This window comes from Paenibacillus sp. MB22_1 (genome assembly GCF_047200555.1).
GTDB lineage: Bacteria > Bacillota > Bacilli > Paenibacillales > Paenibacillaceae > Fontibacillus > Fontibacillus phoenicis.
This window is the reverse complement of sequence record NZ_JBLADV010000002.1, coordinates 1315001-1372671: the sequence shown is the minus strand read 5'-3', so window position 1 is coordinate 1372671 and position 57671 is coordinate 1315001. Positions and strand designations below refer to the sequence as shown.

Genomic DNA, 57671 nt, shown 5'->3' with positions numbered 1-57671 from the left:
CCTCCGTACCTGTCCCGCTAGCCGGGGTTCCGTTCGTCTCCGTTGCCGTCCCCCCGGAGGAGCCGCTCTCCCCGCTACCGCCAGACGAATCTGCCAATTCGTCCTTCGTTTTGTCCCCAGTGCTGTCTACCACATCGTCTTCACCTTTCGCCTGATCCGTACGGTCTGAGGCACCGCCTAGTCCCAGCATGCCCTTCATGATCCCGCTGAAGCTAGGGGTCTGTGCGGTGATCGGCAGGTTATAACTGCTGAGTAAAGATTGGATGTACGAATTGACGATGTATCCCGTTGTGGCCACGGTTAATAAACTAACCGCTACGATCGTTACGCATAATTTCAAGATCCATCCGAGCCATTTCATCGTTTGTTTCCTCCTACTGCCTAAGAATCTAGTCTCTCAACCTTCAGTATGGACGGCAAAACCAGATTTCAACCTAAGCTAGGAGGCTAAACTAGAAAAAGAAACCGCCTACCCAAGGATGAACACATCGCTCGTTCGGCGGCTTAGAGATCGTCTGAATCGTCTACCCTATTGGATTATTCGTAAATCGGCAACACCTGATTGGTTTGACTGCGGTTACGGCCAACCGAGAAAATCGCGATAGGCACACCGGTCAATTCCGAGATCCGGCGGACGTAATTCCGGGTTGTTTCCGGGAGATCCTCCAGCGTTTTCGCACCCGAGATATCCTCCGACCAACCTGGCATTTCCTCATACACCGCTTCGCATTCAGCAAGCACCTTGAGACTAGCCGGATAGTGAGTGATAATCTCACCGCGGTATTTATAGCCAGTGCAGATTTTGACGGTCTTGAGTCCGGTCAACACGTCCAGAGAGTTCAGCGAGAGCCCGGTCAAGCCGCTGACGCGGCGCGTATGGCGGACCACCACGCTGTCGAACCAGCCTACCCGGCGCGGACGCCCGGTAACCGTTCCGTATTCATGGCCCGTCTCACGAATCATGTCACCCACTTCGTCGAACAGCTCGGTCGGGAACGGACCGTCGCCGACACGGGTGGTGTACGCTTTCGCCACCCCGATGATCTGATGAATTTTCGTAGGTCCTACGCCGCTGCCGTTGCAAACCCCGCCGGCCGACGGATTGGACGATGTCACGAACGGATAGGTCCCTTGGTCGATGTCGAGCATGACGCCTTGCGCGCCCTCGAACAACACCTTCTGTCCGGCATCGATCGCATCGTTCAAAACCACCGACGTATCCGCGACGTACGGACGCAGGATTTCCGCATATTCCAGATACTGCTGCAGCACTTCCTCTACGTCCAGCGGCTGACCGCCGTAAATGGTCTCGATCAGATGATTCTTCTCCTTCATGATGTGACGCAGCTTCGTTTCAAACTCCTCGGCATCCATCAAATCAGCGATCCGAATCCCGCTGCGGGAGGCTTTATCCATATATGCCGGCCCGATCCCTTTCCCGGTCGTTCCGATCTTGTTCTCTCCCTTACGCTCTTCCTCCAACTTATCCAAGACCAAATGATACGGCAAAATCACATGAGCCCGATCGCTGATCACGAGATTCTTCGTACTAAAACCGTTCTCTTCCACGTAGTTGATTTCATCAATCAGGGCAGCCGGGTTGATAACAACCCCATTGCCGATGACACAACGTTTATTTTGATTAAAGATGCCTGACGGAATCAAGGTGAGTTTGTACTTCTTGCCGTCGATCAGAATGGTGTGACCGGCGTTGTTACCGCCTTGATAACGGGCCACCACATCGGCGCTTTCCGCCAAGAAATCCGTGATTTTACCTTTACCTTCGTCTCCCCATTGCGTTCCTACAACGACTACCGTTGACATGTACATTCCCCCGCTTGGTGCGTCAAGCACCTGTATTTGAACATTGCAAAAGACAGCCTTCGTCTTGCGGATGGCTTTCCGCCAACCTTAGGCTGATCCGACACTTCCTCCAAATTGTACGCGCTAACAAACGCGCCGCTAACGTCAACCCGACCATCTATCGCTTTAACGCAGCAATACCAGTTTAACAGGCTCCATTTTTAAAGTCAAATTGAAAAGCGAACGATGTTTCTATTTAATTTTACAAATGTTCGGAATTACTGTTTCCAAAAAAAGAGGATGCCTCGCCGAATCCAAGCGAAGCCCGGATTGGCAATGGCACCTCAATAGCTAAACGAAACACGAATCTTGCTTATAATTTAAAGATCGCCACGGCCTGCTGCAAATTCTCAGACAATGCCGAGAGCTGACGAATCGCCCCCGCGATTTCCTGCATGGCTGCGCTTTGTTGTTCGGACGCTGCAGCGACTTCCTCAGAAGAAGCAGCCTGCTCCTGCGTCACGCCGGAAATTTTGATGCGTCTTGCTCATCCATTCCTGGCCCTCTTCGATCGCCCGGCTGCCTTCGCCGATGCTTTCGATAACGAGCCGGCTATTTTCCTGCGTCCCGGCGACCAGTTCGGTAATCGACGAGGCGGCTACAGCCGATTGTTCGGCCAGCTTGCGGACTTCGCCGGCGACCACGGCAAAGCCGCGGCCCAATTCACCGACCCGTGCCGCTTCAATGGAGGCATTCAGCGCCAGCAGAACCGTTCATCGATCGTGAAGACGACGTGGCGATGGTTCACCTAGAATACGTCTTGTTCCAGAAGCCGCGCCCATTCTTCCGTCTCTCCGCACGAACAGGTCGTACAGAATCTTCCCTTGCACCGATACGGAACAAGCCGCAAGTCGTGGCATCCTTCACAGACCAGCAGCTTAAAACCGTTTCGGGGATCGCCGCATTTGCGAAACTTCTCCACTTCTTTTAGCACATGAGGACGAAGCTTGCCCTTAAGCTTCGCAACAAACCGATCCCAATGTCCATGTTCATCAAAGAAGATTCGTTTTAGCACGTTCGTCTCCATATCCTCACCTTACCAAAAACAACAACGAGGCGAAAGCCCTGCCACTACCCGATAATGTTATAAATTCTATAATGTTAAAAAAGGACTGACGCATATCGTCAGTCCTTAATTCCTGTATTCAGCTAAAGCTAGCCAGCGAACGCATCCGCATGCGCCCGCTCATAATTGGCGAACTTGTTAAAGTTCTTCAAGAACACCAACTCAACGGTCCCAACCGGACCGTTCCGCTGTTTGGCAATGATGATCTCGATGATGTTCTTCTTTTCTGTCTCTTGGTTGTAATAATCGTCCCGGTATAAAAACGCCACGATATCCGCGTCCTGCTCGATGGAACCCGATTCCCGAAGGTCAGACATCATCGGACGCTTGTCCTGCCGCTGCTCGACGCCCCGGCTTAACTGGGACAAGGCGATTACCGGCACTTCGAGCTCCCGCCCGATCTGCTTAAGCGTCCGGGAGATTTCCGAGACCTCCTGCTGCCGGTTCTCGCCGGGCTTGCCCCGGCCTTGGATCAGCTGCAGGTAGTCGATCACGATCATGCCTAGGCCGCGTTCCTTCTTGAGGCGGCGGCATTTCGCCCGGATATCGGCCACGGTCACCCCCGGGGTATCGTCGATATAAATCTCCGCTTCCGACAAGGCGGCAATGCCCATCGTTAGCTTTGCCCAATCATCATCGCTCTTGAAATCCCCGGTCCGCATCACGCTGGCGTCGAGGTTCGCTTCGGCGCAGATCATCCGCTGCACCAACTGAGCTGCGGACATCTCCAGACTGAAGATGGCCACGGTTTCTTTCGCGCGTACGGCGACATTCTGGGCAATGTTCAAGGCAAACGCCGTTTTACCTACGGAAGGGCGCGCCGCAACGATAATCAAGTCACTGCGCTGGAAGCCCGCCGTCATGCGGTCCAAATCAACGAACCCGGAAGGAATCCCGGTGGTTGTCCCGCGGTTCTGATGCAGCGTCTCAACGCGCTCGAACACTTCCATCAGCACATCGCGAATCGGGATAAACCCGCTGCCCGAACGGCGGTTGGAGATCTCCAGAATACGTCGCTCGGCATCGCTCAGCATGTCGGCCACATCTTCGCCGCCGGCATAACCGTCGCTGACGATTTGCGTAGCCGTACGAATTAAGCGCCGCAGCATCGATTTCTCTTCGATGATCCGCGCGTAATAATCCACGTTGGCCGCCGTCGGCACGGCATGGGCCAGCTTGGCCAAATAGCTGACGCCTCCGATTTCCTCCAGCTCACCGCGGTCCTTCAGCTTGGCGGTTAACGTCACGAGGTCGATCGGCTTGCCTTCCTCGCCGAGTTGAACCATCGCTTCAAAGATTAATTGATGAGGCTTATCGTAAAAATCCTCGGTCCGCACCCGCTCCATCGCGGTAATAAGTGCCTCCGATTGCAGCAGCACTGCCCCGAGTACCGCCTGCTCTGCTTCTAGATTTTGCGGGGGGATCCGGTCAAAAAACAGATCGCCGCTCATCTTATTCCTCCGTCACTTGAACCTTCAACGTCGACTTCACTTCGGGATGCAGCTTCACCGGCACTTGTGTTACGCCCAGCGTCCGGATCGGGTCATGCATTTCAATTTTGCGTTTATCCAGCTTCACGCCGGCTTTCTCCAGCGCTTCGGCAACCTGCTTGCTCGTAATCGCACCAAACAAGCGGCCGCCTTCTCCGGCTTTCGCTTTCAGCTGCACGGTCATCTCCTCCAGCTTCTTGCCGAGTTCGATGGCCTCTTCCTTCTCCTTCTGCTTCCGCTTCTGCTCCGCTGCTGTTTGCTGCTCCAACGTCTTCACATTCCCTTCGGTGGCCGGACGCACCAACCCGCGCGGAATCAGGAAGTTTTGCGCATACCCTTCGGAGACGTTTTTGATTTCTCCCTTTTTCCCTTGACCTTTGACATCTTGCAAGAAGATCACTTTCATTCGAACAACCCCTCTTCCTTCTCTATTTCATCCAGTACGGCGAGCAGTTTCTTCTCTGCTTCCGCCTGGGTGCCTTCCAATTGAACAGCTGCATTCGTTAAATGTCCGCCGCCGCCCAGCCGCTCCATGACCACCTGCACGTTCATGCTCCCCAGCGACCGGGCGCTGATGCCAATTAAACCGTCCGGCCGCTCGCTGATGACAAAGGACGCCAGGACGCCGGTCATATTCAGCAGCGTATCCGCGACTTGAGCAATTAACATCTGTGGAATTTTGCGATTCGGCTCCGTCACCGCCAAAGCGATATGCCCATGTATCATTCGGGCATGCTTGATGATATCGGCCTTGGCGATGTACTCCTGCAAGTCTTCCTTCAACAATCGCTGCACCATCACCGTGTCCGCTCCATTTCGGCGGAGGAACGCTGCGGCCTCAAACGTCCGCGAGCCGGTATGAAGCGCGAAATGCTTCGTATCGACGGTGATGCCTGCGAGCAGCGTCGTCGCTTCCAGAGGGCTCAGCTCCACCTTCTCGTGAATGTACTGCAGCAGCTCGGTGACGAGCTCGCAGGCTGAGGAAGCATAAGGCTCCAGGTAGACGAGCACCGCGTCGGTTACAAATTCCTCGCCGCGGCGGTGGTGGTCCACGATGACGACGCGGCTTGCTTCTTCCACAAGCCGAGGCTCCATCGTCATGGAAGCCTTATGCGTATCGACAAGTACGAGCAGCGTGTGCTCGGTCATCAAATGCATGGCTTGCTCCGGCGAAATAAACCGCCGGAGCAAGGTCTCTTCTTTGCCGATGCGCTCCATCAGGCGCTCAATCGCCGGGTTCGGGCCATCCAGTACAATGTGGGCCTCGACCTTGTACATATCGGCGGCCTTCAGCACGCCGATGGAGGCGCCAATCACGTCGAGGTCCGGTACGCGATGGCCCATGATGATGACGCGGTCGCTCTCCTGCATCAAATCGCGCAAAGCATGCGCGATGACGCGGGCGCGGACGCGCGTCCGCTTCTCTATGGCGCCGGATTTGCCGCCATAGAAAGAGAGCCGCTGACCGGCTTTGACAGCGGCCTGGTCGCCCCCGCGGCCGAGCGCCATATCCAAGCTGGACTGGGCGAGTTCGCCCAGCTCACTGAAGCGCTCGGCGCCAAAAGCGAGGCCGATGCTGAGCGTAATCGGCACCTTCAGGTCCGCGGTCATTTCGCGGACCTCGTCCAGAATGACGAACCGGCTCTGCTCGAGTTCGTCCAGCGATTTCTGATTCAGAATCATCAGATATCGCTCGGAGGACAGTCGCCGCAGGTACACGCGGTACTGTTTGGCCCATTCCGTAATCGCCGTCGCCACGCGGGCGATCAAGGCGGTCCGCTGCTGGTCGTCCATGCCCTGGGTGGCTTCATCCAGATTGTCCAGCAGCACGATGCCCAGCGCGGCCCGTTCGTCTTCATACCGTCTGCGCAGCACCGCCAGCTCCGTCATGTCATGGAGATAAATAATCCGCTCGTTCGCATCGATGGTAAGCTCATAGTAACGATCCCCAACCATCACTTCGACCGTCGTCCGAGCGCCCGCCCCATCCTTCTTATCGCGGCTTGGTAAGGGGAGCTGCGGCAGCAGCTCGGACAGCGGCTGGCCCACGACGGAATCTTTGCCGTACATGCCAGCCACGAAATGATTATGCCATTCGACCGTCCGTTCTTCGCTGTACAGGATCAAACCAAACGGAAGCTTACTGATCGCCTCACCTTCCACCCGCTTGATCCGGTAGTTTAAATCGGTCACGTATCGAATCAGCTCTTGGCGGAACTGCCGCTCCGCCCGCAGCATGCTGTAGGTCAGCACACCCACGAGGCATAAGCTCACCAGCCCCAAGATCCAGTTGAAGTAGGAGACGAAGATGACGAGCAGCAACTGAAGCATGAACATCCATACGGTCTGGTAACCGTACCAACGTTTTTGCAAAACATTTGGCATGCCTTCTCACCCTATCGTCTTGGTCTCGTAATCATATCCCGCAGCGGGAATGCAATGTCCAAAATCCCCACGATTCGAAGCGGCGGAATAAACAACAGCGCTACAATGAGCAGAATCGGAATCACCGGATTCCACTTGCGATGATAGGCGGCAAAGAAGAAGAAGCTTGCCGTTTGCACCATAAAGAGAAATTGCAGCAGCGGCATCAGATTCAGCACAATCGTGCCCAGGAATCCTTGGCTTACCGCGTCTCCGCCAAACCACTGCAGCAACACGCCGATCAAATAGTACCAAATCAGCGAACGCGGCAGCCGCCAATCGCGGATCGGCGGCAGCTTCGGCACCGCATGACCCAAGCTGGACAACGTAGGCCGGGAGATCGCATGGGCTACCGCAGCCATAAGCAACGAGCAGACGATCATCGTAAAGGGAATCATCCGCACCGTCAGGCTGGAGAATTGCTGGCTCATCTCCGGCGACCAGACAATGGTGCCGGTCAGCGAGCTATCGGCGACATTCGTGAACGGAGCCATGGCCGCATTCACCAGGTCCTCAATCGCGTTAGCCAGATTAAAGTCGAAGAAGACTGTGCTGATCAGCAGAACCAGCAAAAATTCCAGCAAAATGGTGCCGGCTCCCGCCATGACCGTGCGGAACGCCGGGCTTCTTTTCTTATATAAATAGCCCATCACGATCGAAGGAATGATAAAATAGACGGCCTGCAGCAAGATCAGCGGGCCGAAGATCAACGCAACCGCCAGCCAGACCGCCGCCACGTGCACAAGAAACACTCTTGTTGACAAGGTCGTATACAGCAAAATGCCCGGCACGATCAGAAAAAACATCGTGATCACGGTCAGCGGAGTTGCAAGTGACAACAGAAGCAGCAAATATGCGGCGCTCCAGGCCACCGATGTCCAGCGTAACTTCAAATGGGTTCACCTCTTAGACATATGTTCTTCCAGGGTAGAAATATCTTGATACCAATCCTCGAGCTGGTGACCCTCCTGCTTATGTTTTCTCAGTTTCTCCAAGATGCTGTCATCCATATCCCGATAGGAAACACCTAGTCTCCGCCCCAAAATATAACTGCTGACGATCAGGCTGGCAAGACTGTCCGTTACCCGTGTCGTGCTGCCTTCCCATAATGCTTTAAACAAACGGGATACGTGATCGACTACTTCCGTTTTGAGCCATTCAATCACTTTGGCACGTTTGGCTACATCCATTTCCCTTTGCATCGCGGACAGCTTCGACCCTCCCCGAAAAAAGCTTTATTCTTCATTATAGCATATAGCAAACGCCACAAAAGACGCAAACCTTTAGGATTTATTGGGTTTGTGCCGTATTGCGGGTCACGAACTTCTCGCAATATTCGATGATCTGACTGCGCCGCACGATCCCAATAAACCGGCACCGGTCATCGACGACCGGTACGAAGTTCTGCACCTTCGCAAGATTAATCAAATCCTCCATATCGGCATCAATCCGCACCGGCTTGATGTCCATCTTCAGCGGCACGTCCTTCAGGAGAAACTTTGAAGCGGTCTCAAAATTAATCTTGCCGTTCGAATTTTTCATGTGCCATAACAAATCGCCTTCCGTTACCGTACCGACGTACACCCCATCGTGATCGATGATTGGCACGGCCGTATAACGGTGATACTCCATGCGCTCCAGCGTCTGCCGTAACGTGGAATCCAGCGTCATGGTGACCACGTCATTTTTCGGAAGTAGAAAAAACGCTATATTCATGAGAACGAAATCCTCCTCATCCTTTCATTCAGACTCCCCTAATGGATACGTTTCGAAACCGAAGTTGTTCCAGAGCCGGCGGCATGAAAGCGGCAGCCGGAACACCGGACTGCCGAGGTCTGAAATCAGGGTATATTAACACTATAATCTAAGGTATGATGCCCCACGATCACTCATTCTTGCTCGTGTTTGCCGCCGTTCCTTGATCGCCGTTTTGCTCCGTATCCGCCTTCTCCGCATCACGGGATTCCGGGAGAATCAAATCGGATGCCTCCGTATCCGGGTTTAGCCAGTTGTCGATCATCTCTTTGGCGAAATCGACATCCTCTTCATTCGCTTTATCATAATAAACCCCATTGATCCGCATGCCTTCGCCCATAATCGTAAAGCCGCTAATTTGCGGAGAAGCATCTCCCAACAGGACCTTCTTGGACAATTCGATAATTTGGCTAGGCGGCAGGTCGGTCTTAAAATTATCACCCATCAGGTTGATTAATTCAGGGATTTTTGTCACTTGGTTCAGCTTTAACATCCGATTAACCATGGCATTCAGAAACACCTGATGCCGTTTCGTTCGGTTAAAATCACTGTCTTCGCGGTAACGTACGAAGTTGAGCGCCTCCGTACCGTCGTACAACGGTTTATTCGCCTTAATCGTAAACTTCTCATGATCCGCTTGTTTATTCACGATATCCTTGGTAATCGGCAGCTCTACGCCGCCCAGCGCGTCCACAATGTCACGCACCCCTTGGAAGTTAACAGCCGCATAGTAATCAACCGGATAGCCGATGAAATTCTCCACCGTATCCTTAGCCATCTTCTCCCCGCCAAAAGCATACGCATGATTAATCTTGTCTTCATCACCCTTGCCAACGATCTCGGTGTAGGTATCGCGCGGAATAGAAATCAACAACACCTTGGCATCCTCCGGGCGCACCACCGCATAGATCATCGTATCGGAACGGGCAGGCTCGTTATTCCGTTGATCCACGCCCAGCAGCAGGGTGCTGAACGGCTTCATCTTCTCTTCCGCCGGCTCCACCGGACGGGTCTCTTCCCCTTCCAGCGGGGAATAAGAGCGTTCCAACGTCTCCTCGACTTTGCCTGACAGGAACAAGTCAAAGGCCATCACGGCAAGCGGCTTGCGGAACAAATATCCCCCGGCCCCCGCCACCAACAGAACTATGAGTACAATCCACGCGATCTTCTTGCGTTTATTCTTCGATTTCATCTTCTGCCTGCTACGACGTTCGATCATGTTTTTTACGCCTCCATCGCCATTCTGGTTGATTTCCTTCTCTATCTGCCATATCACTACGTTTTTGCTCATTCTTGCTTAACTTATCTTTCATTCTTCAAAACAACTCTACCGCTTTGTACTATAACACATCGGGGAAATCGGGTACAACAATGCTAAATTTTATCTATTTCCAATATTGAATAGTATGTATATCATATTCCAAGTTTTTATTTCAGAAAAAAAAGGCCCCGCTCTCTTATATGAGTAGGACCACCCAAAAAACATGAGTATTTTATATACATTCAATTCATTTATCGCTGTGATGATCAATTTGGGCAAAAACAGATGTTGTATTAATAGTTATAGTGGTAAGTGCAAATAGGAGTGATGCAAGAGCGAATACAATAATTTTTTTCATGTTGACCCTCCTTTCATATAAAAGAATGAAATATAATACAACAAATGTTGTCTTATAACTTTAAGGATCCCAATAAATGAGTCATCATGTCACCTAAAGTAACTACCCCATGTACGTTACTTGATTTAAATCGACTATTACTTCCATTTATACTAGATGACAAGCGACGAAATGGTTCCCTCCCATATCCCGATACTCCGGCACCTTCTGTTTGCAAACATCCGATGCAATTGGACAACGCGTGTGGAATTTACAGCCGGAAGGTGGATTAGCTGGGCTTGGAATATCGCCTTGAAGGACAATACGCTCTCGTTTCAGCGTCGGATCCGGAATCGGAATGGCAGAAATCAGCGCCTTCGTATAAGGATGCAGCGGATTTTGGAACAACTCCTGTGTACTAGCTTGTTCTACCATAGAACCTAGGTACATGACACCAACGCGGTTACACAAATGTTCAACCACACTCAGATCATGCGAAATAAACAAGTAAGTAATTTGCTTCTCTTTCCGCAAATCGCTTAATAAATTGATGATTTGTGCTTGTATCGATACATCCAGTGCGGATACTGGCTCGTCTGCCACGATAAACTCCGGCTCCATAATGAGCGCACGGGCAATTCCGATCCGTTGACGCTGGCCACCGGAAAATTCATGCGGATATCGGTCGTAATGATAGCTGGCCAATCCGCAAATTTCCATTGTTTCTAGGACACGTTTCTTTACTTCTCGGCGATCGGTCAACCCATGATCGAATAATGCCTCACCAATTGCCTCACCAACCTTTATCCTCGGGTTCAAGGAACTGAAAGGATCTTGGAAAACGATTTGCATTTTCGGCCTTAATTTACGAAGTTCATCTCTGGTTAGCTCGTAAATCTCCTGGCCTTGATACATAACTCGACCACTTGTCTTGTCATTAAGACGCAACAGTGTCCGTCCAATCGTGCTTTTTCCACAGCCTGATTCACCAACCAGCCCAAAGGATTCACCACGTTCAATTTGGAAAGAGACATCATCCACGGCTTTTACGTAGCCAACCGTTCGTTGAAAAACACCACCTGTGATGGGGAAATATTTTTTCAGCCGTTCAACTTCAATCAATGTGCTCATCAGACTTCCCTCTCTTCCTCATAAAGCCAACAAGCGGTCTTATGTCTATTATCACCGTCGGCACGGAATGGTGGCTGTTGCTGTTTGCAGATTTCCATACAAAACTCGCAACGTTCATGAAAGTGGCAATTATCACCCAGCTCAATCGGGTTGGGCACTTGACCAGGAATCGAATATAATCTTTCTTTGGATTGTCCAAGAACCGGTTTGGCCTTCAACAATCCTTTAGTGTAAGGATGCCGTGGATCCTTAAATAGCTCTAAAACCGGGGCCTCTTCAATGACTTTACCCGCGTACATTACAACCACATAATCGGCCATCTCCGCGACAACACCGAGATCATGTGTAATCAGCATAATGGCGGTTCCTAACTTCTGTTTAATTTCGCGCATTAAATCGAGAATTTGCGCCTGAATCGTTACATCGAGCGCCGTAGTAGGTTCGTCAGCAATCAATAACTTCGGGTTGCAGCTAAGTGCAATCGCAATCATTATACGCTGCCGCATCCCACCGCTTAGTTCATGCGGATATGAATCAAAGATTTGCTCCGCTCGTGGAATTCCAACAAGCTCAATTAGTTCGATGGCGCGTTTCTTTGCTTCCTTGCGGTCAAGAAGGAGATGTAACATCAGAGGCTCAGTAATCTGGTCTCCTATCGTTAACACCGGGTTTAAGGATGACATCGGTTCTTGGAATATAATTGATATTTCCTTCCCTCGGATTCGCCTCATTTCCCTTTTGCTCAGTTTTAATAAGTCTTTACCTTCATATATAATTTCCCCGCCAGCAATCACACCATGGGGCCCTTCAATCAATCGCATAAGTGACATTGCCGTCACGCTTTTCCCGCAACCTGATTCTCCTACTACGCCCACCGTTTCCCCTTCGCGAATGGAAAAGCTAACTTGATCAACGGCTTTAACGATACCAGCCGATGTATGAAAATGGGTCTCAAGATTGCGGAACTGTACAAGATCTTTAGCCATATTCGCATCTCCTTGTATAATGTTCCTGTTATCTCTTCATCTTGGGGTCAAGGGCATCGCGCAACCCGTCACCGATGAGGTTGATCGCTACAGTTGTGATCAAAATGCACATTCCTGGCGGAATCCAGAGCCATGGACGCTTGCGAAAGTCAATTAAATTATTTGCATCCGAAATCAAGTTACCCCAAGACGGTGTGGGCGGTATGACCCCAAGACCGAGAAAGCTCAGCGACGATTCATACAAAATGGCACTAGCTACGCTTAACGTCGCTGTTACGATAATAATCGGAATTGTGTTCGGTAGAAGATGACGGAATATTTTACGGTGATCCCGGAGACCCAAGGCTTCCGTAGCCAACATAAATTCCTGCTCACGTAAAGACAGAATTTGGCCCCGAACCAGCCGAGCCAGTGTTGTCCAACTCAGAAGGCCGATAATAAACATCAAATAATAGATCCGTGATGGCGGGGGTACCTTTAAGTCTGACATCACAGCACCAAGTATGATCAATATCGGCAGCGTAGGTAAAGACATAAAAATGTCAGCAATCCGCATAATTACGGTGTCTATTTTCTTTCGGTAAAAACCCGCCACAGCGCCGAGGATACCTCCAATGATGACGGTGATGACTGTCGCAACGATTCCCACTAGGAGGGAGATCCTTCCCGCCAGCATGACTCTAAGTAAAATATCGCGCCCCAGTTTATCTGTTCCAAACCAATGAGTTGACGACGGGGGCAGATTTTTATCAACTAAAGAATAATCATATAAGTTATAAGGTGAAAATAACGGACCTATAAAACAAATCAAGAACATCATTACCAGGATCACGAGCCCGCCTAAAGCCAGCTTATTGCGACTAAAGCGCCGCACCGCCATCCGCCAAGGCGATTCCGGTACCATGGCCGATGCTGCTGGTTTTTTTGTCATAGTAGCAATTTCCATGGCCAATTAATCTCCTCCTACTTCAAGCGAATCCGCGGATCAGCCAAGCCATATAGGACGTCTGACAGTAAGTTCCCTAGCAAAGTCAAAACGGCTAACAATATCGTAAACCCGAGCATAAACGGGTAGTCCCTCATACTAATGGAATTTAAATAAATATGCCCGATCCCAGGCCAAACAAAAATTTGCTCAGTGATGATCGCACCGCCGAATAAAGCAGGCAACTCAAAGCCCAATAACGTGATGGCTGGAATCATTGCATTACGCAACGCATGTTTAAAAATGACCGTTCTTTCCTTTAACCCTTTGGCACGTGCGGTTCTAATATAATCCTGGCGGATGACTTCAAGCATGCTAGTGCGAAAATATCGTGTTAAACTCCCTGTACTTAGCATCGTCAACACCATTACAGGAAGGAATCCGTGTTTTAGCACATCCACGATATGATCCCAACCACCTGCTTTAGAACCAGAGGTTACCATTCCCCCGACAGGGAACCACCCTAAAGTTAGAGCAAAAATACGAATTAATAGGAGCCCAACAAAAAAAGAAGGAAGTGACATACAAAAAAAGACTATTAAAGTAATTAGTTTATCAAAAAACGAGTACTGAAATTTTGCTGAGAACACCCCGGTAAACACGGCAATGGTCCAGCTTAGAACTAAACTGGCGAAGGCAATAATGAACGAATTCCATACATATTCATTTATAACCTCCATCACAGGCTTCTTATGTTGAAATGAATCCCCCATATTGCCAACCAACATATTCTTAACCCAAGTAAAGTAACGTAAGTACTCCGGTTGGTCCAAACCATAAATAGCTCTTAATTGAGCCGCCCTTTCATCCGTCATATTGGGGTTGTTCAAGGCGGTGATATAATCACCCGGGATCATGGCGGATATGGCATAAACGATGATAGAAATACCGATCAGTGTGGGGATCATTTGCAACAGTCTTCGAATAATGTATGTTCTCATCGGTCTTCCCCCTGTTAATGGATGCGGATATACCCGGCCTAATGGACGGGTACATCCGCTGATTTGACTTCATTCAGAATTATTGAGCAACTTGTACTTGGTACAAGCTGAAAGGGAAGTCTTTATATGGGGAAACATCAAATCCATCGAGACGACCATTGATTGCAAGCATATTTTTTCTTTGGTACATCAGGATTACAGGGACATCCTTATTTAATTCTTGATACATTTCTTTATAGATTTTCTTTCGCTCTTCAATATCAAGCGTTTTCTTGCCCTTCGCCATCAACTCGTCGACTTTTTTATTGGAGTAACCGTAATCGTTTTGCGAACCATCGGTGATATATACCGTATTGTCTGGGTCTGTCGTCAATCCCCATGCAGCAAAGTACATTTCAAAATCACCAGTATTCGATTTATCCATGATTGCATTGAAATCCAATGTTTCGGCTGAGATTTCGATGCCTAGTTCTTTATAATTTTGTGTCATGATCGGAAGCAAAGCTTCAACGACTGGATTGTCCGCCGTTGCCGAGAAATTGATTTTGAAGACCTCTCCATCCTTCTCGCGTAGACCTTTATCATTCAACTTCCAACCTGCTTCATCGAGCAATTGTTTTGCTTTCTCAAGATCAAAATCATAAGTCTCGATATTTTCTGTCGTATAAGACCAGGATACACTGGATTGCGGAATATTGATAACGTCAGCGTAAGGTCCATAGATCCCGGCAACGATTTCTTTCCGGTTCAAGCCATAAACGAGTGCTTGACGTACTTTCACATCCTGGAATTTAGGAAGCTTGTGATTAAAAGCGATATATCCGTAACCGTTATTCGGAAGTAAGCTAATATCCACGAAGCCCATGGCCTTCAAAGCCTCAACGTTATCTTCAGTTACGGTAAAACCTTCTTCCATATCCGTTTCTCCTTGCTGGAGCATCGGCATATTTGTCGTTTCGGTCGTCGTTTTAAAAATCAGGTTTTTTACTTTCGGGGCGCCGCGGAAATAATTTTCATTAGCTTCAAACACAACTTCTTGACCTGGGCTATAACTTACAAGCTTATATTGTCCGCTGCCTAGCGGTTTATCGTTCAATTTTTTTACACCATCGAGTTTGCCTTGCGTATAATCCTTACCATAGTAATGTTCAGGTAATATATATATCCCGCCAAGCTCAACAGGCGTTAGTGCCGTATATTCAGTTAAGCTGATTTCGATGGTTTGATCATCAATGATCTTCACTCCGGAAATTTCTTTGGCTTTGCCTTCGTTATATTCCTTCGCACCAACGATATTCCAGCTGAGCGGATCAGATTGGCCATCATAGCTTTTATCCATATACAATTTGAGAGTAAAATAATAGTCCTTAACTGTCATCGGTGTGCCGTCTGTAAACGTAACACCAGGTTTCAAATGATAGGTATATTTCAGTCCATCTTCGGATATGTCCACCTTATCGGCCAGACTATTCTGATAGGTACCGTCCGTTTTCACCTCAATAAAGGAATCGAACAATGTGTAGTTCACATAATAATCATAAGCCGTTTCCATAAATAACGGGTTGAATACTCCTTTGGGGTCCGTCATTCCAATAATCATCGTATCGGAGCGATTTGCTGCAGCCGGTGGATTCAGTGACACGTCAGCTGCTTCAATATATCCATCTGAGGTATCACTTTCAGTCGGTGTTGTAGGTTCCGCCGTTTCTTCCGTTGTTGTATTTGTGTTGTTCTCCGTGTTGTTTGTTGTTGCCGGTTCAGCGGTATTGTTCCCGCCTCCGCATGCAGTAAGTGCCATTGAGAACACCAGCACCAGTACCATAAACCCCCACCAAGTTTTTCTCATTTTTACTCCTCCTCTTAATACTTTCTAGGAATTAGGAAGCTGGTATTATGCAGACACTTTGAAGTAAACCCGGTAACTAGTCATCTCCGAGAGTTTAATATGTAACTCAAAAGGTAAGATTTATTGTCATATCCCTACAGCATTTTCTTCGTAAATCCCCCCTAATATTAGCCGTGCAATAGTTTTAAGTCCTCTTTACATTACACAAGCATTCATCTTGAGTTCCGCTCAAGCGGCCTCCTATGAGATTGCTATGACTTACTACCTCTGGTTTCTTGTTTAATGCTTATTAGGAAAAAAGCCCTTGATAAATTAAAGCGTCAAAGCTGCAATATAAACCAGTGGTTAAATAAGAAACTTGCAATCCCAAATTATTGAGGAAAATAAAATTTCAATTATTGATCATAATACATGTGAAAATATCTTACGTCAATAATTTTTTTAGTCGATTGTTGGCTCCTAATTAACCCTAATTTACTAGTATTTTATAGAAATAATTAATATGAAGCGTTTACAAAAAGTTGAACGTTAATTTTTCTTACTTGTGCTGTACCGTTGATGTTAATATTTTTCGAGTTTGTTCTATCTTTCTCGTCATAAATCGACTCTATTCTAAATAGGTTTACTTGGATTTGTCGTAAGCGAAGTTCTATGACTTACGTCCTTTTGCATCGAAACAAAAAAACAACCGAACCTCAGGGTTCGGTTGTTGTTCTAACTGATCACGCTTATTCCGTTGTGTATGGAAGCAATGCGATTTGACGGGAGCGTTTGATCGCGATCGTCAAAAGGCGTTGGTATTTCGCGCTAGTGCCAGTTACACGGCGAGGCAAAATTTTGCCGCGTTCGCTGATGAATTTCTTCAACAGCTCCGTATCTTTATAGTCAATGTGAGTAATTTTATTCACAGTGAAGTAGCACACTTTACGACGTTTGTTGCGGCCGCCGCGGCGAGCCGGTCTTTTGTCGTCTCCGCCTTCTCTTTGCTTGAAGCTCATGCTTTTCAGTCCTTTCCGTTGTTAAAATGGCAAATCGTCATCCGATATATCGATCGGTTTCCCGTCGTCGGAGAAAGGATCGTTCTGATTGCTGCGCGAGAATCCGCCGCCACGGCTGCTGCCGCCTCCGAACGGTGACTCTTCCCGCGTACCGCCGCCACCTGCACCGCCCTCGCGGTTCGATTCCAAGAAACGGACATTATCGGCAATAACTTCGGTTACGTATACACGCTTGCCTTCGTTATTTTCGTAGTTCCGTACTTGAATACGTCCTTCAACAGCCGTTAACCGCCCTTTACGCAAATAGTTAGCGCAAGTTTCGGCAAGCTGTCTCCAGGTGACAACCGGGATGAAATCCGCCTCACGTTCGCCCCCTTGCGAGGTGAACGGTCTGTCCACAGCAAGCGTAAACTGAGTTACCGCTACGCCAGCTGGCGTATATCGTAGCTCCGGATCCCGGGTAAGACGTCCGATGAGAATGACACGGTTCAACAATCAAATCCCCTCCTTCGGGCAATGGTTACTCAAACTTGAATTAGGCTACGTCTTTCGTAATGAGATAACGGATAACCTCGTCGGAAATCTTCAAGATGCGTTCCAGCTCAGCAACAACTTCTGGAGCAGCGGTGAAATTCACGAGAACGTAAATTCCATCACGAACCTTGTTAATCTCATACGCAAGCCGGCGTTTGCCCAAAACTTCATGTTTGGTAATTTCACCACCGTTTTGGATGATGCCTTGGAATTTTTCGACTGTAGCTTGAACAGCTTCTTGTTCAACGTCAGGACGAATAATGTACATCACTTCGTATTTGCGCATTCTGATTCACCTCCTCTTGGACTTTGGCCCCCAATACGTATTCCGTTCAGGAGCAAGGAGCGAGAGTAAACTCGCACCATAGTAGTATATCAAATTGGACGTGGGTGTGCAAGCAGCCAATCTTTTCTGCACAGCTGACGCATGAAAATGTTTGTAGGTCTTGCGAATGGCTAAAATGCCGTTTTTACGGGGTATCCTATGAACTTTTCCGGAAAATATCCGGCTGTACGGCTGCATCACCACCTTCTCGTGATGTACTTTCTTCTTTGAGCGTACTTTTTTTCCTTATAATGGACAGACGTGTTGCGTCGCACTCTTGGATTCTTTATGCACATTTGCAGGTCATGAAGCAAAACGCAGGTACCTCTTCTGTTCCTGAAGTTCCCGCATCCGTACGAGGTCTAACCACGGACTCGCAATCGTTTCCCGCAGCAGCCGAAGAAATCCGCGAATGCCGAACTGAGAAGTTAATGCCGCCACAACTTCAACCAGTCCGGCCAGTTCATTCATCAAATGGGCCAGATGCATAAGGTAGTGGTATCCTCTCATCGCGTTCCAATCATAGGCGAAAACATGCTCGTACTGGTACCCTTGCCGTTTCTCTTGCAGGATGTCGTTCTCCAGTCCCCAGCGGCTCCGGGCCATCACGTTGCAACGCACATGCAGGTTGCGCTCATGGAGCGGTTCGCTGGAAAGCCAGGCATGGCGGGAGGTTTTCGTGACGATCTTGGCCTGCTCATCTGCTTCTTCCCACGTTTCTTCACAGACGACGACGTGTACGGTCTGCTTCAACCGTTCATTGGAGCCATAAACGTATTCGATGTCATTCGTATACCGGAATGTCTGGGCTCTCCCCTTCCAAGTGCGGGTGACGGTCTGCTCCGGATGGAGCTTCATGAGCGCATGTGCTTCCTTCCATACGCTCAGCAGCGAATCGTTCTGCAGCACGATCATAAATTCCCACCGGTTTTTGCGGCAAAGCGCCATCACCGGACCGTTGGCATACAAGCCATCCAGCAGAAGCGTCACGGGCAAGCGGGGAAACGCCGCTTTCAGTCGTGCCGCCAGCCGGTAAAACGCCTTTAATTCACAATCCTGTTTGCTGCTCCCTTCATCGACCGTGTTATCCAGAAATTCGCTCATCAGCGGCAACACCAACCCGCTGGGAAACACCAGCTTCGCTTCCAGCAGATACACATAGTATTCCGGCTCTTCTTTGCCGCCCGGTTTCCGGTGCAGTTGCTCTTCGGACAAACACGTTTGCGTCACCAATTTTTGTGTGCCGTCTACCGCGATCAGATATCGTTTCTTCACCAGATCGTTTCGAAACTTTTTGCTTCGGATGAGCCGCCGAAGCAGCTTCAGGTGCGCCTGCTCAATCTCCTGTACTTCGATCCGCTCCAGCAACCGGCACAGCGTATCGTGATGCGGCAAACTTTCCAGTTCGGGAAACAACGCCTTTAGATTCTCGTACAGCACAGGACGGCTCATCTCGCGTCCGGCTTCCCGCCGCGACGCATATTGAAACACAAACGCCAGTATCCCGTACAGCATCAGCACGGTGAGCTTGTGCTTGACTTTGTTGGGATGGCGCGGATCCTCGATCTTCCCCAGGTCATGCAGCAGCCCCGGCAGCAGTTGCCGGAATACGTTCAGGGTTCCCTCCACCGCCTGCTGTCTTCCCGCCTTTTCCTCTTCCGGCGTCTTCCATATGCTGTTGCGATTCGGAAGCGTTGCTTTACGCGGCATGGCTATGCCCTGCTTCTGCTGACGGACTCGGAGCATCTTCTGGCTTCTTCTTTTGGCTTTGCGGCGTAACTGGGCTGCGGACACCGGTTTACTCATCCCGCTCACCCCCGGATACGGGCAGCGAACACAGCTGCGCTCGAAAATCCCGCCGCAGCGGATAGACAAAGATGCGTTTCCGGCTTAGCGCATGCTCGTGTGTTCGGTCCATGCGCCCCCGTCCGGCGGTAAGACCAAGATCGATCCAATTGGCCGCCCGGTAACACGTCCCTGCGTAATGCGCCGTGTCCACGAATGTCTCCAGCAGTACGGGTGCATAGCCGTATCGCTCCTGCCAATCGACGACGATTTGGCATGATGCTATCGCCAGCGCTTTGCTCGCCAGGTTCTTGATCTTCACCCATGGAAAGATGAGAAACCGAGTATTGTTCACGACCAGATGCAAACGCTGGCTGCGGTCTTCCCTGCTCCAGCCAATCCAGTTGTCGCGTTCAGCCAAGGCCCATGCCGACGCAGAAAACAGCAGACATCCGAGCCGACGCTTCGGTTCGGCGCTTGACCAGATAAAGTAGCGCTGATGGGCGCCAAACGGGCGTTTGTAGCCCAGCATGTGGTAACGTTCAATGAAACTGTTCCAAAGGCGAACATCGGCTTGGTCTTGAACGGGTTCCAAAGCGATTGGGGCATATTGAGATACAGTGCCGGAAAGAACTGCTTGCTCCTGAAGTTCATCACTTTGCGCGAAAGGAACATAAGGATTACGAACGACCGTCTTCCGCTTTGCCGGAAGAACAATCTCACCCTTGGCTTCCAACTTCTCAAGCAATGCCATACAGGCATCTCGCTTATACTTTCCGTTAGGAGCGAACCATTCAAGCCCCTCACAGATGGTATGTGCCAACTCTGTTCGGGTTAAGTGCTTGAACCGGCGTACGATGTACTTGATATCTTCCAACTCTTGCTTGGTAAATATCCGTCCAGCTAACAGCTCCGAGTCCTGAGTCATAAAGATTTCGCCCCCCCCCACAGGTTCCCACACTATTATCGCATAGTGTTTTTGCCTTGTCCAGCACGGGATTGCGAAAAAGTTTTTTCGACGATCTATGAAAACCCGCGTCAAATGTTACATCTCAGTTTCATGCGTCAGTACTGTCTTTTCTGTCAGTGTCAAGCTAGCGTGGGCAGTCATTTAAGATGCCTGGAACGCGAACCCCGAAGGAACCTCTTCCTTGTAAGCGCTTTGCTTCGTTCTTTCATCAAACACAAGTGATTTGTCAGAATTTTTTGCCGTTATCCGCGAAGTGCTTTGAGTGCCATACCCGTTGTGCTGCTTTGCTTCGGTCCTTGCAGCATGCGAATCATTCCAGCGATACAACCCTTGACCGGTTGCGTCACGTTCTTGAGCAATTGCCGCATGTTTATCGACTGCTGCGGCGTTGCCTGCTTACTCGCTTGTCCTTCAACCGTTCTTACCACCGTGCCCGCTTCTTGAATCCTCATCATCGTCCTCAGCATCGCCCTGACGCCTCGCTCACTCCAACTGTACCCGCCACGCTTCGTCCGCTTGGCGAATATACGCATCTGCGATTCCGCGCTTCCCATCGGGCGCATGCCGCTTGTGTCGATCCCCTTCGCCTGGAGTGTTTTTCGGTAGTCGTCCAAATGCTTCTCATGCCGCTTTAGAAATCTTTTATACGGCTTCCAATCCTTCCGGTTCTCTTCCGCTATCTCTTGCTCCGACACGCCTTCCAGGACCGCCATAAGCGCGGCTGCATCCTGTTTGGCCAAAGACCGTCTCACGGTCTCCCACACCTGCGGCAAATGACCGACAAAGCGTTTCAAATCACGCGCCACATGAAAGCGGTCCAGCATGTACAGACATTGGTGAAAGTAGGATGTACATTCCCCGATCCACGCCGCGCCGTCTCCGTTCACCACAAGCCACGTGTTCTCGTCGATTTCGTAACGCTCCACCAGAAAGTCCCCGAACCCTTCCCAGAAGTCGCCGCCGCTCGTATGCAGGTAATGCTGTTTGTTCTTCAGCTGTACCCGCTTGCCGTTCTTCTCCCAGCCTTCGTGTACGACTGCAATTGCGTTCTCCATCCCGCGCTTTTTGCTCCGCTGCAGCTTCGTGTACAGCCCATCCACTTCCACGAACAGCACGCGGGCAGCGCGCCGTTTCACCGCTGGCATCGGCTGTTGCGCACGCTCCATCAGTTTTTCCCTGATCGCTTGGTGGCTCAGCACATTGTAGCCCAAAAGCTGCTCCAGCCGCTTTGCGCTGTCCCGGTACGACGGTCCTTGGCTTGCGAATGCGATTGCTGTCTCTTCCAAATGCGGACTGACTTTCCCGCGCCCTTCGAATTGCAACAGCTGATCCAGCAGATACACGTGTTTGCCGCTTCTACGGTCACAGTACAATCTCCGCTTAAAGCGCACATTCCCGAACACTGTGTTGACGCTTGTTTCACGCTCGTCCTTTACTCGATAACGCTCTCGGTCCCGTTCCTCCAGGATCTGCTGATCCAGCGCCTCCAGTACCTGCTTCATCGCACGAGCGAATTCCTCCTGCATTTTCCGGAAAATCCATTGCTCAATCTCTTTCATCGTCGGCATTATTGTGGTAAAGTGGCTCACAGGAGCTTCCTCCTTCTTGGTGTGTTGTGCGTCAAACATCACTTTACCAAGGGAGAAGCTCTTTTTCTATATCCGCTTTTTCCAATTCCTACACCCACAGAGATTTTACACTATCATCTTTTCTGTAACTGCGGGTTTGATATGCCTTTCCCTTTTCATCCGTTCGTACGGTTTCCTCTAAGCCCCAAAATCGGCTTCATTTCATTTATGCTTGTCAATAATTATCGGGCCCCTGCCGTACATGATTCCATCCCTTCGACAAACAATAAGCATGGATTCCAAGCTAAAGTTCGAAAGGAGGAACGCTGTATGGGTGAACAAACAGAATATGAAGAAGGCATGCGCGCTCCAAACCCAGGGGTATATGTGGAGGTTGGTGAGGCGCGGAGCTTTCATACGCAAATTCAAAATCCAAAGCGAATTAAGTTGAAAAAGGGCGATAAATTCCCTGAGACGTCCAACAAGAACCGCAAGTGGAAAAAAGAAGAGAAAGCCCGCGTCCATTAACCAATTCATTCCGTTTTACTCGGCGTGTATAAAACCGCGAATCCTGCACATAATACAATCGACGGCGAGCAAGAGAGGTGTGGTTCCGTTGGTCCAGTTAAAGGGTTCCGCGAGAAACAAACCGCAAGGAGATCTTGTTCACGACTTGTAGAAGCGTCAGATCACGAGTTAGTGAAGACCCCTCTTCCCTAATTCGTGCTTGCTAAGGCAAACATCGAATGTTTCTGTTTGTCGCTGAGAAGAGAATTTCCAATAAAGTTCGCCGTCAACCACAGGAAGGACCCAAAAGGGTCCTTCTTGCTTTTGCATAAATTTATACATAAAACAAAAAAACTCCTACGCATACGTAAGAGTTCGTCTATAGGCAATATTTAGATGATGGCGGAGAGGGTGGGATTCGAACCCACGCACGCCTTGCGACGCCTAGTTGATTTCGAGTCAACCCCCTTGGGCCTCTTGGGTACCTCTCCACAGCAAGAATGATTGTACCATGAATTCATTCCGATTGCAATAGAGAGTACCCTTCATCCCATAAATTACTTATTCTCCAGGTGGTGATTGCCCGTCCGACGCCGTATTTTCTGGTGCTAGAGCCGCCGACCGGAGCACTTTGCGCATATTCTTCTCGAACTTCGCCCGAGGCACCAACACGCTGTGTTTGCAGCCGATACATTTAATGCGGATATCCATGCCCATCCGGATAATTTCCATTTCGTTGCTCCCGCAAGGATGTTTTTTCTTCATTTGTACAATATCGCCTAATTGAAAGGATTTTCGCTCCATCACACAATCCCCCGATCTTTTCTTGAATTTTTAATTTATTCCGAATAAATTGAACCCTAGATCTCTGCATGCCCGCGTTGGTTCTCCAACTCCTCCTGCTCCAGAGCTTCTTTGGCATAAGCGTGGATCTGACGTTCCACTTCCGATCGAATGGCTGGAGGACACTCCACCGCAATTCGTATCACGTACTCGCTCGCTGTTAACGACTGAATGCCCAGCACATTCGGAACCTGAGGGATCCCCTCCTTCTCCTCTTTCAGGCGCTGCATGGCCCTTCTGAGCAGCTCTACGCTGTCCTCCAGCTTCCTTGAGTTGCTAAACGGCAAGTCGACCACCGCCAATGCGGTTCCCACGGAGTAATTCGTTACGTTCGTGATCATCCCGTTAGGGATGATGTGGACCTCTCCCGTGTAGCTCACTAACCGAGTGGAGCGCAGCCCAATCATCTCTACCGTCCCCTTCAGACTTCCGGTTTGAATGACATCACCAACAGCAAACTGATCCTCCAGAATGATAAAAAAGCCGGTAATAACATCCTTCACCAAGCTCTGGGCACCAAAACCGATCGCAAGGCCAAGAACTCCGGCACCCGCTAGCAACGGCGCCAGATCAAACCCAAGCTCCCCCATCACTAACATGACCATAATAAAATTGCTGGTGATGGTGGTGACATTCTTGAGCAGTTCACCAACCGTAACTAACCGTCGCGGGTTCATCTGCAACCGGCTCTTCTCCCTCTTCTGCAACGATCGATCGATTAAGCGGAATACGATATGAACGAACAATCGGGTGAGGGTGAAAATAATGATAATTTTGATCCCGGCATAAAGCACGTTCATCCACATATCCATATCTGTAAACCAATTCCATATCCTATCTTTCCAGGTCGTCACCGTTTCGGCAGCATCCTGGATCACTTCCGGTTCTTTTGCCAGTAACATATCTATCAATCCTTTTTGAGATTTCATCAATGTATCATCCAGGGCCGTCAAGCCCTAAAGCTTGATGCTATGATAGCCCATCCCGTCGTGGGAGTAAATCCCCCGTATCTCTACCGATTCCGAAGTGATGATTTGTTTCACCACGTCTAACGACATTTGCGGAAAACGAATCGATAACGCACATCCTGCCGTGATTTCTTTGGGGGTAGGAAACAAATCGATCTCTACCTCTGCATACTCCAGCAGCATCTCTGCACGCAGTGCTTGCTGCGTTGAATCAAACGCCATCACCAACCATTCCTCTTCCACTCAAATCCCTCTCCTCGTATAGTATCTTTTGAAAGCTCTTTTCTTTCAGCTTCCAGCCCCGTAGGGGCTGGAGAGATTCCTTGAAATTTTCCAGCAAATCGTTCTTTGAAAATTGAATGGGGACTGGACTTTCTGGAATGTCTCTGGACAATGGAACTTAGGGTCCATTCGGGGAAATTCGTATCCCTCCTGTAGCCACGTCTACATTAAAAGTCTGTTTCTCCGGTACACGTCTGAACTTCTTACCCGCTGGCTGTTCCCTTCGGCAACCCATGCCCGGCTATAGCAGTGCCGGGGCAGCTCATGGACTGAAGTGTGTTCTCATAGGCGAGGGTGATTGATCTGCGTGTGCGCCGGAGGCATCCCGGAGCGTCCATTCCCTGAATCCCTCAACAGAAAGGAGGAACTCCATTTGAAGTTATTTGTCGGTATTGACGTCAGCTCACAAGAACTGGAAGCGTGCTTTATGAATCCCGACGGAGACAAGCTGGAAACGCTCACCGTCAAGAATAATCTCGACGGCGCTTCTCATCTGAGAGATCGCATCGTCGCTGTAGCGGACAAGCATTCGTCTTCCGAGATTCACATTGGCCTTGAAGCGACTTCGGTCTACAGCTGGCATCCTGCCATGTTCATGCATGAGGATCCGGCGCTCAAAGCCCGTAAAGCCAAAGTGTTCACCATCAACCCGAAGCTGGTCAGCAAATTCAGAGAAGCCTACCCGGATATGGACAAGACCGACCGTCTTGATGCCTGGGTGATTGCGGATCGCTTGCGCTTTGGACGATTGACCACCACCATCGTCATGCAAGAGCAATATGTTGCGCTCCAGCGCCTCACGCGCATGCGATTCCACCTGATCCACAACCTGGCGCGTGAGAAGCAATATTTTTTGCAGAACCTGTTCTACAAGTGCAACGCCTTTACGACCGAAGTAGACAGCTCGGTATTCGGTCACGCGCTCATGGAGATGCTCTCCGAGAAGTACAGCCTTGACGACATTGCCACGATGGATGTCGCCGAATTGGCCGACTATTTAAGGGACAAGGGACGCAATCGCTTCCCTGATCCGGAGAACGTCGCACGCTGCATTCAGAAGGCTGCCAGAGCCTCTTATCGACTTTCCAAAGTGGTTGAGGACTCCATCGACCTGGTGCTTGGCACATCCATTCAAGTGATTCGAAGCATCCAGGCACAGCTCAAAGATTTGGACAAAGCCATAGAGCGCATTCTCGAAGGCCTGCCTGAATCCAAATGCTTGCGCTCCATCCCTGGGATTGACCGGGTGTATGCCGCCGGTATCCTCGCGGAGATTGGAGACATCGATCGCTTCAGTGATCAAGCGGCTGTGGCCAAGTATGCCGGCCTTTCCTGGCGTAAACATCAGTCTGGCCCTTTTGAAGCCGAAGATACCAAACGCATTAAATCCGGCAACCGATTCCTTCGCTATTACCTGGTTGAAGCTGCCAACTCGGTGAAAAACCGCGATGAGGAATTCGGTGAGTATTACCGGAAGAAGTACAAAGAAGTTCCTAAGCACCAACACAAACGCGCCCTCGTCTTAACGGCAAGAAAACTTGTGCGTCTGGTCGATGTGCTGCTACGCAACGGCCAACTCTATACGCCACGGAAGAAGGTAACGACTGCGAAGGATTGACGCCCCCTTTGCCAAAGTCCTTTACTATTCCCAGTAAAAATATGGAATTTCCTTTAATTTTGACTGGGCTTAGTTTGATATTGTCATTTTTCTAGACTCAAAGCACTTTTCACATGGAAAATTTCCAATTTACTCGAATCTAGCACTTGACATCATACCGCTGGACTTTTTGAGATTTCATCAATGTATCATCCAGGGCCGTCAAGCCCTAAAGCTTGATGCTATGATAGCCCATCCCGTCGTGGGAGTAAATCCCCCGTATCTCTACCGATTCCGAAGTGATGATCTCTTTAACTACCTCCAAATCGTTTTGGGGAAAACGAATCGACAACGCACATCCTGCGGTGATTTCTTTGGGGGTAGGAAATAAATCGATATCTACCTCAGCATACTCCAGCAGCATCTCCGCACGCAGCGCCTGCTGTGTTGAATCAAACGCCATCACCAGCCAGTCCTCTTCCATTCAGATTCCTCTCCTTTTGTCCATTAAGACTTTTGTACGAGTATATAATACGCATTTCTTCCATATACTATCTACTAAATCTATAAAGTGCAGCATGCGCACTTGATCTTCAGCGGAAAGGAAGATTCCATGTCACAGATTCAACCGACCATTCCAGGACAAGAAATTCCTTATTTAAAAATCCTTCATACCGAACCCGGCATTCATTCGGCCATCATTCACCGGTTGCTTCTGCATTTTGGACAGGTTACCCCAGGACAAGACATTGTTGTCGTTTGCATTGGAACCGATCGTTCCACCGGAGATTGCTTAGGCCCCCTGGTCGGCAGCGCGTTGGCGAAGTATCAATGCCCGTATTTTCACCTTTACGGCACACTCGATGAGCCTGTACATGCCATGAATCTAAGAGAAACCTTAGATGAAATCCACGCTCGGTTCGCTAACCCTTATATTATCAGCATTGACGCCTGCCTCGGTCAGACATCCAGCGTTGGATCCATCCAAGTGGTGCAAGGCCCCCTCCGCCCTGGAGCAGGGGTGAATAAAGAATTACCGCCGGTCGGCGATATCCATCTTACGGGCATCGTCAATGTCGGCGGCTTCATGGAATACTTCGTATTGCAAAACACACGTCTCAGTCTAGTTATGCGTCTTTCAGAGATTATATCAAAATGCTTGTATACCGCGATTAAAGAGTGGACTCAAGGGTCTATTTCCTTAGCCCGGCGAGAGCTATAGCTTCCCGTTCTTCCGGAGAAAGCGCATGCGGTGACTCCCCTTTCTCCAAGCCCTTAGCATAAACAAAAGAACCATCACGGTTATACAGGCCAGTGAGGACCACGCCATCTTGCTGATCATTAACGATCGCAATGGAGAAGCTCAGGTCGTTTCCCTTTTCACCGAAAGCATTGTAGCGTTTGATACCAATTTTAGATTTTTGCATAGGCATCCATTTTTGGATTTGTGCAAGCTGTTGCTTCTGTTCTTCCTGGACGTCTTCGATTTTGTCCTGCTGCATCTTCAAATCGATCAGCAAGGTCTCCAGATCTTGTACGCCAGTACCTTTCATCATCAGTTCGTATCTTTGCTTCATCTTGCGAAGCTTACTTCCCTGAATCAGATTCCAGATCAACATCCAAAGGATCAGGAGAACCAAACCTCCAACGATCCAGCTTAGTTGCTCAAAGATGAGATCATTCCATTCCCGCATGCGACTTTCTACTCCTCTGTGCTTGAGATCAGTTCACCATTTTATGAATTGCATCAATTAATGTTTGAAGATCTGCCTCGGTCGTCAGATAACCTACGCTGGCGCGAACCGCTCCGCCCTCCAGCGTGCCGGCAGTTTGATGGCCTAACGGTGTGCAGTGATACCCTGCACGAACCGCGATGCCATATTCCCGATCCAGCACAAACGCGACTTCCGAGGCATCCCGTCCTTCGATTGTAAACGAGACGATACCCGTTCGAGGCTGACCGATCTCCGGACCGATCAGACGAACGCCAGGAACCTTTTGCAGTTCCTTCATTAAAAACTGGGTTAACTCCCACTCGTGACGATGAATCTGTTCCACGCCACGTTCAAGCACCATTTCTACCCCAGCACCTAACCCGGCAATCCCTGGAGTATTCACAGTGCCCGCTTCATACCGGTCAGGACGAACAGACGGCTGCTCGATTTCTTCGGATTGACTGCCAGTTCCTCCATGCATCAGCGGCTCCAGGTCAATATCCGGGTGAATATATAATCCTCCTGTACCTTGAGGTCCAAGTAGCCCTTTATGCCCTGGAAAAGCAAGCAAGTCGATCCCCATCTCTTGAACGTTTACCGGATAGCACCCTGCCGTTTGCGCAGCATCCACCATTAGAATCGCTCCGTGCGCATGAGCCATCTGGCTTAAAGCTTGAACTGGCAAAATACATCCCAACAAGTTCGAGCTGTGGGAACATACAAGTAAACGTGTGTGGGGGCGGAAAAGATTCTCCACCTGCTGCAAATCTAATTGACCGCGTGGATCCACCTCAGCATAATCCACTTCGATACCTGCGGTCCGCTTCAAGAACTCAAGTGGACGCCTTACCGAATTATGTTCAACGGTTGTCGCCACCACATGATCCCCTGGTTTTAGCCATCCCTTGATGGCTAAATTTAAAGCTGAAGTTGTGCTGGAGGTCAACACAATATCATTGGGATTGGAGACCCCAAATAGCTGGGCAAGCTTGACGCGCGTGTTGTACAGCACCCTCCCCGCTTGGAGCGCCATTCCATGATTTCCACGTCCTGCATTGGCAGCTGGTCCGTTTAGTATTTCCAACATCGCTTCTCCTACCCTAGGAGGTTTTGGCCAAGATGTAGCCGCATGATCCAGATAGATAACGGATTTCTTCTCGTGCAACACGTTCCCCTCCTTAGGATCAGGTATAAGTTTGATTTGGATTTCAGCTCTATGATCCGTTCCAGTTCAATCGGATGCCAGACCAAGAAATGACATACCCTCCTTCTGAAGCCCCCCACTTTTAGGAGTTGTCCAAAAGTTAGATATGTCATTTCATTTATCCCGAAGTCAACATATCAAGCAGCCGTTGCAAATCCTGCTGGCTGTAATAGTTAATTTCGATTTTACCCTTGTCTTTATTTGCTTTAATTTTGACTGTCGTCTTATATCGTTCACGCAGACTCTCTTCTACTTCTTCGATATAGGGGTCGCGTTTCTTCCCAGCCGGTTTTGGTTTTTCCTGCTTTTTGCGATCCAGTTGTTGCACCGCATTTTCCAGATCACGAACGCTCCATTCATGATCGATACATTGCTGGGCCAACTGCTTAATCGTATCTGGATCCTTCAACCCAACCAAAGCTCGGGCATGTCCCATCGATAATGTTCCACGTGAAACACATTCCTTCACTTCATCCGGCAAGGAAAGCAACCGCAAAAAATTCGCGATATGAGAACGAGACTTCCCTACCTTCAACGAAAGCTCTTCCTGTGTTAGCTGGAATTGATCCATCAACCCTTGGTACGCAACCGCTACTTCCATCGCGTTTAGATTTTCCCGCTGCAGGTTCTCGATGAGTGCAATTTCCATGACCTGTTGATCTGAAAAACTCCGAACAACGGCCGGGATGGTTGCATTACCGCAGTATTGCGATGCACGGAACCGGCGCTCCCCTGCGATAATTTCATAACCTTTGAGTACGCTGCGTACAATAATCGGTTGAATAACCCCATGTTGCCGAATCGATTCGGCCAACTCCCGTATAGCCTCCTCATCAAAGGTCTTGCGTGGTTGATACGGGTTGGCACGAAGTTGGTTAAGTGGGATCTCTATAACCTTATCATCATCCTGAATAGACAGTGCCGGGATCAGAGCATCCAATCCTTTGCCCAATCGTTTACTCATAAGATACCACTTCCTTTGCCAACTCAAGATATACTTCCGCACCCTTCGAACGAGGGTCATACGTAATAATGGATTGACCATGGGACGGCGCTTCACTTAAACGCACATTACGTGGAATCACTGTTTTATATACCTTCTGCTGGAAGTACTTCTTAACCTCTTCAATGACTTGAATCCCCAGGTTTGTCCGAGCATCAAACATCGTTAATAAGACCCCTTCGATTTGCAGCGAAGTATTTAAATGCTTTTGAACCAATCTCACCGTATTTAATAACTGGCTAAGACCTTCCAAAGCGTAATATTCGCACTGAATAGGAATGAGTACGGAATCAGCGGCGGTCAAGGAGTTGATGGTTAGAATTCCAAGCGAAGGCGGGCAATCAATCAAAATATAATCGTATAAGTTCCGAATAGGCTGTAACGATTTCTTAAGTCTCACTTCACGCGAAATGGTTGGAACCAATTCGATTTCAGCCCCAGCCAGTTGAATTGTAGCCGGGATGATATGCAAATTTTCAATCTCCGTATGTTCAATTGCTTCCTTTGGATGAACCTCATTAATCAGTACATCATAAATGCAATTCGCAACATCCGCTTTATTAATGCCAACACCACTTGTCGTATTCCCTTGGGGGTCAATATCGATCAGCAGCACTTTCTTTCCGATGGCAGCTAGTCCCGCTCCCAAATTGACAGAAGTCGTCGTCTTCCCGACGCCCCCTTTTTGGTTCGCTATGGCGATGATTTTAGACAATCCAGTTCACCTCAATATAATAGAAGAATCTCTTTGTAGTACTCATGTACGCATTCTAGGCTGCAGCTACAAAAAGACCTATAGCAATGCGTGGTGAATACACCTGCCGGTCGATATCGATAGATGAGTAGCTATGAACCGATGTATCCATCCCATGTACATTAGGAAAATAATTATCCACATGTGCATAGAAAGTTCAGCAATCACATGTTCACAACCAATCAAGAAAGACCGAAAAAGAAGCTGACCAGAACCTCGCGGTTAGGGTCAGCGAGAGAAGTTTATGAACGTTTCGGGATCTGAATCACAATTTCATAATGATCCTCATGATCCTTTTCTTCCGTTTTAATTTGCAAACCAGAACCCGTAACCATATCAATCGACTGGCGAATCGTATTTAGAGCCAATCGAACATCCTTGGTAAAGGAGATTCGTCTCGAAGGAGACTTTTTGTTTTTGGCTACTTCCTTATAAAAGGCAATTCGGGCTTCCGTTTGTTTTACATTCAGCTCTTTGCTGATAATTTCACCCAACACCTTCAGTCGCAGCTCTTCCGAGTCCAAGGACAGCAAAGCACGCGCATGACGCTCTGTAATTTTCCGTTCCATCAGCGCATTTTTTACTTCATCCGGAAGTTGAAGCAGCCTGATCTTATTGGCGATCGTGGATTGGCTCTTCCCAAGACGTTGAGCCAAGCTCTCTTGTGTCAACTGATGCAAATCAATCAAATTTTGGTAAGCCATCGCCTCCTCAATCGAAGTCAGCCCTTCCCGTTGGAGATTTTCGATCAAAGCGATAGAAGCGGCTTGCGAATCATTGAAATCGCGCAAGATCGCAGGAATGGACTCCAAGCCCAGCTTTTTGACGGCACGCCAGCGACGCTCTCCGGCAATGATCTCATACTTCTCATTCCGGTACCGTACGACAATCGGTTGAATCACGCCATGAGTACGAATCGTTTGGCAGAGTTCATCGATTTTCTCGTCGTCAAAGATCGTCCGCGGCTGATAAGGACTGCCGACAATTTCCCCCACCGGAATTTGTCTCACTTCATCTCCGCTATTTCGTTCGGTTAGCCCAAACAATTTAGAAAATTGTTCTTTCATTCCGTCGATTACCACCTAATTTCAAAGTGACATAAGGCCAAGCCTTACGGATCATCCCCGTGGGATGACATTGCTCTAAACGAAATGCACGTTCGTTAAGGGTTTGTCCACCAAGATAACCGTGGCCTCGGAACGTCCATCCAACCCTCAACCAACCCGATATATCTATTCTACCACTTTTTCCTCTATAATCCTATTCTCTAATTTAGAGAAGTTATAGAAAAGAAGTAAGATTTGCCTGCAAACGGACAAAAAGCCCCCTTAGCGATGTTTCACGTGGAACATTTTGCTAAGGGGGAAATTACTATGGTTGTTTAAACCAACGGCATTTTCGCTGGAATTCCCGCTTTTCGCGGATATTTTTGGGGCGTAGGGGCTGTTTTTTGAATCAGCACCAAATGGCGTTCGGAGTTTTCCAACGGGAGAGAAAATGCCGGTGTGCTGACCCATTTCCCTTTCAGCTCGGATAAACTACGGGCCGCTTCCTTCACTTCATCCTCCGGATTACTCCCCTTCATGGCTACAAATAATCCACCTGGCTTCACAAACGGTAAACAAAACTCGTTAAGTATCGCCATTCGGGCAACAGCCCGGGCTGTAACCAAATCGAAAGCGTCACGAAGATCTTCCTGGCGTCCCAAATCCTCTGCACGTCCATGAAGCAGACGCACCTGGTTCAACCCTAATTCATTCACCACATGCTGCAAGAACTGAATCCGTTTGTTTAACGAATCCACGATCGTGAGCTGTAAATGCGGAAAACAAATTTTCAGGGGAATGCCGGGGAAACCTGCTCCGGATCCAATATCCGCCATGGACTCGATCTCCCCCATCGGGACATGAAAAGCCAGGCTAATCGAATCATAAAAATGCTTGATATAGACCTGCTCCCGTTCGGTGATCCCGGTGAGGTTCATTTTTTCATTCCAAGAGACCAATTCTTCATAATAACGTTCAAATTGCTTGAGCTGCTCCTCCGACACCTCAATGCCATGTTCCTGTAGCAGCGAGCAAAACTGGGCTTGTATCGAATCCAATGGTTACCCTCCCGCAGCCGTGACCCGGTTATAGTGCTCCAAATACACCAACAAGATGGAAATATCCGCAGGCGTAACCCCCGAAATCCGCGAGGCTTGCCCGATGGAGATCGGACGGATTTTGGACAGCTTTTGCCGCGCCTCGATGGCCAGGCCTTGAATATCGTCATAGTTGATATTTTCAGGGATCTTTTTCTTTTCCATTTTTTGTAATCTTTCAACGTGGATCAATTGCTTCTCAATATAACCGGCGTACTTGATTTGGATTTCAACTTGCTCTTGCATTTCTTCATCGAGCTCAACCTCAGATGGAGAAATCGAAGCGATATGCGCATACGTCACTTCCGGACGCCGCAAAATCGTCAGCAAATTGCTTCCGTCCTGAATCGGAGCGGAACCAATCGACTCCAGCAATGGATTGATTTCAGTTGGTCGAATCTTCGTCGTCTTCAACCGCTCAATCTCCTGCTCAACCTTCTGCTTTTTATCCAAAAACCGGGCATACCGCTCTTCCGAAATCAATCCAATTTCATACCCAAGCGGGGTCAAGCGCAAATCTGCGTTATCGTGACGGAGGAGCAACCGGTATTCCGCCCGTGAAGTCAGCAAACGGTACGGCTCGTTAGTTCCCTTGGTTACCAGGTCGTCGATCAAGACACCAATGTAGCCTTGCGAGCGGTCAAGCACAATCGGCTCTTTGCCTTGCACCTTACGCGCTGCATTAATCCCGGCCATGATGCCTTGTCCCGCCGCTTCCTCATAACCGGAAGTCCCGTTGATTTGCCCCGCCGTGAACAGACCCGGCAATCGCTTCGTCTCCAGCGAAGGCCACAGCTGGGTTGGCACGACCGCATCGTATTCAATTGCATAGCCGGTCCGCATCATTTGCACATTTTGCAAGCCAGGAACCGAACGCAGCATCTGCAACTGTACCTCTTCCGGCATGCTGGTGGAGAAGCCTTGCACGTAATATTCGGACGTATTTTTGCCTTCCGGTTCCAAGAAAATCTGATGCTTCGGCTTATCGCTGAACCGTACGATTTTGTCCTCGATGGAAGGACAGTACCGCGGACCCGTACCTTCGATGACACCCGAGAACATCGGTGCACGATGCAGGTTATCCGTAATAATCTTGTGGGTTTCCTCGGAGGTATACGTCAGCCAGCAAGGCAACTGCTCATTGTCCGAACTCTTTGTCTCATAGGAAAAAAACTTCGGCTTCTCATCCCCCGGCTGAATCTCCGTTTGCGAGAAATCAATCGAATCCTTATGGACCCGCGGCGGCGTCCCCGTCTTGAAGCGAACGAGCTCGAAGCCCAGCTCCTTCAAGTTTTGCGCCAAACGCACCGATGGCTGCTGATTGTTTGGACCACTTTCATACATCAGCTCGCCCATGATGATTTTCCCGCGCAAATACGTACCGGTTGTCAGCACCACCGCTTTCGCCCGATATTCTGCCCCGGTCTTCGTAATGACGCCCACGCACTGGCCGTCCTCTACGATCAGCTCCTCCACCATCCCTTGGAGCATCGTCAGATTCGGCTCCTTCTCCAGCGTTTCCTTCATCGCGTGCTGGTACAAGAATTTATCCGCCTGCGCGCGCAGCGCATGAACGGCCGGACCTTTCCCGGTATTCAACATCCGCATTTGGATGAACGTCTTGTCGATGTTACGGCCCATTTCGCCGCCCAGTGCATCAATCTCACGGACGACATGGCCTTTTGCCGGACCTCCAATCGAAGGATTGCACGGCATGAAAGCAACCATATCCAAATTAATCGTGACCATCAGCGTACGACAGCCCATCCGCGCTGCAGCCAATGCCGCCTCACAGCCCGCGTGCCCTGCGCCAACCACGATCACCTCATAATTTCCGGCAGCGTAACCCATCTATCGTCAACCTCCTTTACCTTACACCATTCAAACGCTATCCGTATCATCATACCATGAACAGGCGCTGCTGATACGAAAGCCTCCTTATTTCCCCAAACAAAATTGCGAAAAAATCTGATCAATCAACGCATCCGGCGCCGAATCCCCAATCACTTCACCTAATTGCTCCCAAGCCAGCCGAACATCGATCTGCAAAATATCGATCGGGATGCCGCTGTCCGCCGCTTCATAAGCGTCCGCCAGCGACTGCTTGGCCTTCTTCAGCAAAGCGATATGCCGCACGTTGCTGACATACGTCAGATCGTTGGACTCCAGCTCCCCGCCAAAGAACATCCGGGCAATGGCGTCCTCCAGATGATCCAGCCCTCCCTCCGTTTTGACCGACAATTCGACGATCGATTCCTCGGGAAAATAACGCCGGACCACCTCCCGATCCAACTGCTGCGGTAAATCAATCTTATTTAAAAGCACGATCGTGGACCGCCCCTTCAGTTGCTCCATTAAGGCGATCTCGTCCTCATGCAGCGCTTCGGCACTGTTGAGGACGAGCAGAATCAGGTCCGCTTCGCTCACTGCCGCTTTGGAGCGCTCCACGCCGATCTGCTCGACGACGTCCATCGTCTCGCGGATCCCCGCCGTGTCGAGCAGCTTCAGCGGGATATTATTGATCGTCACATATTCTTCGATCACGTCCCGGGTTGTGCCCGGGATGTCGGTGACGATCGCTTTATTTTCGCGAGCCAGGGCGTTCATCAGCGAGGATTTGCCGACATTCGGGCGGCCAACGATCGCCGTCGTAATCCCCTCGCGTAGAATCTTGCCCTGATTCGCCGTCTTCAGCAGCGCGTCGATGCCTTCCGACACCTCCGCGCACTTCTCCTTGATAAATGCCATCGTCATCGATTCCACATCATGCTCCGGATAATCGATATTCACCTCAATATGCGCCAGCGTCTCAATTAACGTGTGACGCAGCTTGCTGATTTGGCGCGACAGCTGGCCTTCGACCTGCTTTAGCGCCACGGAGAACGCCCGATCCGACTTGGAGCGGATCAGGTCGATGACCGCCTCCGCCTGCGACAGGTCGATCCGCCCGTTCAGGAACGCGCGTTTCGTGAACTCGCCCGGCTCGGCGAGGCGAATGCCGCGCTGCTGGAGCAGCAGGTCCATCACGCGTTTGACGGAGATGATCCCGCCGTGCGTACTAATCTCCACCACGTCTTCCGTGGTGAAGGAGCGCGGCGCGCGAAAGACGCTGACGAGCACCTCTTCCAGCTTCTCGCCCGTCGCCGGGTCCACGATAAAGCCATAGTGTACCGTATGGCTTTCCGCCTCCGGCAGCGCCGTCTTGGAGCGGAACAACCGCCCCACTTCGGAGATCGCCTCCGGCCCGCTGACGCGGATCACGGCGATGCCGCTTTCGCCCACCGCCGTCGATATCGCAGCAATTGTATCACTAAGCATTGGTTTCACCTCGCATGATAAATATCAAAACTATTCGTGAATTTCATAGCTCCGCTGGTCGTATGATCCTACGATCGAGGTTGCCATTGGATTGTTCTGAATAGAGAACACCCTACAAGGCTACAATCCAATAGCAAAGGCGACCACTACGTTTCTTCATACGCCCCATTCCGCTCCCAATTCACTCACCATCCAGCATCCCGCCCACATATTTCTGCTCTAACGTGAGCACATCTCCGCAGGAGACAGCGCCTCCTTGCTCGTAGTCTCTCCGAAACCGCCTGCGTCTCTTCACGCTCCCCTTCGTAGCATTCGCCCTCAAACTGGAGGAGCTCTAAAGTAGAGGCGGGCCCCGAAGGGGCGAGAAGCGACTCACACAGCCTCTGCCACACGGGTGAGCCGAAAGCAGTAGTCATGAGCAGCACGGTTTTCCAGGTAGCCCGGGTGCTCCCCAAGTAAGACGTACCTGAAGGGGGGAAAAGCGTTCCTTGCACCAACGTAGAACGCATCCCCGAAGGGGACAGCGAGCAGGAGCGACTCATTACCTCCAACGTTCTTCTCCTTTGCGGGAGACCAGAGGGCGGCAAGCCCTCGGGCGCCCTCCCTTACGGTAAGGGAGGGGTGGGGGGGTTGAGTCCGGTAAGGGAGGCTCCCCTGGGGAGGGGCGAATCCAATATAAAAAAATGACGTCCCCCAGCTTACGCCGAGCAAACGTCATTGCGTCTCATTCATTTGCTGTGCTTCAGAGTAATAACGACCCTCCGGTTGGGCTCTTCACCTTTACTATAAGTTTTGACCTCCGGGTGATCCTGAAGTTTGGAATGAATCACTTTGCGCTCCTGCGGCGACATCGGCTCGAGCGTAACCTCTTTACGCGTTCGAACGACCCGTCCGGCCAATCTGACGGCAAGGTCCTCCAGCGTTTTCTTCCGGCGTTCCCGGAAGTTCTCGGCATCGAGGACGATACGAATAAAGCTGTCCGAATAACGATTAGCGATGATATTCGCCAAATATTGCAGAGCGTCGAGGGTTTGTCCTCTGCGCCCAATCATTAAACCTAAATCCTGGCCCGAAATGTTAAGCACGGTATGGTCTTTGCTATGGGAGACTTCGACTTTGACATCCAAGCCCATATTCTCCCCGACCTCCCGAATGAATGACGCCGCCTCCGCATAGGGATCCTTCTCGCCGCCCGCACTCTTCTCCTCCACCACGGAAGCAGATGAGTGAGGCACCGAAGGGGTCCTATTTGAGGAAGGTACTGATGCAGGTGCAGGTGTAGGTGGTTCAAGCAAAGTCAGCTCAACCTTCGCTTCCCTCACCCCAATCAGCCCCAGGAATCCTTTTGACGGCTGCTCTAACACGTTCACGGCGACTTTATCCTCGGTGGTGCCGAGCTTGGCCAATCCTTGTTTAACAGCATCTTCAATGGTTTTTCCCGACGTCACAATTTTATTCATTTCGATTTTTTGGCCTCCTTGGCACCTCTACCGGGATGACCGGCTTTTAGATTGGAGCCGCCCCGCTTCTTCCCTGAACTGGAAGAAGAACCGCTGCCTCCGCCTGCCGTAGCGGCAGCTGCGGACAAAGCTGGATCTTTCTTGCGGTAGATAAAGTAGTTTTGCGCGATCGTATACAGGTTACTGAAGATCCAGTACAACGGCAACGCAGCGGCGAAATTGTACGCCATCACAAAAATCAAAATCGGATAGACCCACATCATAAACGCCATCGGGCCTTGCATCCCTTGCGGGTTCATGCTCGACATCATCTTCGTTTGAATGAATGTCGTAATGGCAGCGATCGCTGGCAGGATGAACAATTTGTCAGGCTCCCCGAGCTGCAGCCACAAGAAGGAATGCTCCCGGATCGCCGAGTTGTAATAAATCGAGTTATACAGCGCAATGAACACCGGCATTTGAATGAGCAGCGGGAAACAACCCGCCATCGGATTCACCTTGTGTTCCTGAAAGAGCTTCATCGTCTCCTGCTGCTGCTTCTCTGGATTATCCTTATATTGCTCCCGGATTTTCTGGAGCTGCGGCTGAATGGCCTGCATCGCCTTGGAGCTCTTTACCTGCTTCAATGTGAGCGGGAGAATCAAAGTCCTCACGATCAGCACCATAATCAAAATCGCGATGCCATAAGCCCCGTTAAACCATTCTGCAAACGTATCCAACGCGAGCGAGAAATAGTAAACCACATTGGAGGTCCACCATGATCCGTTTGTCCTCATATCAGCCGTCGTGGTTGCCTGATGTGCATTCTGAGGCGCACAGCCTGCGAGAACCGCCACCATCACGGCCGCCAGAAGGAGAAGAAGCCATCTTCTTCGGTTAGTCATCAATCGCGACACTTCAAAACCCCTCTCTTAACCTATCCATTCACCGTAAATCATAACATATTTGAAGAGACAAAGAAACAAGCCTGCCTAACGCCCGGAATCCCGCAGCAGCGAAGCTTTCCGCAGCACATGGAGCACGCTTTTTTCGAGGTCCTTATATTCCATTCCGACGGCCCCGTTCCGCACGATCAAGATCAGGTCGACATGGTCGCGAATCTCCGCTTCATGCAGCCGGACGATCTCCTTCAACATCCGCCGCATCCGGTTGCGAACGACGGCATTTCCGATTTTTTTACTGGCCGAAACCCCCAGCCGAAAACGTTCAATCTCCGGTTTATTCGACCAGTACACCACCAGTTGGCGATTCGCAAAGGATTTGCCAAACCGGTAGATCCGGTTAAAATCGGCGCGGTTTCTCAAACGAAGTTGTTTATGCACGAGCTATCTCCTTGATTCAAACTTCTACTAAGAGGTGGTTAAAAAATCAGCTGCGGCTCTACGATCACCTGATTTTCTAACAAATAGTATAGACCAAACATCGCCGCAACGATCGCACAAAGATCGAAACTAGAGTAAAGGGCAGAATATTTCTGCCCCTCCTCATCAAACCGTACGTGAGGTTTTCCCTCATACGGCTTTCCGATGTTCGTCATTCATGTGCGTACAGATTACAAAAGCGTCTTGAGTCCATATTGTATGGATAATGATTTCACTTCGCGTAGTGAACTCAACCAACGAGCACGTTGATGCTTCTTGGCATACCACTTTGCGAACCGCTGTAGGATGTACCAATCTAATTTTGCCATCTTCTTTTGGCTGTAGGCTGTGAAGTAATAGTTACGCCACCCTTGTATTTTTGGGTTCAGGTATTCTAGGTGTTCCTGGAATGTTTTGTGGCGCATGCTCGGTGGGGCTAACCGCTCCTTCACGACTTCCCGTATCCGCTCCTCGGCCTTGCGACACAACCATTGTTGTGTTGTGTAGTACACTTGGCCCTTGGAAGTTTCGGCTTTGGTCTTTCGATGGTGCATACCTAAGAAGTCGAAGCCATCTTCTCCTGTCCATAGTCCGACAATGCGCGTTTTCGTTGGATGAAGGGTTAGTTCAAGGCGTTCCATAATCGCTCTTATGAGTTCATACGCCCGGTCCGCATCCTTCTTTGTTTTGCAGATGACCACTAGATCGTCCGCGTAACGTGTGAGTTCCCCAACCTTACTGCCATGCCGTTCCCACAAGAGATCGAAGTAATTCAGGTAGATGTTCGCCAAGAGCGGTGAAATGACCCCACCTTGCGGTGTTCCTAAATCTGAACGTCTGATCTTTCCTTCCTCCATTACTCCCGCGCCTAACCACTTCCTCACCAGTTTCAGGATTCGCCTGTCACTGATTCGCATTTCGACCAGCTTCATAAGCTTCTCCTGATTGATGTTGTCGAAGTAGCCTTGGATGTCGACGTCGACCACCCAATTCCCTTTACGGTTGCATGCTTTCCGGATGCGATCTAGCGCTTGCTTCGCACTTCTCTTTGGCCTAAACCCGAATGACGTTTCTTGAAAGTCTGCCTCGAAGATGGGTTCAATGACTAGTTTAGTTGCCATCTGAATGACGCGGTCTCTCACCGTGGGAATACCCAGCGGTCGCTGTTTGCCATCTTTCTTCGGAATGTAGTGGCGTCTTACAGGTTGCGGATGGTAGTTACCTTCCTTTAGAAGACGTTGACATTCGTGCACAAACAGTACTTCTCCCTGTTTCTCGATGTCTGCCAGCGTCTCTCCGTCAATTCCTGCCGACCCCTTATTGGCTCGCACTCTTTGCCATGCCTCCCAAAGGATGTCTAGCCGGTAGACCTTGTCGTACAGCGCGTGAAACCTTCGCTTCTTGCTTTCCTTGGCCGCATGACCTAGTTTCTCTTGGAGTTGTTGAACGTTTTCCTTTGGTGTGGTTAGCCGTTTGGCATTCACTGACTCGTACCTCCTTCAGAAACTTGAACAAAGCAGGGCTCCTTCCCTCCCGTAGGTTGTGTTGTCCTGCGGTTCCTTGGTAGTATGAGCCCCTCGGACTCCCTTCCTGCAGCACGCTCACTTCACCTTTCGGGTTTATAGAGCGACTCTTTACGGTTTTCAAAAAAAAATTACCGTGCAGGGGAGGGTCTCCCCAGTTCACTGCATCCTCTTTCATACCATGCCGTTCCCTTTACACCGGAGGATTCTTCGCTGTCGCTCCAAGTTCTGAACAGCTTCCATGGCCTTCGTCCATATACACGAGACTCGGCTTCCTCTTTTCCCTCTTGCGAGGCCTTTTTGACGATGCGGCAGGATTCACTTCATGTTACGGCCTGATATGTCGCTCGCCCTGTCTCTGACAGATACTTTCGTCGATACGCTTCTACGCACAGATTTCGCCATACGCAGGTATCCTAGCTACGCGGGGGCTTGGCCCCTCCCGCGACCGGACTTTCACCGGTTAGAAGATGCGTGCTTAGCTGGGCACGCTATAAAAAAAAAGACCACCGCGGTGGTCCTTACGCACGCTTTACGCACTCAGTACTTTTCTGCCTTTGAGACGACGAGCAGCGAGAACCTTGCGGCCGTTTTTCGTGCTCATTCTTTTACGGAAACCGTGAACCTTTTTACGTTTGCTCACATTCGGTTTGAAAGTTGGTTTCATCTATCGCACCCCCTTACAGGAATATCATCATTATCTTTATGTTACCCATTTTCATATCCACAGAAAATGCCTTCATACATTTAACCATACCGCCTGGGAAAAGTCAACCGAACTTCCCCCTTCCTCCATTCTCCTTTTCCGTTATACACAATCCACAGCTTCCGTTTTGGGACCTCAACGTCCCCAGTTTTCCACAGGCTTGCCCGAGAATCACTTCGTATAGAAGTTATGCACATGTGGAAAAGTAGTTTCAACTTGATCGGACATCTTTTCACCAAAGCGCTTTCATTTTTGTAGTTTACAGCCGAATCGAATCGGAGTATAGTCAAATTGTAAGTTGTATACAAGTATACAATAATGATAGCGAGGTGTTTTATAGATGAAATTAGGCATGGTTGGGCTTGGAAAAATGGGCTTCCATCTCGTTCTGAATCTGCTGGAGCATGGACATGACGTGGTCGCCTACGATATGAATTCCCAATCCGTAACAAACGCAGCGGAGAAAGGCGCGGTTCCCGCCGCCAGCCTGAAGGAGCTCGTCAAATCATTGGAAGCACCGCGGGTCGTTTGGGTCATGGTTCCGGCCGGTCCCCCGCTGCGATCGGTTGTCGATCAGCTAACCCCGTTGCTGGAAGCGGGCGACGTCCTTATCGACGGAGGAAATTCCCATTACAAAAATTCGCTGGAACTCGCTCAGCAACTGGCGGAGCATGGGATTCGCTTCCTGGATGTCGGAACTTCCGGCGGTGTGGAAGGTGCGCAGCAAGGCGGCTGCTTTATGATTGGCGGCGAGGAAGAAGCCTTCCGTCTGGTTGAGCCCATCTTCCAGGATATCGCCGTATCTGGCGGTTATCTGTATACGGGTCCGTCCGGCAGCGGCCATTTCCTCAAAATGGTCCATAACGGGATCGAGTACGGCATGATGCAAGCAATCGCCGAAGGTTTCGAGTTGCTTGACAAAAGCCAGTACAACTACGATTTCGAGCAGGTCGCCCGGGTATGGTCGAACGGTTCGGTCATCCGCAGCTGGTTGATGGAGCTGACGCAGAACGCTTTTGCCAAGGATCCGAAGCTGGAAGGCATTCGCGGCGTGATGCACTCCTCCGGTGAAGGCAAATGGACGGTAGAGACCGCGCTGGATTTGCAAGCGAACGCGCCGGTGATCGCCATGTCGCTATTTATGCGATACCGTTCACTCCAGGAGGACACTTTCCATGGCAAGGTTGTTGCAGCGCTGCGCAACGAATTTGGCGGCCACGCGGTTGAATCAGCGAAATAACTGCTGAAAAATTGCCGAAACCTAGCGCGAGTTTCCCCCATCTTTACGATTTTCATGCTATGATCGAAGTATTTAAAACTTCACGATCATTAAGCGGGATCATATCCCTTGGATAGGAGAAATATCGCATGCAATACCCTTCTTCTTGGTTAAAAGGCAGCTCGCTTGGCGAATCGATCGCAGCGGAGCTTCGCCTGCAGATCATTAACGGTACGATCAAACCGGGCACCGTTCTGTCAGAGAACCGCATTGCCGCGGATTTCGGCACGAGCCGTTCCCCGGTTCGCGAAGCGCTGAAAACGCTCTCTAGTGAAGGGCTGATCAGCCTTCAACGCATGGGGGTGGTGGTGAATGGCCTTTGCCTGAAGGACGTCGACGAATTGTACGATGTTCGTTATTTGATCGAAAGCTTCGCCTCGCAGCGGGTGGCGGAGAATCCGGAAGCGCTGCTCGCCCCGCTCGCACAAATCATCGATAAAATGGAACTGGCCGGCAAACACCGGGATATCGCGGAATTTGCCTACCAGGATCTCTGTTTTCACGAGACAATTATCGCTGGAGCTAACCATACGCGCATCATGCATCTATGGACCAGCATCCGCCATATTGTTATGACGGTGATGCTGATTACGACGCGAGAGGTGTTGTCGCAAAGCGATGACAAAATTAACTATGTTATCGGCAAGCATCGCAAGCTGCTGCAAGGCTTGGAATCGCGTGACCCCGGGATTATCGCGCGGAACGTGGAAGAGTACTTCGCCGACTCCCACCGCACGCTGCATACGAGCCTTCCTCAATAACTAACAGAAGCGGCCTATCGGCCCTTTGCACCGGATTTATTGTCGACAAGTATACAATAATCAAATTCTGTTGGTTTTGATCATAATAAGAACAATTTCCAGCATGATCATTTATGAAAGCGCTGAACTGAACACATCAAGATGACCCTAAAGAGGAGGAATCACTTTGGATACCCTGTTTGGTATGAGCCATAATGCAACGCTTCTTTTTTGGACGCTGCTCACCATCGTATTTTTAATCGTGTTGATCTCCAAATATAAATGGAACCCCTTCGTCACGCTGCTGATCTCCGCGCTGCTGCTTGGACTTCTGGCTGGAATGAAACCGCTGGACGTCGTCAGCTCCATCACAAGCGGTCTCGGCGGAACGCTGGGCACGATCGCGATCGTCATTGGTCTCGGTACGATGCTGGGGAAAATGATGGCCGAATCCGGCGGCGCGGAGCGCATTGCCACAACGCTGGTGAATCGGTTTGGCGAGAAGCGGGTGCATTGGGCGATGATGCTCGTTGGTTTTATCGTCGGTATCCCGGTATTTTTTGAAGTTGGCGTCATTCTGCTTATTCCGATTGTTTTTACAGTTGCCAAGAAAACAAAAATGTCCCTGCTCCAAATCGGTATCCCGATTTTAGCTGGTTTGTCCACTGTACACGGACTCGTCCCGCCGCACCCGGCGCCGATGATCGCTATTGACGCGTATGGAGCAAATCTGGGCAAGACTCTGTTGTATTCGATCCTGATCGGCTTGCCGGTAGCGGTCGTAGCCGGTCCTCTGTTCGGTAAATATATCGGTAAGCGGATTGTGCTGGAACCTCCGGCCGAGCTGGCGGAGCAATTTGCCGTCAAAGGGAATCGCAAACTGCCGGGATTCGGTATCACGCTGTTTACGATTTTGCTGCCGGTCATTCTCATGCTGATTGGTTCCATTGCCGATATCCTCGATCCTGAAGCCACTCGTCCGATCACGCTGTTCTGTGAGTTTATCGGACACGAGATTATGGCGCTGCTGATCGCCGTCGTGTTCTCCTTCTTCTCGCTGGGCTACAGCCGCGGATTCAGCAAGCAGGATATCTCCAAATTCACAAGCGAATGCCTGGCGCCGATCGCCGGGATCGTGTTGATTATCGGTGCCGGCGGTGCGTTTAAGCAGGTGCTGATCAACAGCGGCGTCGGCGAAGCCATCGCGGAAATCGCCACCGGCGCGAACGTGAACCTGATTCTCTTCTCTTGGTTCGTGGCGGCCTTGATCCGTGTAGCTACCGGTTCGGCAACGGTCGCGATGACGACGGCAGCCGGCATCGTAGCTCCTGTATTGGCCATGACCCCTGGGGCCAACGTCGAATTGGCCGTGCTTGCCACCGGCGCCGGGTCGATTGTGCTTTCCCACGTTAACGATGCCGGCTTCTGGATGGTGAAGGAATTCTTTAATATGTCGGTGCCGCAAACCTTAAAGTCGTGGACCGTGATGGAAACGCTTCTGTCCGTCGTGGGATTGTTGTTGATCCTCGTGTTGAGCTTTATTTTCTAAGGTAAACCTCATTACAATGGAAATACGAAATTTTGAAGTAGAGAGAAGGTAGGTTATGGGTACCGTAACACATATGATCGGCCTCGATATCGGAACAACCAGCACGAAGGCGGTATTGTATGAACGCAACGGCCAAGTCATCGCTACGGCCAATGAGGAGTATCCGCTGTATACCCCTTCCGCTGCCGTGGCGGAGCAGGATCCGGAAGAGATTTTTGCTGCAGTGATCGCCGCGGTGGGAAAAGTGATGAAAACAGGCGGCATCGCTCCGGATCAAATCGGCTTCGTCTCCTTCAGCTCCGCAATGCACAGCGTCATCCCGCTGGATGGCGAGGGCAAACCGCTGATGCGCTGTCTCACCTGGGCGGACAACCGCAGTGCGGATTGGTCGGAGAAGCTGAAGAAGGAGCTGGGCGGACACGAGATTTACCTGCGCACCGGCACGCCAGTTCATCCGATGTCTCCGCTGACCAAGCTGCTCTGGCTGCGCCATGAGAAGGCTGACATTTTTGCACAAGCCCGCAAATTCGTCTCGATTAAGGAATATGTCTTCCTTAAGCTGTTTGGGGAGTACGTCGTCGATTATTCGATTGCGTCGGCCACCGGACTTCTGAACCTCGAACGCTTAGATTGGGATGAAGAAGCGCTGCGGATCGCCGGCATTACGCCGGAGCATCTGTCCAAGCTCGTGCCGACGACGCACGTCCTGCAAGGCCTGGCGCCAGACTACGCCAGTGCCATGGGACTCGCTCCCTCCACCCGCTTCGTCATTGGCGCCAGTGACGGCGTCTTGTCCAATCTCGGGGTCGATGCCATCGACCCCGGCGTTGTCGCCGTCACGATCGGCACCAGCGGTGCAATCCGCACCGTGGTCGACCGGCCGAGAACCGATCCCAAAGGCCGGATCTTCTGCTACGCGCTGACGGATAAGCACTGGGTGATCGGGGGGCCGGTCAACAACGGCGGTGTCATCTTCCGCTGGGTGCGGGACGAATTCGCCGCTTCCGAGGTCGAAACGGCGAAACGGCTGGGGATCAGCCCGTACGACGTGCTGACCAAAATTGGCGAGCGCGTCGCTCCCGGCGCGGACGGCCTGCTCTTCCACCCCTACCTGGCCGGTGAACGAGCGCCCCTCTGGAATCCCCACGCGCGCGGCTCCTTCTTCGGGCTGACGCTACATCATCAGAAGGAGCACATGATTCGTGCCGTGCTGGAAGGTGTCATTTACAACCTGTACACGGTGCTCCTGGCGATGGAGGAACAGATCGGGCGCCCGCAGAAAATTCAGGCCACGGGCGGCTTCGCCCGCTCCCCATTATGGCGGCAAATGATGGCTGATATCTTCGACCAACAAGTCGTCATTCCGGAGAGCTTTGAGAGCTCCTGCTTAGGGGCCGTGGTACTTGGTCTGTATGCTTTGGGAGAGATTGATTCCTTCGAAGTCGTCAAGGAAATGGTTGGCGGCACCCACGAACACTCGCCCATTCCGGAGCATGCGGCGATTTATAAGCAGCTGCTGCCGATCTACATCCGCATCTCGCGGAAGCTGGAGGAAGATTACGAGGCGATTGCCAAGTTCCAGCAACAACAACAATCTGAGCAGTAAGACGCTCTTACATCCATATAAAACGAATCCGACCGTCCCTATGGGGCGGTCGGATTTTTATTTTCTATATAATAAGCAAAGCTTGCTCTCTATCCCGGACGGTTGAATTATTCACAGCCGAAACTCGAAGATTGATGAGAGATCAGAATAAGTTGTGTATATTTTTTATGAGATTTTGCAGCTGTCTGTCGAATTTTAAACAATTTATAAACAATATGTAGTGGTGTGAATGAGAATTATGCACAAGTTATTGAATTTGTGGATAAAAGCCGAGAGCTCATTGAAAAACAAGCCTTCTTTTGCTATGATTATATTGTTTTCGTTGTGAATATCTCTGTTTATCCGCTGATTTATTAACAGGTTGTGGATAACATTGTGAACAATTCGAAGATAATTTATTTTATAATGATGATACTTTACTGAACATTGGGGATAAAATTCCCCTTTATTTATGTTTATTTCGACTTCTTTCTGCATGGCTTAAGCCACAATTGGAAGATTTAAAAGGAGTGACAGTCTGTGGACAGCCATACTTCGGAAATATGGCAACATATTTTATCTATTATTAATACGAAATTAAGCAAACCGAGCTTTGACACCTGGTTTAAGGCGACGAAGGTAGTCTCCTTAACCGATCAGTCGATTGTGATTTCCGCTCCGACCACGTTCGCTGTAGAATGGCTCGAAAGCCGCTACACCAAACTGGTGGCGACGACGGTTTTTGAGGTGATCGGCAAGCAGGTGGACGTCTCGTTCGTGATCGAAGAGTCGGCTCCCCCCGAGCAAGCTCAGGTTTACAAGGAACCCCCCGCTCCCGTCCCAAGCGAGGAAAGCGTTTCCCATATGCTTAACCCGAAGTATACGTTCGACACCTTCGTTATTGGCTCCGGCAACCGGTTTGCTCATGCCGCGTCGCTGGCGGTCGCCGAGGCACCGGCGCGGGCGTACAATCCGCTGTTCCTTTACGGCGGCGTGGGACTTGGCAAGACGCATCTGATGCATGCGATTGGCCATTACATTTTGGAGCACAGCCCCAGCAGTAAAGTCGTGTACATTTCCTCCGAGAAATTCACGAACGAATTCATCAATTCCATCCGGGACAACCGCGCGGAAAGCTTCCGTAACAAATACCGCAATATCGACATTTTGCTGATCGACGACATTCAATTTCTGGCCGGCAAGGAATCAACCCAGGAGGAGTTCTTCCATACGTTTAACGCGCTGCATGAAGAACGCAAGCAAATCATTATTTCCAGCGACCGTCCGCCAAAGGAGATTCCGACGCTGGAAGAACGGCTCCGCTCCCGGTTTGAATGGGGACTGATCACCGATATCCAGCCGCCGGACCTGGAGACCCGGATCGCAATTTTGCGGAAGAAAGCTAAAGCGGAAAACCTCGATATCCCAAACGAAGCGATGATGTACATCGCCAATCAGATCGATACGAACATCCGCGAGCTGGAAGGTGCACTGATCCGCGTCGTCGCCTACTCTTCCTTGATCAATCAGGACATTACGACTCATTTGGCCGCCGAAGCGCTCAAGGACATTATCCCATCCAGTCGTCCGAAGATGATCACGATTCAGGACATTCAACAGAAGGTTGGCGAGTATTACAATTTGAAGCTGGACGACTTCAAGGCGCGCAAAAGAACCAAAGCGATCGCGTTTCCGCGGCAAATCGCCATGTATTTGGCCCGGGAGCTCACCGATTTCTCGCTGCCGAAGATCGGCGATGCGTTTGGCGGAAGGGACCATACGACAGTCATCCATGCGCATGAGAAAATCACCCAGCAGCTCAAAACGGATCAGGAGCTATATAAAATCATCAACAACATAACCGAAAAAATAAAAAGTGCTACCTGAATAAGGGATAAGCCTATGCACATGATATGCACATGTGGATAGGCTTCATTTCATATTTTTTCGGTTGTTATCCACATATTCAGTGCCCCTACTACTTCTTCTAATCTATAAAGATATAAACATCTTCATAAGTAGCGGCAAGCCGCTCGCTTCAGCCAGTCGCTGCAACGCTGCGCTTGTCCAGTTCAACGAAGAAGATCATAAGGATGGCTGCATGAACCGCCTCAAAACCGTACATACCTCAAGGTTATGCTTCGGAGGCGAAGAATATGACTGTTCCCTTTCGAGGCAGTGTTCAATGTGAAGTATGCCCTTAGAAGCTTTATGCTTCATAACACTTTTAGGAGTTGAATTTATGAAAATCCGTATTTTGAAGCATGATCTCAATGAATCGATCCAACACGTATCCAAGGCGATTTCGAGCCGGACAACGATTCCGATTTTGACCGGGATCAAGCTAGATGTGAACTTTCAATGGATGACCCTGACGGCCAGCGATACGGACATTTCGATTCAGGCCTTTATTCCGGCGGAGGATCAAGAGAAGCAAATCGTACAAGTAGAGCGTCCGGGGAGCGTTGTGCTGCCTGCGAAGTTCTTTGTCGAGATCATCAAGAAGCTGCCTTCCTCCGAAATCGAAATGGAAGTGCAGGACGGATTCCAAACCTTCATCCGTTCCGGATCCACCGATATCCAAATGGTAGGTCTGGATCCGGAGGAATTCCCTGTACTGCCTAGCATCGAAGAAAATCAGGTCATTTCGATTCCCGGCGATTTGTTGAAGAACATGATTCGGCAAACGGTATTTTCCATTTCGACGAACGAAACTTCGCCGATCTTGACCGGAGTGCTCTGGAACCTGGCAGATAACCAGTTCAAATTCGTAGCGACGGACCGCCACCGCCTGGCCAGCCGCATTGCCGGTCTGGATGACGCGGAGGGCGTACGGTTCAGCAACATCGTCATTGCCGGCAAAACGCTCAATGAGCTGAGCAAAATTATCCCGGATCAAAATACGCGCGTTGAAATCGTCGTTGCCGACAACCAGGTGTTATTCAAAATCGATCGCGTGTTGTTCTATACTCGCATTCTCGACGGAACTTATCCGGATACTTCCAAGATTATTCCGACTACGTATAAAACAGAACTCATCTTGGATACGAAGAAGTTAAGCGATTCGATCGACCGCGCTTATTTGCTGTCTCGCGAGGAGAAAACGAATATCGTCCGCCTGCAAACGATGGAAGACGGAACCATTGAAATTTCCTCTAGCTCCTCGGAGTTGGGTAAGGTTACGGAGCAGTTGGATGTGGCTCATTTTTCGGGGGATCCGCTGCGCATTTCCTTTAACTCGAAATATATGCTGGACGTTCTGAAGGTCGTGGAAAGCGAGCAGCTGCACATCGGCTTTACAGGCGCGATGAGCCCTATCATCATTAAGCCGGTGGACGACAGCCAGAGCCTTTATCTGATTCTGCCATACCGGACAACGAACTAGATCATTGGCGTCCAAAGCATGTTTCTAGCGGAAGCATTTTGGCGATACCAACAGAAAGGAAACCGATTCCTCATGAAAATAATTCCCATCTCGAGCAAATATATTAAATTAGATTCTTTCCTGAAGCTGGCGGATTGCGTGCCAACCGGAGGAATGGCCAAGGCGATCCTCCAGGAAGGTGCCGTGAAGGTGAATGGCGAACCGGAAGAGCGGCGGGGCCGGAAGCTGTATCCGGGCGATAGCGTTGAGGTGGAAGGTTGCGGCTCTTTTCAGGTGGCGGGAGAACAGGCTCCCTGAAGTGGCCTGCCTGTGGCCAAACGGCCGGGGACTGGCGGAGAATGAGGGGGCTTAGAACGTGTTTGTAAATCGTTTATCGCTGCAAAACTACCGGAATTACGGTACCCTTACGCTGGACGCCTTCGGCGCCGTGAACCTGATCATCGGACGGAATGCCCAAGGGAAAACGAACCTGCTAGAGGCGTTGTTCGTCCTTGCGCTGACAAAGTCGCACCGGACCGGCAAAGACAAGGAGCTGATCGCGTTTGGCAGCGACCATGCGCTGGTGTCCGCGGAGGTGGAGAAGAAGTACGGCCCAGTCCAACTTGAGCTTCGTTTATCGCCGCAAGGCAAGAAGGCGAAGCTCAATGGCCTGGAACAGAGGAAGCTGAGTGATTTTATCGGGGCGATGAATGTCGTGATGTTTGCTCCCGAGGATTTGGAAATTGTCAAGGGAACTCCTGGGGTACGGCGCCGGTTTCTTGACATGGAGATCGGGCAGGTACAGCCGAGCTATCTGTATCATTTGCAGCAATATCAGAAGGTGCTGATTCAGCGCAATAATCTGCTTAAACAGGCTTGGGGCGCCGGTCCCGAAATCAAGACCATGCTGGAGATTTGGAACGAACAGCTGGTCCAACACGGTGTTAAAATTATTAAAAAAAGGAAACAATTTATAAGTAAACTGCAAAAGTGGGCAGAGCAGATTCACGAGGGAATTACCGGAGGCGGTGAAACCTTGAAATTGGCTTATCTCCCCTCTTTTGGCACAGCCGAAGAAGAAGATGAAGCTGTCCTATTGCAGCAATTTATGATAAAGTTATCACAAATGAAGGATCAGGAGATTCGCCGCGGCATGACGCTGTGTGGACCACATCGCGATGATCTGTCGTTTATCATCAACGGCAATGAAGCGCAAGTCTACGGGTCCCAAGGCCAGCAGCGGACGACGGCATTATCGTTAAAACTGGCGGAAATTGAACTCATTCATGAGGAAATCGGCGAATACCCGATTCTCTTGCTGGATGACGTGTTGTCGGAGTTGGATCCGTACCGCCAAACCCAATTGATCGAAACGTTTCAGAGTAAAGTGCAGACGTTCATCACGGCTACAGGGATTGAGAGCATCAATGCAAGCCGATTACAGGACGCCAGCATTTTTCATGTTCAGGAAGGACAAGTCCAAGGTTAAGGACGGAGGGAAACGGATGTATATACATTTGGGCGGAGAAAAGGTGATCCTCTCTTCGGAATTGATTGCAATTTTCGATATCACGATCGAGAAGTCTTCAAAAATATCCAAGCAATTCCTCAGCCATGCGCTGGAGACCAAGAACGTGGTGCGCATCGGCGAGGAGGAAGCGAAGTCTATCGTCGTGACCCAAAACGAGATCTATTACTCGCCGATCTCCTCCGCTACGCTGAAGAAGAAAGCGAACGTGATTTTGACGGTTTAGCCTTGAATTTGATTCTAGAGAAGTAGGTGAAGGCATTGTCAATGAACGAACAAACATATGACGAGAGTAATATTCAGGTGCTTGAAGGCTTGGAAGCGGTGCGCAAACGCCCGGGGATGTACATTGGGTCGACCAGCGTACGCGGCCTGCATCACCTGGTATGGGAAGTCGTAGACAATAGTATCGACGAAGCGCTGGCCGGCTATGCGAATAAAATTGATGTCACGGTTCATCCTGATAACAGCGTAACGGTTGAGGATAACGGCCGGGGGATTCCGGTTGGGATGAATGAGAAGCTGCAGAAGTCGACGCTGGAAGTCGTCATGACTGTGCTTCATGCCGGGGGGAAATTCGGCGGCGGCGGATATAAAGTATCCGGGGGCTTGCATGGTGTAGGTGTCTCCGTCGTTAATGCCCTGTCGACGAAGGTGATCGTCGAGGTCAAGCGCGACGGTCATATCTATCAGCAGGAGTATCACCGCGGCACACCTCAATACGACGTACGGGTGATCGGTGACACGACTGAAACGGGGACCAAAACGACTTTTTATCCGGATCCTGAAATTTTTACAGAGACCACGGTCTTTGATTATAATACGCTGTTGACGCGGATTCGCGAACTCGCTTTCTTGAACAAAGGGATTAACATTTCGCTGACGGACGAACGGACAGGTCAAAGCGAGTCGTTCCACTACGAAGGCGGCATTATGGAGTATGTCCGCTTTCTGAATCAGAACCGCGAAGTGCTTCATGAGGAGCCGATTTACGTTGAAGGTCAGCGGGATATGATCCAGGTGGAAATCTCGCTGCAGTATAACGATGGCTATACGGAAAATATTTATTCTTTCGCAAACAACATTCATACTCACGAGGGCGGGACGCATGAGTCTGGCTTCAAGAGTGCATTGACGCGGATCATTAACGATTATGCCCGCAAGACCGGCATGATTAAGGAGAACGATTCGAACCTGACCGGGGATGATGTGCGCGAAGGGTTAACAGCGATTATTTCCGTCAAAATTCCAGAGCCTCAGTTTGAGGGGCAAACGAAAACCAAACTGGGCAACAGTGAAGTCCGCGGGATCGTGGAATCGCTCTTTGCCGAGAAGCTGCAGGAGTTCATGGATGAGAATCCGTCCGTGTCCCGGCGCATTTTGGAGAAATCGCTTCAAGCTTCGCGGGCGCGGGAAGCTGCCCGGAAAGCGCGCGAACTGACGCGGCGTAAGAGTGCACTGGAAGTCAGCGCCCTGCCGGGCAAGCTGGCAGACTGCTCTTCGAAGGATGCCTCGATCAGCGAACTGTATATCGTCGAAGGTGACTCGGCGGGCGGATCGGCGAAGCAAGGACGGGATCGTCACTTCCAGGCGATCTTGCCGCTGCGCGGTAAGATCTTGAACGTCGAGAAAGCACGGCTTGACCGCATCCTCGGGAATGCGGAGATTCGGGCGATCATCACGGCACTTGGCACCGGGATCGGCGAAGATTTTGATATCTCGAAGGCACGGTACCATAAGATTATCATCATGACGGATGCTGACGTCGACGGGGCGCATATTCGTACATTGCTCTTAACGTTCTTCTTCCGCTACATGCGTAAAATCATTGAGGCAGGGTATGTTTACATCGCGCAGCCGCCGCTCTTTAAGATCGAACGCAACAAGGTGGTTCGTTACGCCAACTCTGAGAAAGAACGCGATCAAATCATCGCTGAATTTGGTGAGGGCGCGAAAGTGAATGTGCAGCGGTACAAAGGTCTAGGCGAGATGAATGCGGAACAGCTCTGGGAGACCACAATGGATCCGGAGAGCCGTGTAATGCAGCAAGTCTCGATCTCTGACGCCATCCAGGCGGATGCGATCTTTGATACATTGATGGGAGATAACGTCGAACCACGGCGCGAATTCATTCACGAGCATGCGAAATACGTTAAGAATCTCGATATCTAAGGGATAGCGGGAGCCAATAGTAAAGGCTGTTCTATACTCTCCGGACTTACATCCGGAAGAATGGGAACAGCCTTTTTTCTATTTTGCTTTGGCGGATTTCGCTTTCAGTCGGCCGTAAGCGGTGGCGTAACGCCGGATCTTTTGATAGACCTCTTTCGGATGGAGCATTTTGAAGGGGAAGAGAGCGGGCTTTGTATTGATTTCCAAGATCCAGATCCGATGATCTTCGTCGATAGCGATGTCCAATCCGATTTCCTTGAGCTGCGGAAACTTCCGAGCAAGTTGGATGGCGGCCTGAACGCCAATGGACTTCATTTCCTTGTATTTTTCGGCAAATTCTTTAGGGGTCATATAGGGGCTGAGCAGATCCTCAATCAGCATTACGCTGCCGCCGCCGTGATAATTGGTGATGACCTTCTGCTGGGCGGCAATCCTCCCGATAAATCCGGTGGTTTCCCAGGTCTTCCGGGGGGTCTGCTGGACGAGCGCACGGATATCGAACCTGCGGCGGCGGTAGGTGAGGAGGCGGATGCCTTTTTGGATCAGGTAAGGTTTAGATCCCATCTTGGCGACAAGCGCGTCATGAAGCTCCTCGATCGTGGGGTAGAGCTCGTATTCAATTCCGTATCTAAGCTTATACTGAAGCGGGCTGCCTGGACTCAGGTCATCCGTCCATTTCTCAATGCTCATCACGCCAATGCCATAGGTGCCGTGATCCGGTTTGACGAAGACATAGCCGTATTCCTCCAGCATATCCTGAAGATGCTCGTAGGAATATTTTCGCGTATCCGGAATGTAGGGACGAAGGGATTCCTTCTGGTAGATCACTTTCGTTTTCTCCCACTTGCTTGCAATACGTTGGATCGTCAAAACGTTTATCCTTCCTTTCTTTCGGACCGGGAAGACGGCCCGTTGTCATCTGCGCGTTATACGAAAAACATAGGACAGAAGAGAAAAACAATGGTATAATTATAAGATATGGGGATTTTATTAGCTTTTTCAGCGATTCAAAGAAAATGCCTATATCCGTAGTGTATGAACGTTCGATTCGATGGGAGTGGACACATCCCTAATTTTTTGCTGTCTATATGGATCGTGTTTCAAGGCCGGTCACGTTTAATTGAGCTTGAATTGTGAAAGTAATATAATGAAAGTGGCGGTTTTTCGGGCTTTTTCCCATACGAAGGCACGTGGATAGATTATGAAGGAGGTCCAGCATGGCGGAAGAAAAATTCTCTCAAATCATAGATCGGGACATTAATGTGGAAATGCGCGAGTCTTTTATGGACTATGCCATGAGCATTATTGTCAGCCGTGCGTTGCCGGATGTGCGGGATGGTTTGAAGCCGGTGCATCGTCGCATTCTCTATGCGATGGCGGATTTAGGAATGCATCCGGACAAACCATTTAAGAAGTCAGCGAGAATCGTCGGTGAAGTCATCGGTAAATATCATCCTCACGGTGATTCCGCCGTTTACGAGACGATGGTGCGGATGGCGCAGGATTTCTCAATGAGATATATGCTTGTCGAAGGCCATGGTAACTTTGGTTCGGTCGACGGGGATATGGCTGCAGCGATGCGGTATACGGAAGCGCGTTTATCCAAAATCGCTATGGAAATGCTGCGTGACATCAATAAAGAAACCATCGATTTCATGCCGAACTACGACGGTGAGGAGCAGGAACCGGTCGTGCTGCCTTCCCGCTTCCCGAACTTGCTGGTGAATGGGGTATCGGGGATCGCGGTTGGGATGGCAACGAATATCCCTCCGCATAACTTAGGGGAAGTCATTGACGGGGTTCAGGCGTTAATCAAGAATCCGGAGATCAGTTCGCTGGAATTGATGGATTATATCAAAGGCCCGGATTTTCCTACGGCTGCTTATATCTTGGGCCGTTCGGGGATCCGCCAGGCGTATACGACGGGACGCGGCTCGATTACGATGCGGGCGAAGACCACGATTGAGGAGCACAACAACAAAGCACGGATCGTCGTGGAGGAGCTTCCTTATCAGGTCAACAAGGCCCGTCTGGTTGAAAAAATCGCCGAACTGGTACGTGAGAAGAAAATTGACGGGATTACCGACTTGCGCGACGAGTCGGATCGCACCGGCATGCGCGTGGTTATCGAGCTTCGGCGGGACGTCAATCCGAACGTCGTGCTGAATAACCTGTATAAGCATACGGCGCTGCAAAGCACTTTTGGCATTAATATGCTGGCGATCGTAAACAATGAACCGAAGATTCTGACGCTGAAAGATGTCTTGAGTCATTATCTACAGCATCAGGTTGAAGTTGTTCGCCGGCGCACCGAATTTGATTTGAAGAAAGCCGAAGCCCGGGCGCATATCCTGGAAGGTTTGCGGATCGCCTTGGATCACATTGATGAAGTTATCGCTTTGATCCGGGGATCAAATTCGGATGAAGAAGCCCGTGAAGGCTTGATGACCCGTTTTGGTCTGAGCCCTGAACAAGCCCAAGCGATTCTCGATATGAGACTCCGCCGGTTAACCGGATTGGAGCGCGAGAAGATCGAAGACGAATATAACGAATTGCTCCAGAAGATCGCTGAATATCGTGAGATTCTGGCCAATGAACAGCTCGTGCTGAAAATTATCGGTGAAGAGCTGCAGGAAATCCGTGAGAGATACGCGGATGAACGCCGTACGGAAATTACGATCGGTGAAGAAAGCATCCTCGACGAGGATTTGATTCCTCAAGAGGAAGTGGTCATCACGATTACGCATACCGGCTACATCAAGCGGTTGCCGGTGACAACGTACCGCAGCCAGAAGCGCGGCGGGCGCGGCGTTGTCGGGATGGACACCAAGGATAATGATTTCGTGGAGCATCTGTTCGTGACGAACTCCCATCATTATCTGATGTTCTTTACCGATCGCGGCAAGGCGTATCGCCTCAAAGCGTACGAGATTCCAGAGCTGGGACGTACGGCTCGGGGGACGCCAATTATTAACCTGATTCAGATTGAGCAGGGCGAGACGGTCAATGCGGTTATCGAGGTCGAGCGTTTTGACGATAACAAGTATTTGTTCTTTGCTACGAAGCAAGGGATCGTCAAGAAGACGCCAATCGAAGACTATATCAACATCCGCAAGGGCGGATTGATTGCCGTCAACCTGCGCGAAGACGATACGTTAATCGACGTGAAGCTGACCGATGGCAATGAAGAAGTGATCATGGGTACAGCACAAGGCATGTCGATCCGGTTCCCAGAAAGCGATGTACGCTCTATGGGCCGGGCAGCTACCGGTGTTAAAGGGATCACGCTGGATGAAGGCGACTCTGTCATCGGCATGGACGTTGTGGTTCCGGGGCAGGATGTCTTGATCGTAACCGCGAATGGTTACGGCAAGCGGACGCCGATCTCCGAATATCGCACGCAAAGCCGCGGCGGTAAGGGGATCAAAACGATTAATGTCACGGAGAAGAACGGTACGGTTGTCGGACTCAAGGTCGTTAAGGATGAAGAGGACCTGATGATCATTACCGCGAGCGGTACGCTGATCCGAACGAGCATGGAGGGTATCTCCACCATGGGCCGGAACACGCAAGGCGTGAAGCTGATCAACATCCGCGAAGACGATACCGTGGCGACGGTTTGCCGCACGGACAAGAGTGAGGAAGAAGACCAAGAGGGAGAAGATGAGTCCTCCCAGGACCAAGGGCAAGCGGTTGAAGGCCATGGTTCGGAACCTGGGCAAGATCCTAACGAAGAATAATGATTCCCCTGTTTCGAGACCGCAGCAATAGTCGCGTGTTTGAAAATCTAACTAGGGTGGGAAGT

Annotated in this window: 54 protein-coding genes and 1 tRNA gene (1 of these 55 cut by a window edge); 14 read left to right on the top strand and 41 right to left on the bottom strand. The window is 50.2% G+C overall.

The genetic code is table 11. The features are described from left to right. From ACL02P_RS18245 to ACL02P_RS18140, 22 genes are all read right to left on the bottom strand, one after another. A protein-coding gene (locus ACL02P_RS18245) for a hypothetical protein (RefSeq protein WP_009223376.1) crosses the window boundary here: on the bottom strand, nucleotides 1-361 show its 5' portion. Its footprint begins 332 nt before the window's first position; the window shows 361 of its 693 coding nt (coding positions 1-361); it begins with the start codon at nucleotides 359-361; the stop codon falls past the left edge of the window. Between the two features lie 176 nt (nucleotides 362-537). Continuing rightward, on the bottom strand, nucleotides 538-1824 hold the full coding sequence (locus ACL02P_RS18240; RefSeq protein ID WP_009223375.1) for an adenylosuccinate synthase: 1287 nt from the start codon (nucleotides 1822-1824) through the stop codon (nucleotides 538-540). A 473-nt stretch (nucleotides 1825-2297) separates the two neighbouring features. Then, on the bottom strand, nucleotides 2298-2525 hold the full coding sequence (locus ACL02P_RS18235) for a methyl-accepting chemotaxis protein (protein WP_412837827.1): 228 nt from the start codon (nucleotides 2523-2525) through the stop codon (nucleotides 2298-2300). Nucleotides 2526-2611: 86 nt separating this feature from the next. Continuing rightward, nucleotides 2612-2878, bottom strand: coding sequence for a transposase zinc-binding domain-containing protein (locus tag ACL02P_RS18230; RefSeq protein ID WP_412837826.1), 267 nt, complete (start codon nucleotides 2876-2878; stop codon nucleotides 2612-2614). 140 nt (nucleotides 2879-3018) lie between these two features. After that, a complete protein-coding gene (gene dnaB / locus ACL02P_RS18225; RefSeq protein WP_009223372.1) occupies nucleotides 3019-4380 on the bottom strand; it encodes a replicative DNA helicase in 1362 nt (453 codons plus the stop codon). 1 nt (nucleotide 4381) lies between these two features. Beyond that, complete coding sequence (gene rplI, locus ACL02P_RS18220) at nucleotides 4382-4825, bottom strand: 50S ribosomal protein L9 (RefSeq protein ID WP_009223371.1); 444 nt, start codon at nucleotides 4823-4825, stop codon at nucleotides 4382-4384. Next, nucleotides 4822-6804: a DHH family phosphoesterase gene (locus ACL02P_RS18215; RefSeq protein WP_412837825.1), complete on the bottom strand. Its 1983-nt coding sequence runs from the start codon at nucleotides 6802-6804 to the stop codon at nucleotides 4822-4824. Before ACL02P_RS18215 ends, rplI begins: the two co-directional genes overlap by 4 nt. Before the next feature lie 11 nt (nucleotides 6805-6815). Further along, nucleotides 6816-7736 carry a DUF2232 domain-containing protein gene (locus tag ACL02P_RS18210; RefSeq protein ID WP_009223369.1) on the bottom strand — a complete coding sequence of 307 codons (921 nt, stop codon included), beginning with the start codon at nucleotides 7734-7736 and terminating at the stop codon, nucleotides 6816-6818. Nucleotides 7737-7742: 6 nt separating this feature from the next. Beyond that, nucleotides 7743-8045 (bottom strand): MazG-like family protein, encoded by a 303-nt coding sequence (locus ACL02P_RS18205; RefSeq protein WP_028539295.1) that lies wholly within the window; start codon nucleotides 8043-8045, stop codon nucleotides 7743-7745. Between the two features lie 88 nt (nucleotides 8046-8133). Continuing rightward, entirely contained in the window at nucleotides 8134-8559 is a 426-nt protein-coding gene (locus ACL02P_RS18200) for a CBS domain-containing protein (RefSeq protein ID WP_009223367.1), read from the bottom strand. A gap of 169 nt (nucleotides 8560-8728) precedes the next feature. After that, a complete protein-coding gene (locus tag ACL02P_RS18195) occupies nucleotides 8729-9817 on the bottom strand; it encodes an LCP family protein (protein WP_412837824.1) in 1089 nt (362 codons plus the stop codon). A gap of 547 nt (nucleotides 9818-10364) precedes the next feature. After that, on the bottom strand, nucleotides 10365-11327 hold the full coding sequence (locus ACL02P_RS18190) for an ABC transporter ATP-binding protein (RefSeq protein WP_412837823.1): 963 nt from the start codon (nucleotides 11325-11327) through the stop codon (nucleotides 10365-10367). Further along, the gene (locus ACL02P_RS18185) at nucleotides 11327-12313 is read right to left on the bottom strand and encodes an ABC transporter ATP-binding protein (RefSeq protein WP_412837822.1); all 987 of its coding nucleotides are present in this window, start codon (nucleotides 12311-12313) and stop codon (nucleotides 11327-11329) included. Before ACL02P_RS18185 ends, ACL02P_RS18190 begins: the two co-directional genes overlap by 1 nt. Nucleotides 12314-12341: 28 nt before the next feature. Next, nucleotides 12342-13259 carry an oligopeptide ABC transporter permease gene (opp4C, locus tag ACL02P_RS18180; protein ID WP_412838261.1) on the bottom strand — a complete coding sequence of 306 codons (918 nt, stop codon included), beginning with the start codon at nucleotides 13257-13259 and terminating at the stop codon, nucleotides 12342-12344. A 17-nt stretch (nucleotides 13260-13276) separates the two neighbouring features. Continuing rightward, nucleotides 13277-14239 (bottom strand): ABC transporter permease, encoded by a 963-nt coding sequence (locus ACL02P_RS18175; protein ID WP_412837821.1) that lies wholly within the window; start codon nucleotides 14237-14239, stop codon nucleotides 13277-13279. A 79-nt stretch (nucleotides 14240-14318) separates the two neighbouring features. Continuing rightward, complete coding sequence (locus tag ACL02P_RS18170) at nucleotides 14319-16085, bottom strand: ABC transporter substrate-binding protein (protein ID WP_412837820.1); 1767 nt, start codon at nucleotides 16083-16085, stop codon at nucleotides 14319-14321. A 728-nt stretch (nucleotides 16086-16813) separates the two neighbouring features. Further along, entirely contained in the window at nucleotides 16814-17083 is a 270-nt protein-coding gene (rpsR, locus tag ACL02P_RS18165) for a 30S ribosomal protein S18 (protein ID WP_009223360.1), read from the bottom strand. 21 nt (nucleotides 17084-17104) lie between these two features. Continuing rightward, on the bottom strand, nucleotides 17105-17578 hold the full coding sequence (ssb, locus tag ACL02P_RS18160) for a single-stranded DNA-binding protein (protein WP_009223359.1): 474 nt from the start codon (nucleotides 17576-17578) through the stop codon (nucleotides 17105-17107). A 40-nt stretch (nucleotides 17579-17618) separates the two neighbouring features. Next, nucleotides 17619-17903 carry a 30S ribosomal protein S6 gene (gene rpsF / locus ACL02P_RS18155; protein ID WP_009223358.1) on the bottom strand — a complete coding sequence of 95 codons (285 nt, stop codon included), beginning with the start codon at nucleotides 17901-17903 and terminating at the stop codon, nucleotides 17619-17621. A gap of 342 nt (nucleotides 17904-18245) precedes the next feature. Next, nucleotides 18246-19748: a transposase family protein gene (locus ACL02P_RS18150; protein WP_412836758.1), complete on the bottom strand. Its 1503-nt coding sequence runs from the start codon at nucleotides 19746-19748 to the stop codon at nucleotides 18246-18248. Beyond that, the gene (locus ACL02P_RS18145; RefSeq protein ID WP_412836711.1) at nucleotides 19741-20655 is read right to left on the bottom strand and encodes a DUF4338 domain-containing protein; all 915 of its coding nucleotides are present in this window, start codon (nucleotides 20653-20655) and stop codon (nucleotides 19741-19743) included. The genes ACL02P_RS18150 and ACL02P_RS18145 overlap by 8 nt, the downstream gene beginning before the upstream one ends. Nucleotides 20656-20939: 284 nt before the next feature. Then, entirely contained in the window at nucleotides 20940-22286 is a 1347-nt protein-coding gene (locus tag ACL02P_RS18140) for an ISLre2-like element ISTco1 family transposase (RefSeq protein ID WP_412837013.1), read from the bottom strand. Between the two features lie 309 nt (nucleotides 22287-22595). Here ACL02P_RS18140 and ACL02P_RS18135 point away from each other — a divergent pair, with 309 nt between their 5' ends. Continuing rightward, nucleotides 22596-22793 (top strand): YjzC family protein, encoded by a 198-nt coding sequence (locus tag ACL02P_RS18135; protein ID WP_009223357.1) that lies wholly within the window; start codon nucleotides 22596-22598, stop codon nucleotides 22791-22793. A 379-nt stretch (nucleotides 22794-23172) separates the two neighbouring features. Here ACL02P_RS18135 and ACL02P_RS18130 read toward each other — a convergent pair. The 4 genes from ACL02P_RS18130 to ACL02P_RS18115 form a co-directional block, all read right to left on the bottom strand. Next, a tRNA-Ser gene (locus ACL02P_RS18130) sits at nucleotides 23173-23263 on the bottom strand. Between the two features lie 70 nt (nucleotides 23264-23333). Beyond that, nucleotides 23334-23576: a DUF951 domain-containing protein gene (locus ACL02P_RS18125; protein ID WP_412837819.1), complete on the bottom strand. Its 243-nt coding sequence runs from the start codon at nucleotides 23574-23576 to the stop codon at nucleotides 23334-23336. Nucleotides 23577-23632: 56 nt separating this feature from the next. Further along, nucleotides 23633-24517, bottom strand: coding sequence for a mechanosensitive ion channel family protein (locus ACL02P_RS18120; protein ID WP_412837818.1), 885 nt, complete (start codon nucleotides 24515-24517; stop codon nucleotides 23633-23635). Nucleotides 24518-24571: 54 nt separating this feature from the next. Continuing rightward, nucleotides 24572-24826: a DUF3343 domain-containing protein gene (locus tag ACL02P_RS18115; RefSeq protein ID WP_412837817.1), complete on the bottom strand. Its 255-nt coding sequence runs from the start codon at nucleotides 24824-24826 to the stop codon at nucleotides 24572-24574. Nucleotides 24827-25238: 412 nt separating this feature from the next. Here ACL02P_RS18115 and ACL02P_RS18110 point away from each other — a divergent pair, with 412 nt between their 5' ends. Then, the gene (locus tag ACL02P_RS18110) at nucleotides 25239-26483 is read left to right on the top strand and encodes an IS110 family transposase (RefSeq protein WP_090728280.1); all 1245 of its coding nucleotides are present in this window, start codon (nucleotides 25239-25241) and stop codon (nucleotides 26481-26483) included. 208 nt (nucleotides 26484-26691) lie between these two features. On the opposite strand, the gene ACL02P_RS18105 is transcribed toward ACL02P_RS18110, so the two are convergent. After that, nucleotides 26692-26946, bottom strand: coding sequence for a DUF3343 domain-containing protein (locus ACL02P_RS18105; RefSeq protein ID WP_009223354.1), 255 nt, complete (start codon nucleotides 26944-26946; stop codon nucleotides 26692-26694). 129 nt (nucleotides 26947-27075) lie between these two features. Between ACL02P_RS18105 and yyaC the strand changes: the two genes are divergently transcribed. Next, nucleotides 27076-27684 (top strand): spore protease YyaC, encoded by a 609-nt coding sequence (gene yyaC, locus ACL02P_RS18100; protein WP_009223353.1) that lies wholly within the window; start codon nucleotides 27076-27078, stop codon nucleotides 27682-27684. On the opposite strand, the gene ACL02P_RS18095 is transcribed toward yyaC, so the two are convergent. The 13 genes from ACL02P_RS18095 to rpmH all read right to left on the bottom strand — a co-directional run bounded on the left by ACL02P_RS18095 (nucleotide 27656) and on the right by rpmH (nucleotide 41610). Continuing rightward, entirely contained in the window at nucleotides 27656-28156 is a 501-nt protein-coding gene (locus ACL02P_RS18095; protein WP_009223352.1) for a DUF4446 family protein, read from the bottom strand. The genes yyaC and ACL02P_RS18095 overlap by 29 nt on opposite strands. A gap of 28 nt (nucleotides 28157-28184) precedes the next feature. Then, nucleotides 28185-29345 carry an aminotransferase class V-fold PLP-dependent enzyme gene (locus ACL02P_RS18090; protein ID WP_009223351.1) on the bottom strand — a complete coding sequence of 387 codons (1161 nt, stop codon included), beginning with the start codon at nucleotides 29343-29345 and terminating at the stop codon, nucleotides 28185-28187. A gap of 154 nt (nucleotides 29346-29499) precedes the next feature. Next, a complete protein-coding gene (locus ACL02P_RS18085) occupies nucleotides 29500-30345 on the bottom strand; it encodes a ParB/RepB/Spo0J family partition protein (protein WP_009223350.1) in 846 nt (281 codons plus the stop codon). After that, nucleotides 30338-31099 carry a ParA family protein gene (locus tag ACL02P_RS18080; RefSeq protein WP_009223349.1) on the bottom strand — a complete coding sequence of 254 codons (762 nt, stop codon included), beginning with the start codon at nucleotides 31097-31099 and terminating at the stop codon, nucleotides 30338-30340. Before ACL02P_RS18080 ends, ACL02P_RS18085 begins: the two co-directional genes overlap by 8 nt. Nucleotides 31100-31380: 281 nt before the next feature. Then, nucleotides 31381-32205: a nucleoid occlusion protein gene (gene noc, locus ACL02P_RS18075; protein WP_036644069.1), complete on the bottom strand. Its 825-nt coding sequence runs from the start codon at nucleotides 32203-32205 to the stop codon at nucleotides 31381-31383. A 314-nt stretch (nucleotides 32206-32519) separates the two neighbouring features. Continuing rightward, nucleotides 32520-33242 (bottom strand): 16S rRNA (guanine(527)-N(7))-methyltransferase RsmG, encoded by a 723-nt coding sequence (gene rsmG, locus ACL02P_RS18070; protein WP_323078360.1) that lies wholly within the window; start codon nucleotides 33240-33242, stop codon nucleotides 32520-32522. A 3-nt stretch (nucleotides 33243-33245) separates the two neighbouring features. Further along, nucleotides 33246-35132: a tRNA uridine-5-carboxymethylaminomethyl(34) synthesis enzyme MnmG gene (gene mnmG, locus ACL02P_RS18065; protein ID WP_009223346.1), complete on the bottom strand. Its 1887-nt coding sequence runs from the start codon at nucleotides 35130-35132 to the stop codon at nucleotides 33246-33248. Nucleotides 35133-35219: 87 nt separating this feature from the next. Next, complete coding sequence (gene mnmE, locus ACL02P_RS18060) at nucleotides 35220-36599, bottom strand: tRNA uridine-5-carboxymethylaminomethyl(34) synthesis GTPase MnmE (protein WP_412837816.1); 1380 nt, start codon at nucleotides 36597-36599, stop codon at nucleotides 35220-35222. Between the two features lie 728 nt (nucleotides 36600-37327). After that, a complete protein-coding gene (gene jag, locus ACL02P_RS18055; protein WP_260071557.1) occupies nucleotides 37328-38059 on the bottom strand; it encodes an RNA-binding cell elongation regulator Jag/EloR in 732 nt (243 codons plus the stop codon). Continuing rightward, a complete protein-coding gene (locus ACL02P_RS18050) occupies nucleotides 38056-38955 on the bottom strand; it encodes a YidC/Oxa1 family membrane protein insertase (protein ID WP_412837815.1) in 900 nt (299 codons plus the stop codon). The genes jag and ACL02P_RS18050 overlap by 4 nt, the downstream gene beginning before the upstream one ends. Before the next feature lie 75 nt (nucleotides 38956-39030). Further along, nucleotides 39031-39381, bottom strand: coding sequence for a ribonuclease P protein component (gene rnpA, locus ACL02P_RS18045; protein ID WP_009223342.1), 351 nt, complete (start codon nucleotides 39379-39381; stop codon nucleotides 39031-39033). A 230-nt stretch (nucleotides 39382-39611) separates the two neighbouring features. Beyond that, a complete protein-coding gene (gene ltrA, locus ACL02P_RS18040) occupies nucleotides 39612-40904 on the bottom strand; it encodes a group II intron reverse transcriptase/maturase (protein ID WP_020815955.1) in 1293 nt (430 codons plus the stop codon). 571 nt (nucleotides 40905-41475) lie between these two features. Next, nucleotides 41476-41610, bottom strand: a complete 135-nt coding sequence (gene rpmH / locus ACL02P_RS18035) for a 50S ribosomal protein L34 (RefSeq protein ID WP_009223341.1) — start codon at nucleotides 41608-41610, stop codon at nucleotides 41476-41478. A gap of 379 nt (nucleotides 41611-41989) precedes the next feature. Between rpmH and gnd the strand changes: the two genes are divergently transcribed. The 10 genes from gnd (at nucleotide 41990) to gyrB (ending at nucleotide 53866) form a co-directional block, all read left to right on the top strand. Next, nucleotides 41990-42889 carry a phosphogluconate dehydrogenase (NAD(+)-dependent, decarboxylating) gene (gnd, locus tag ACL02P_RS18030; protein ID WP_009223340.1) on the top strand — a complete coding sequence of 300 codons (900 nt, stop codon included), beginning with the start codon at nucleotides 41990-41992 and terminating at the stop codon, nucleotides 42887-42889. Between the two features lie 128 nt (nucleotides 42890-43017). Continuing rightward, nucleotides 43018-43689 carry a GntR family transcriptional regulator gene (locus tag ACL02P_RS18025; RefSeq protein ID WP_009223339.1) on the top strand — a complete coding sequence of 224 codons (672 nt, stop codon included), beginning with the start codon at nucleotides 43018-43020 and terminating at the stop codon, nucleotides 43687-43689. A gap of 166 nt (nucleotides 43690-43855) precedes the next feature. Next, nucleotides 43856-45217, top strand: coding sequence for a GntP family permease (locus ACL02P_RS18020; RefSeq protein ID WP_009223338.1), 1362 nt, complete (start codon nucleotides 43856-43858; stop codon nucleotides 45215-45217). A gap of 55 nt (nucleotides 45218-45272) precedes the next feature. Beyond that, nucleotides 45273-46823 carry a gluconokinase gene (gntK, locus tag ACL02P_RS18015; RefSeq protein WP_412837814.1) on the top strand — a complete coding sequence of 517 codons (1551 nt, stop codon included), beginning with the start codon at nucleotides 45273-45275 and terminating at the stop codon, nucleotides 46821-46823. A 519-nt stretch (nucleotides 46824-47342) separates the two neighbouring features. After that, nucleotides 47343-48689 (top strand): chromosomal replication initiator protein DnaA, encoded by a 1347-nt coding sequence (dnaA, locus tag ACL02P_RS18010; RefSeq protein WP_009223336.1) that lies wholly within the window; start codon nucleotides 47343-47345, stop codon nucleotides 48687-48689. A 355-nt stretch (nucleotides 48690-49044) separates the two neighbouring features. Beyond that, the gene (gene dnaN / locus ACL02P_RS18005) at nucleotides 49045-50187 is read left to right on the top strand and encodes a DNA polymerase III subunit beta (protein ID WP_412837813.1); all 1143 of its coding nucleotides are present in this window, start codon (nucleotides 49045-49047) and stop codon (nucleotides 50185-50187) included. A gap of 72 nt (nucleotides 50188-50259) precedes the next feature. Beyond that, nucleotides 50260-50484 (top strand): S4 domain-containing protein YaaA, encoded by a 225-nt coding sequence (gene yaaA / locus ACL02P_RS18000; protein WP_412837812.1) that lies wholly within the window; start codon nucleotides 50260-50262, stop codon nucleotides 50482-50484. Nucleotides 50485-50542: 58 nt separating this feature from the next. Beyond that, nucleotides 50543-51655 carry a DNA replication/repair protein RecF gene (gene recF / locus ACL02P_RS17995; protein ID WP_009223333.1) on the top strand — a complete coding sequence of 371 codons (1113 nt, stop codon included), beginning with the start codon at nucleotides 50543-50545 and terminating at the stop codon, nucleotides 51653-51655. Nucleotides 51656-51671: 16 nt separating this feature from the next. After that, a complete protein-coding gene (gene remB / locus ACL02P_RS17990) occupies nucleotides 51672-51920 on the top strand; it encodes an extracellular matrix regulator RemB (RefSeq protein ID WP_009223332.1) in 249 nt (82 codons plus the stop codon). 41 nt (nucleotides 51921-51961) lie between these two features. Further along, nucleotides 51962-53866 carry a DNA topoisomerase (ATP-hydrolyzing) subunit B gene (gene gyrB / locus ACL02P_RS17985; protein ID WP_036644062.1) on the top strand — a complete coding sequence of 635 codons (1905 nt, stop codon included), beginning with the start codon at nucleotides 51962-51964 and terminating at the stop codon, nucleotides 53864-53866. 78 nt (nucleotides 53867-53944) lie between these two features. On the opposite strand, the gene ACL02P_RS17980 is transcribed toward gyrB, so the two are convergent. Continuing rightward, nucleotides 53945-54736, bottom strand: coding sequence for a YheC/YheD family protein (locus ACL02P_RS17980; protein ID WP_333556125.1), 792 nt, complete (start codon nucleotides 54734-54736; stop codon nucleotides 53945-53947). Between the two features lie 347 nt (nucleotides 54737-55083). On the opposite strand from ACL02P_RS17980, the gene gyrA reads away from it, so the two are divergent. Beyond that, nucleotides 55084-57606 carry a DNA gyrase subunit A gene (gyrA, locus tag ACL02P_RS17975; protein ID WP_412837811.1) on the top strand — a complete coding sequence of 841 codons (2523 nt, stop codon included), beginning with the start codon at nucleotides 55084-55086 and terminating at the stop codon, nucleotides 57604-57606. Nucleotides 57607-57671 lie beyond the last annotated feature (65 nt).

Bases quoted from the DNA above. Each gene is read 5' to 3' on its own strand.
- dnaN (WP_412837813.1), top strand. From the start codon at position 49,045: ATGAAAATCCGTATTTTGAAGCATGATCTCAATGAATCGATCCAACAC.
- rpsR (WP_009223360.1), bottom strand. From the start codon at position 17,083: ATGAGCTTCAAGCAAAGAGAAGGCGGAGACGACAAAAGACCGGCTCGC.
- gntK (WP_412837814.1), top strand. From the start codon at position 45,273: ATGGGTACCGTAACACATATGATCGGCCTCGATATCGGAACAACCAGC.
- ACL02P_RS18200 (WP_009223367.1), bottom strand. From the start codon at position 8,559: ATGAATATAGCGTTTTTTCTACTTCCGAAAAATGACGTGGTCACCATG.
- ACL02P_RS18190 (WP_412837823.1), bottom strand. From the start codon at position 11,327: ATGAGCACATTGATTGAAGTTGAACGGCTGAAAAAATATTTCCCCATC.
- ACL02P_RS18240 (WP_009223375.1), bottom strand. From the start codon at position 1,824: ATGTCAACGGTAGTCGTTGTAGGAACGCAATGGGGAGACGAAGGTAAA.
- ACL02P_RS18025 (WP_009223339.1), top strand. From the start codon at position 43,018: ATGCAATACCCTTCTTCTTGGTTAAAAGGCAGCTCGCTTGGCGAATCG.
- rplI (WP_009223371.1), bottom strand. From the start codon at position 4,825: ATGAAAGTGATCTTCTTGCAAGATGTCAAAGGTCAAGGGAAAAAGGGA.
- gyrA (WP_412837811.1), top strand. From the start codon at position 55,084: ATGGCGGAAGAAAAATTCTCTCAAATCATAGATCGGGACATTAATGTG.
- ACL02P_RS18175 (WP_412837821.1), bottom strand. From the start codon at position 14,239: ATGAGAACATACATTATTCGAAGACTGTTGCAAATGATCCCCACACTG.
- yyaC (WP_009223353.1), top strand. From the start codon at position 27,076: ATGTCACAGATTCAACCGACCATTCCAGGACAAGAAATTCCTTATTTA.
- opp4C (WP_412838261.1), bottom strand. From the start codon at position 13,259: ATGGAAATTGCTACTATGACAAAAAAACCAGCAGCATCGGCCATGGTA.
- ACL02P_RS18135 (WP_009223357.1), top strand. From the start codon at position 22,596: ATGGGTGAACAAACAGAATATGAAGAAGGCATGCGCGCTCCAAACCCA.
- mnmE (WP_412837816.1), bottom strand. From the start codon at position 36,599: ATGCTTAGTGATACAATTGCTGCGATATCGACGGCGGTGGGCGAAAGC.
- yaaA (WP_412837812.1), top strand. From the start codon at position 50,260: ATGAAAATAATTCCCATCTCGAGCAAATATATTAAATTAGATTCTTTC.
- ACL02P_RS18120 (WP_412837818.1), bottom strand. From the start codon at position 24,517: ATGTTACTGGCAAAAGAACCGGAAGTGATCCAGGATGCTGCCGAAACG.
- gnd (WP_009223340.1), top strand. From the start codon at position 41,990: ATGAAATTAGGCATGGTTGGGCTTGGAAAAATGGGCTTCCATCTCGTT.
- ACL02P_RS18195 (WP_412837824.1), bottom strand. From the start codon at position 9,817: ATGATCGAACGTCGTAGCAGGCAGAAGATGAAATCGAAGAATAAACGC.
- noc (WP_036644069.1), bottom strand. From the start codon at position 32,205: ATGAAAGAACAATTTTCTAAATTGTTTGGGCTAACCGAACGAAATAGC.
- ACL02P_RS18095 (WP_009223352.1), bottom strand. From the start codon at position 28,156: ATGCGGGAATGGAATGATCTCATCTTTGAGCAACTAAGCTGGATCGTT.
- ACL02P_RS18125 (WP_412837819.1), bottom strand. From the start codon at position 23,576: ATGGAGCGAAAATCCTTTCAATTAGGCGATATTGTACAAATGAAGAAA.
- ACL02P_RS18185 (WP_412837822.1), bottom strand. From the start codon at position 12,313: ATGGCTAAAGATCTTGTACAGTTCCGCAATCTTGAGACCCATTTTCAT.
- ACL02P_RS18145 (WP_412836711.1), bottom strand. From the start codon at position 20,655: ATGACTCAGGACTCGGAGCTGTTAGCTGGACGGATATTTACCAAGCAA.
- mnmG (WP_009223346.1), bottom strand. From the start codon at position 35,132: ATGGGTTACGCTGCCGGAAATTATGAGGTGATCGTGGTTGGCGCAGGG.
- rpsF (WP_009223358.1), bottom strand. From the start codon at position 17,903: ATGCGCAAATACGAAGTGATGTACATTATTCGTCCTGACGTTGAACAA.
- ACL02P_RS18215 (WP_412837825.1), bottom strand. From the start codon at position 6,804: ATGCCAAATGTTTTGCAAAAACGTTGGTACGGTTACCAGACCGTATGG.
- gyrB (WP_036644062.1), top strand. From the start codon at position 51,962: ATGAACGAACAAACATATGACGAGAGTAATATTCAGGTGCTTGAAGGC.
- dnaB (WP_009223372.1), bottom strand. From the start codon at position 4,380: ATGAGCGGCGATCTGTTTTTTGACCGGATCCCCCCGCAAAATCTAGAA.
- ACL02P_RS18085 (WP_009223350.1), bottom strand. From the start codon at position 30,345: ATGAGTAAACGATTGGGCAAAGGATTGGATGCTCTGATCCCGGCACTG.
- rpmH (WP_009223341.1), bottom strand. From the start codon at position 41,610: ATGAAACCAACTTTCAAACCGAATGTGAGCAAACGTAAAAAGGTTCAC.
- jag (WP_260071557.1), bottom strand. From the start codon at position 38,059: ATGAATAAAATTGTGACGTCGGGAAAAACCATTGAAGATGCTGTTAAA.
- ACL02P_RS18205 (WP_028539295.1), bottom strand. From the start codon at position 8,045: ATGCAAAGGGAAATGGATGTAGCCAAACGTGCCAAAGTGATTGAATGG.
- ACL02P_RS18170 (WP_412837820.1), bottom strand. From the start codon at position 16,085: ATGAGAAAAACTTGGTGGGGGTTTATGGTACTGGTGCTGGTGTTCTCA.
- remB (WP_009223332.1), top strand. From the start codon at position 51,672: ATGTATATACATTTGGGCGGAGAAAAGGTGATCCTCTCTTCGGAATTG.
- ACL02P_RS18150 (WP_412836758.1), bottom strand. From the start codon at position 19,748: ATGAGTAAACCGGTGTCCGCAGCCCAGTTACGCCGCAAAGCCAAAAGA.
- ACL02P_RS18105 (WP_009223354.1), bottom strand. From the start codon at position 26,946: ATGGAAGAGGACTGGCTGGTGATGGCGTTTGATTCAACACAGCAGGCG.